Origin of the sequence: Streptosporangium sp. NPDC000509 (genome assembly GCF_042898365.1) — a bacterium.
Taxonomy (GTDB): domain Bacteria; phylum Actinomycetota; class Actinomycetes; order Streptosporangiales; family Streptosporangiaceae; genus Streptosporangium.
Window position 1 is genome coordinate 501,532 of sequence record NZ_JBIAYX010000002.1, and the last position, 57,671, is coordinate 559,202.

The following is a 57,671-nucleotide window of genomic DNA, read 5'->3' on the forward strand; positions in this document are numbered from 1 at the left end:
GCGTCCCGAGACGTCCCACACCCGGACCGTGCCGTCCTCACCCGCGCTCGCGACCCGCCGCCCGTCCGGACTGAACGCGACGTATCTGACCGCTCCCCGGTGGCCGCGGAGCACGAGCGGCTCCCCTGCTCCCGAGGCGTCCCAGACGCGGGCCGTGCCGTCGTTGCCGCCGCTGACGACCCGCCGCCCGTCCGGGCTGAACGCGACGCTCCACACCATCCCGAGGTGACCGCGAAGGAGCACGGGCTCCCCGCGCCCCGAGGCGTCCCAGACGCGGACCACGCCGTCCTCCAGCGCGCCCGCCACCCGCCGCCCGTCCGAGCCGAACGCGACGTCGAGGACCTCCCCGCCCTTCGGACGCAGCACGACCGCGTCGCCCTCGCCGGTGACGCTCCCGACGCGGACCGTACCGTCGCTGCCGGCGCTCGCCACCCGCCGCCCGTCCGGGCTGAGATCGGCGCTCCACACCTCCCCGGTGTGACCGCGCACGATCGCGGCGTCACCCGCCGCCGTCACGTCCCACATCCGTACGGTGCCGTCGTCGCTCGCGCTCGCGAGCGTGCGGCCGTCCGGGCTGAACGCGGCGCTCCACACGGTGCCCCGGTGACCGCTCAGCACCAGGGGGGCGATGGAGCCGCCCGCGCCCCAGACGTGGACCGTGCCGTCGTTGCCGACGCTCGCGATCCGCCCGTCACGGCCGAACGCCACCCCCTCGACGGTGCCGTCGTGCCCGCGCAGGACCTTGGAGGTGCCGTCGTGCCCGCCCGCGCCCGCACCGGGCACCTCCCACGTCCGCACGGTGCCGTCGGTGCTCGCGCTCGCCAGGCGGTCGCCGTCCGAGCTGAACGCCACGCTTTCCACCGAGTTCTCGTGTCCGCGCAGCACCGTGGGCCGCTTTTCGCCCTCCGGGTCCCACAGCCGTACCGTGCCGTCGCCGCCCCCGGTGACCAGGCGCCTGCCGTCAGGGCTGAACGCCACCCCCAGGACCCGCCCCTCGTGCCCGCGCAGGACCTTCGGCGCCCCGCCGTCGGCGAGGTCCCACACCCGCACCGTGCCGTCGTTGCCGGCGTCGGCCAGGCGCCGCCCGTCGGGGCTGAAGGACACGTTCCACACCGCTCCCTCGTGTCCTCGCAGAACCTCGGGCGCCTCCACACCCGTCAGGTCCCACACCCGCACCGTCCCGTCGAGGCCCCCGGCGGCCACGTAGCGGCCGTCGGGGCTGAACACCGGGTTCCACGCCTCGCCGTCGTGTCCCCGCAGCACGACCGGATCGTCCGGTGACAGGCCCCGACCGTTCACCTTCCACACCCGTACGGTCCCGTCACCGCTGCCCGTGACCAGGAGGCGCCCGTCAGGGGAGAAGGAGGCACCGCAGACCTTGCCGCCGGCGACGGGCAGGATGAAACCCACCCGGGAGTCGACGACGGCCTGCCTGAGGACCGAGGCGGCCTCGACGGTGTGGCTGACCTCGTACGCCCGCCGGGCCAGCAGCAGGCCGAGCTGGGGATCGAGCTGGAGCCTGCCGCGGGCGTCGGCGGCGAGCTGGCGGGAGTAGGCGAGCTCCTGGCCGTGCTGTGCCCGGTCCGCCAGGACGAAGGCCATCACGGCGAGCGCGCAGACCACCACTCCGACCACCGTCGTGCCGATCAGCGCCAGCCGGACCCGCCTGCCGCTCGCGGCGCGCTCACGGGCCTCGCGTGCCCGCGCGGCCTCCAGGAAGGCGCGCTCCAGGTCGTTGAGCCGGTCGAGTTCGCGGCCCTCCCAGGCGGTCAGGCGCATCCCCCGGTAGAGAAGCTCGTCCTCGCGCCCGTGCTGCCCCCACTCCGCGGCGGCCTCGGTGAGCCGCCGGTGAAGACGGACGAACTCCCGGTCCTCGGCGAGCCAGCCCCGCAGCCTGGGCCAGGAGCGGATGACCGCCTCGTGCGCCACCTGGACGCTGTCCTCGTCGACGGTGAGCAACCGGGCCTCGGTGAGCCTGCTCAGCACGGTCGCCACCGCCGTACCGTTCGGGCCGGAGAGAAGCTCGTCGGGGGCGACGCGGCGGCGGGTGTCCTCGGTGCCCTCGCCAAGCGCCGTCAGGCGCAGGAACACGTTCTTGACCAGGTGGCGCTCCCCGTCGCCGAACTCGCCGTAGACCCGCTCGGCGCTCTGCGCGATGGCCCCCTGGATGCCCCCGGCCGCGCGGTACCCGGTGAGCGTCATCGCGTCGCCCTTGCGCCGCTTCCACGTCTCCAGCAGCGCGTGCGAGAGCAGCGGCAACGCCCCCGGCTCCGTACGGCAGTCGCCGAGAATGGCCTCGACGAGCGCCCGGTCGACCCTGAGCCCGGCGCGGGTCGCCGGTCCCGTGACCACCTGCCGCAGATCGTCGTCGTCCATGGGCCCGATCAGCAGCTGCCGGTCGCGCAGCGCGGCCACCAGCGGCGGATGTTCCGCGCACCTGGCGTAGAAGTCCGCGCGAACCCCCAGCACCACCCGCGCCCGGTCGCCGCCGTCCGCCGCGGCGAGCAGCCAGTCGAGGAAGGCCACCCGTTCCCGCTCGTCGCCGCAGAGCGTGAAGACCTCCTCGAACTGGTCGACCACGATCACGGCACGCGCCGACCTCGGCCGTCCCTCCAGCAGCTGCCCGACGTCGAGGCGGGCGTTCGCGTGCCCTGCCGTCAGCCCCGCGTGGAGTGAGGAGGCGCTCACGCTCATCGCGTTCGCCAGGCCGATCGCGAGCTCCTCCAGCGGATGCTCGCCCGGGGTCAGCAGCAGCGTCGGCCACGCCTCGCTCCCCGGCAGCGCTCCGCCCCACAGCGTCGGCAGGAGCCCCGCACGCAGCAGCGACGACTTCCCGCTCCCCGACGGGCCGAAGACCGCCAGCAGGGAGGTGTTCTCCAGCCGCGCGCACAGCTCGGCGACCAGGTCCTTCCTGCCGAAGAACCGGTCGGCGTCACCGGGGTCGAAGGTCACCAGCCCCAGGTACGGGGCGTCCTCGCCCTCCTTGGCCCGCTCGGCGGCGTCCGCCGAGGCGAACTCCGCGGCCAGCGTCCGCCATCGCCTCTCCCAGGCCGCGGGGTCGCCGCCGCACGCCTCGACGTAGGCGAGGGTGACCGCGAGCGTGGGGAAGATCTCCCCTCCGGCCGCCTCCGACAGTGCCGTCACCGAGTAGTGCGCGCGCCGGGACAACTCCCGGTAGCTCGGCTTTCCCGCTGCCTCCCGCAACTGCCGTAGTTCTGACGCGAACCGCTGAAGTGGGCTCGCGTCGGGATCGAGTGCCCTTTCGGGTCGCCCCATTCAGCCCCCGCCGGCATGCGATCGTCGTTGTCTTCTCCAGCAGATCAATTCTGGACAAGTCGAGATGCAACCATGCCCGGCCTTACGGGTCCAGGGGTTGGGCCGAATCGCCGGATCGGCGCCCGTCGAAAACGACGTCGCCGAGGAGGCCCCGCCGGGAGGCACACCCCCGCACCGGCCCCAGAGAAAACGGTGCGGGGGTTCTCGTGCCGTCCTTTCGGTATCGCTCACGCGCGCGATCCGACGGCGAAACGCCGGCCTCTTCGTTCCCCGTGGAGGCTCGGCGTCCGAGCACCGCCCGGGGGGGTTCCGGCCTGCGGACCGGAGCCACCCCGGGCGGAATCAGGTGGTTCTGAGGAGTGACGCGCGTCGCCCTGGCACGTTCCCCATCACGGGCCGCTCACGGCGGCCGGGCTGTACTCCCCCTGTTCTAGCGCTTCCGGCTTTGTCCAGCACAGATCTCGCGAACTAGACAAACAACGTGTACCCGCAGGGCGAGACGGTCCGGGCCCGATGAGCGTCCCGGCGGGCGTGCGACGGCCCGGGCGGCGAGTCCCCCGCCTCACGGGCGGGCTCGGCCGCCCCTCCCGGATCGGCTCGGTCGTGCCTCTGTCGGGTCGGGTCGGCCGTGCCCTTCCCGAGTCGGGTCGGTGGCGTCTCCGTCGGATCGGGTCGGCTCGGACGCGCCCTTCCCGAGTCGGCCCGGTGGCGTCTCCGTCGAGTCGGCTCGGTCGCGCCTTTGTCAGGTCGGGTCGGCCGTACGCCTCCCGAGTCGGCTCAGTCGTGAGCCTTCTTCCCCTTGGCGTTGACCGCGTACCACTCGCCGCCGAAGCCGTCGACGTCATGTCCCTTGATCTCGCCGGCCTCGGTGTCCTTGGCGAAGTAGTAGAGGGGATGGCCGTTGTAGGTCACCTGCGTCGTACCGTCCTCCCGCTCGGTGGTGCCGAGCAGGTCCTCCTTGACGCCCTCACCCGCCTCCGGCGTCCCGTCCGTGACGTACGGCGGCCACGCCCGCGCGCAGGCGTCGGAACACGACGACTTCCCGTCCTTGTCCTTGTCGAAGAGGTAGAGCGTCCGCCCCTCCTCGCCGACCAGAACCTTTCCGATCTTCGTCTCACCCAGTTCGACCTTGGCCCTGGTCGCCTCCGAGGGCGAGAGCGAGTCGGAGGGTTCCGGCGAGGTGGGTGACGCTTTGACCTGGTCCGCGACGATCGGCTCGGTCGCACTCCCGTCGCCGGCGCCGCCGCATCCCGCGGTGAACACGCCGAGCGCGAGCACGCCGGCATGAAGTAACTTCCTCATCTCCGCCCCTCCAGGCAAGCAGTGCCATTACTCCTGGACAGGAGACACGCTGCGACCCCGACTGGAGGGCGCGACACGGACCCCCTTGGCAATCCTTTGCCCGCCCTGGCGAGATCCGTCCCACGCCCTGCCTCTCGCCGAGGTCATGTGCGAAACGCGGGGAAAGGCGAAGGCCACGGGGGCTGCGGGGAATGGCGGGGTGCGAGGTCAGCCGCGGGGCCGCGCGGGAACGGCCAGGGGGCAAGGTCAGCCGGAGGGCCGCAGGGCCGCGCGCGAGCGGCGGCGGTGCGCCTTCTGGCGGCACGCCGCGGTGCAGAACCGGGCGGGGCGGCCCGTGCGCGCGGCGTGGATCGGTTCGCCGCACACCTCGCACCGTGAGCGGATCTCGCCGCGAGCGCTCTCCTCACGCGATGCCGCCACGGCCCGAGTTTCGTTACGTAACGATACCGGGGGGTGAGTTTCGTTACGTAACGGTGTCGCGGCCGGCGCGGTGTCCGCGCGGGCGTCGTAGGTCGCGCGGGCGGCGGCGATCTCGTTCTGGTGCCGCTCCGTCCAGGTGACGAGCGACTGGATGGTGTCGTGCAGGGTCACGCCGAGGGGGGTGAGCTCGTAGTCCACCCGGGGCGGCACGACGGGGTGCACGGTGCGGCGCACCAGGCCGTCCCGCTCCAGATGGCGCAGGGTGACGGTGAGCATGCGCTGGCTGACGCCGTCGATCTCGCGGCTCAGCTCGGTGAAACGCAGGGTGCGGCTGTCGAGGAGCGCGATGACGAGCAGGGACCACTTGTCCGCGACCCGGTCGAGGATCTGGCGGACCTCGCAGTCTTCCCGGGTGTCCCACTGACGGGCGTCGTAGGCATCGTGGGCGCTGTGGGCGCCGTGGGCGCCGTCGGTATCGGGGCAGCGACTCGGTGACTTCGAAGTGCCTTCTTCCATGGTCATCGATGGTGTCTCATGATGCGACTACTTACAAGAGAGAACCGATCACGGTTCCCGCGCCTCTTCGAGGAGTCGTCTCGTGTCCACACCACTGTCCCCACCCTCGGACCGGATGAGCGGGCGTGCCTGGGGCATGCTGCTCGTGCTGTGCGGTGCGATCTTCCTGGAGGGGATCGACGTGGCGATGCTGAACGTGGCCCTGCCGTCGATCCGCTCCGACCTGGACCTGAGCACGGGCTCGCTGAGCTGGGTGATGAGCTCGTACGTGCTCGGCTACGGCGGTTTCATGCTGCTGGGCGGGCGGGCCGCCGACCTGCTCGGCCGGCGGCGGATGTTCCTGGCCTGGCTCGGCGTGTTCATCGTCTTCTCCGGCCTGGGCGGGTTCGCGACCGAGGGATGGATCCTCATCGTCGCCCGTTTCGTGACGGGAGTGGCCTCCGCGTTCATGGCGCCCGCCGGTCTGTCCATCATCACGACGAACTTCGCCGAGGGCCCGCAGCGCAACCGGGCGCTGCTGGTCTACGCGGGTACGGCGGCGGCCGGCTTCTCGCTCGGCCTCGTCGTCGGCGGCCTGCTCGCCGAGATCAGCTGGCGGTGGGTGTTCTTCGCCCCGGTGATCATGGCCTCCGCGGTCCTCGTCGCCGCGCTTCTCCTCATCCCGGGCGGCGAGCGTCCGTACCGTCACACGCGGGGCTTCGACCTGGCCGGAGCGGTCACCGTGACCGCGGCGATGATGACGCTGGTGTTCGCGGTCGTCCGGCTGGAGGACCCCACCGGGGGATGGGCCTGGACGGCCGGAGCGCTCGCCGTCGGAGTCGCGCTGATCGTCGCCTTCGTGGCGATCGAGCGGCGGTCGGCGGCGCCGCTGGTGCGTCTCGGCATCCTCCGCTCGGGCCCGCTGGTGCGCGCCAACCTCGGCGCGCTGCTGTTCGGGGGCTCCTTCTTCGGGTTCCAGTTTCTCGTCGTGCTCTACCTGCAGGAACTGCGCGGCTGGTCGTCGTTGCAGGCGGCCCTCGCCCTGCTGGCGGTCAGCATCGACGCCATCCTCGCGCCGACCCTCACCCCGCTGCTGGTGAACCGTTTCGGCAACGTCCGGGTGATCTTCGGCGGGCTGTGCCTCGCCGCGGTGGCCTACGCGCTGTTCCTGCCGGTCGGTCTCGACTGGACGTACGCGGCGATGTTCCCAACCATGATCATTCTTGGTCTCGGCTTCGCCCTGGCGTACGGACCGCTCACCATCGCCGCGACCGACGGCGTGGCCGAGGAGGAGCAGGGACTCGCCGGCGGCCTGCTGTACACCTCCTTCCAGTTCGGCGCGGCGCTCGGCCTGTCGGCGGTGACCGCCGTGAACATCGCCGCCACCGGCTCCGGCGGGTCCCTCCTCACCCAGCTCGACGGCTTCCGCACCGCCCTGGTCATCCCGTTCGCGATGGCCTTCGCCGCGGCGGCCGTCGTCGCGTTCGGCCTGCGCGGGCGCGGCAGGGCCGGCACCGGAATTCGCCGGGAGACCCCGGTGACCGTCGAGTCGCGGTAGGTCCCGCGCGGGGTTCGCGGACGGCCCGGCCCGCGAGATCGTGCGCGTTATGGTGACGTTCATGAAATTCGGGGTGCTTGGGCCGTTGGCGGTGTGGACGGCGGACGGCCGGCCCGTCGCCGTCCCCGGGCTGAAGGTCCGCGCCCTCCTCGCCGACCTGCTCGTCCACGAGGGTCGCCCGGTGCCCGCCGACCGGCTGGTCGACGACCTGTGGGGCGAGGATCCGCCGGGCAATCCGGCGGGAGCCCTGTCGGCCAAGGTCTCGCAGCTGCGACGGGTACTGGAGGACGCGGAGCCCGGCGCCAGGAAGCTGGTGGTGTCGCCGCCTCCGGGATACGTGCTGCGCGTCGACGCCGACGCGGTCGACGCGTGGCGGTTCCTGTCCCTCACCGCGGAGGCGACGCGGACCGACGACCCCCGGGCCAGGGCGGCGCTGCTCGCCGACGCGCTCGCCCTGTGGCGCGGCCCCGCGCTGGCCGACTTCACCGACGAGCCCTTCACCCAGCCGGTGATCGCCCGTCTGCACGAGCAACGGCTCACCGCCCACGAGGACCACGCCGAGGCCCGCCTCGCCCTCGGCGAGCACACCGGGCTCGCGGCGGAGCTGGGCGACCTGCTGACCCGGCACCCCCTCAGGGAAAGGCTGCGCGCCGCCCACATGCGCGCCCTCTACCGTTCGGGACGGCAGACCGAGGCGCTCCACAGCTACGAGGAGCTCCGCGCCCACCTCGCCGACGAACTCGGTCTCGATCCGAGCGCCGAGCTGATCGCCCTGCAGCGGGCGATCCTCGCCCGGGATCCGGCACTCGACCCACCCGCACCACCGGACTCTCCCCCGGCCGGGCCCGCCACGAACCTGCCCGCGCCCCTCACCGACCTGATCGGCAGGGGCGAGGCGACCGCCGAGATCGGCGCCCTGCTGCGCACCGGCCGCCTGGTCACCCTCACCGGTCCCGGCGGGGTGGGCAAGACCCGTCTCGCCGTCGAAACCGCCCGTGAGCTGACGGACGCCTTCCTCGACGGCGTGTGGCTGGTCGAGCTGGCCGCGCTCGACCGGCCCGGCGCCCTGGAGACGGCGGGCTCGCTGATCGACGCGGTCACCACGGCGCTGGACATCCATGACAGCGCCGGTTCAGGAGATCCCCTGGACCGGCTCGTCGGCGCGCTCCGCCCCCGGCGGCTGCTGCTGGTGCTCGACAACTGCGAGCATCTCGTCGAGCCGGTCGCCGAGCTGACGGAACTCCTGTTGCGAGCCGTTCCCGGCCTGCGCGTCCTCGCCACCAGCCAGGAACCCCTCGCCCTCACCGGCGAGGTGGTCTGGAACGTACCGCCCCTGGAGACGCCGGACGCCACCGCCGACCTCGAAGCGCTGGAGCGAACCGGTTCGGTACGGCTGTTCGTCGCCCGCGCCCGCGCGACGGCCCCCGGATTCACCCTTGACGCGGACACCGCACCGGCGGTCGCCACGCTCTGCCGCCGCCTGGACGGCATCCCGCTCGCTTTGGAACTGGCCGCCACCAGGGTCCGCGCGCTGGGCGTGCACGGTCTCGTCGCCCGCCTCGACGACCGCTTCCGTCTCCTGTCCACCGGGTATCGCGGTGCCCCGCCCCGCCAGCGGACGCTGCACACGATGATCAGCTGGAGCTGGGACCTCCTCACCGACCCGGAGCGCCTCACCCTGCGCCGTCTGGCCGTGCACACCGGCGGCTGTACGCTGCCCGCCGCCGAGGCCGTCTGCGGCGCCGACGACCTTCCGGCCTCCGACGTGCTCGATCTCCTGGTACGCCTGGTCGACCGCTCCCTGGTCACCGTCACCCACACCGCCGACGGCCCCCGCTACCGTCTCCTGGAGTCGGTGGCCGCCTACTGCGTCGAACGCGTCCACGAGGCGGGCGAGTTCGAGTCCCTGCGGCGGCGCCACCGGCGCCACTACGTCGATCTCGCCGAGGAGGCCGGACGGCACCTGTACGGGCACGACCAGAGGCTGTGGCTGCGCCGCCTCGACGCGGAGACCGCCAACCTGCGCACCGCGCTCGACGGCGCGGTGACCGGCCGGGACAGGGAGGCCGGGCTGCGACTGGTGAACGCGATGACCTGGTACTGGTTCCTGCGCGGCAGGCTGGCGGAAGCCCGGCGCTCCCTCGCCTCGGCGCTGGCCATCGCCACCGAGACGCCGGGTTCCGCGCCTGGAACGCCGGGCTTCACGGCCGAGACGCCAGGCATCACGGTCGAGACGCCGGATTTCGCCGTCGAGGTCCCGGACATCACCGCCGAGACGCCACGCCTCACCGCTGACACGTCGGGCGTCACCGCTGACGTGTCAGACGCCGCGCGGATCCCCGCGCTCCGTGCCAGAGCCCTCGCCTGGCAGGCGGGCATCGCGTTCATGCACGGTGAGGTGGCCGATCAGGCGGCCATGCGTCTGTACGAGGACATCGACGACCCGGGTGAGCGCGCCAGAGCCCAGTGGTTCCTCGCCTTCACCGGGATGGGCACCGGCGACCTGTCGGCCGGCGAGAAACTGCTGGACGAGGCACTGACCGCCTTCGGCGCCCTCGGCGACCGGTGGGGCACGGCCGCGGCTCTCGTCACCCGGGCCAAACACGCGCACATCCGGAGCGACGTGGCCACGCTCGAACGCGACAGCGAGCGGGGAGCGGAACTCTTCGGCGAGCTCGGCGACCGCTGGGGCCGGCTGCAGGCGACGGAGTGGCTCGGCGGGCTGGCGGAGATGACCGGCGACTACGAGCGGGCCGACCGGCTGCACCGGGACGGGCTGCACATGGCCGAGGAGCTCGGGCTCTGGCCCGAGGTCGCCGTACGGCTCGCCTGGGTCGGCTGGATCGCCCTCCAGCGCGGCGACCACACCCGGGCGCGGGAGTCCGGCGAGCGGGCGGCACGGCTCGCCGCCGAGCAGAGCCACCAGGGCGGGCAGATCTTCGCGGAGACGGTGCTCGCCTACGCCTCCAGGAGGGAGGGCAGGCTGGACGCCGCGGAGACACACCTGCGCACCGTCCTGAGGTGGACTCCGAGGCAGGAGGGGGTGACGGACAATCTCGTACACCTACCGATGATCCTGGTCGAGCTCGGTTTCGTCTTCGAGGAGCGCGGCGACGCCGCGACGGCGCGGACCATGCACCTGGAGAGCCTCGCGATCGCCCGCGAACTCGACGCCGTCCGTGACGTGATGCGTGCCCTGGAGGGCCTGGCGGGGACGCTGTCCCTCGCCGGGGACCACGACCGTGCCGCCCGGCTGCTGGGAGCGGCGGCCTCGGCCCGCCTGTCGACGGCGATGCCACCGGCCCCCGCCGAGCGCGGCGACATCGACAGGATCACGGCGAGAACGCGCGCCGCACTGGGCGAGGACGGCTTCGCGTCCCGGTTCGAACGCGGCGGCGGCCTGACACTCGACGAGGCCGGATCGCTCGCCGTCCGGCCATGAAGGCGGCGGTACGGACCCGGCGAGCGGCGGGACCGAGGCCCCGGCCCATCAGCTTCGTTCCGGAACTCATGAACGGCTCGTTACCGGGCAAAGGGCTGTGATGCCGTGTCCGGCGTCGCCGGTCGTTGACAACCGACCGGCCGTTGGCGACGGTGAACTGCCGTGATCGGGCCGTGAGGGGAGGGACGAGGGCTTGGGCGACGTCGAGCGAGAAGATCCGGCACCCACCCCCGGGCAGGTCAGGGCCCTCCTGCAGAGGGCGGGGCGCCTGGGGTCCCACGCGCGCACCCTGCTCGCCGACGACGCCGAGGCGCGCGCCGACGTCCAGCGGGCGCTCTCCCTGGTGCGTACGCGCCTGGCACGTGAGGAACTCGGGTCCATTCCCCTGGCACGCCTGAAGGACGTCACCGTGGGACGGCTCCGGGTCAGCGCCCTCGAACAGGCCGGCCACCAGACGGTCCTCGACATCCTGGACACCACGCCGTACGCGCTCCAACTGCTCCCCGGGGTCGGGGCGTGGAACGCGAGACAGGCGCACGCCGCCGCCGGGCAGATCGCCAAGGCGGTGGAGGAGACGGTGGCGCTGCGGATCGACGTCGACCGGCAGGACGACGAGACCACGGCCCTGCTGATCGCACTGAACCGGCTGGTGAACGCGGGCCCCGACCTGCCGCGCGCGGGCGCCGCCGCGCGCAGGATCGCGGAGCGGCTCGCCTCGCTTCTGCCCGCCGCACAACCCGCTCGCGGGTGGTTGCGGATGCTGCTCGCGGGCCAGGAGGGCCGTCGCCGGGCGCGGGAGGCCGTCGCGCGGATCGAGGACGTGATCGCGGAGGCGAACGCGTCCGACACGGCGCTGCTCTTCGGCCAGGTCTCCGTGGACCTGCTGCGCCCGCCGGTCTCCGGCCTTGAGGCGTGGGTCGACTTCGAGTTCCGCGCGTCCGAGTACTACAACCTGCTCGCCGAGATCGCGGCGACGGAACCCGACAGGGTCGCCTCCGAGGGTTTCCTGCCCGACGACATCTCCTCGCGGGTGAAGGCCCAGAACCTCGACGACACCCACCGCAGGGTCTCCCTGCGCGGCTACCAGTCGTTCGGCGCCCGCTTCGCCCTCGCCCAGCGCCGGGTGATCCTGGGGGACGAGATGGGCCTGGGCAAGACCATCGAGGCCATCGCCGTCCTGGCGCACCTCCGGGCGCGCGGCGAGAGCCACTTCCTGGTGGCCTGCCCGGCCAGCGTCCTGATCAACTGGGTGCGCGAGGTCGAGACCCGCAGCACGCTGCGGGCCTACTCCCTGCGCGGCGGCGACCGGGCCGCGGCCCTCGCGGAGTGGGTGCGCACCGGCGGCGTCGCCGTGGCCACCGTCGACACCCTGCATCGGCTGGAGATTCCCGACGACGTCGCGCTCGGGATGCTCGTGGTCGACGAGGCCCACTACGTGAAGAACCCGGCCGCGAGGCGTTCCCAGGCCGTCGCCCGGTGGTGCGACCGTACCGAGCGGGTGCTCTTCATGACCGGGACCCCGATGGAGAACCGCGTCGAGGAGTTCCGCAACCTCGTCGGCTATCTCAGGCCCGATCTGATCCCCGCCCTCCGGAACGGCGACGCGACGGCGGGAGCCGCGGGGGCGGCGGGAGCGCAGGCCTTCCGCAGGGCCGTGGCACCGGTCTACCTGCGCCGCAACCAGGAGGACGTGCTCACCGAGTTGCCCGACCTCGTCCACGTGGACGAGTGGGAGGAGTTCGGCGAGGCGGACCTCGCCGCCTACCGGAAGGCCGTCGCCGACGGGAACTTCATGGCGATGCGCCGGGCCGCCTACGCCGTACCGGAGACGTCGGCCAAGCTCCAGAGGCTGCTGGAACTCGTCGACGAGGCGGCGGGCAACGGTCTCAAGGTCGTGGTCTTCTCCTACTTCCGCGACGTCATGGCCGCCGTCCACCAGGCCCTCGGCGGCTCCGGCACCCCCCAGGCCCCCGGGGACCCCGGCGGCCGGGTGCACGGGCCGATCTCGGGCGATCTCGGCGCCGACCGCCGTCAGCAGGTCGTCGACGAGTTCACCGCGGCCCAGGGACACGCCGTACTGCTCAGCCAGATCCAGGCGGGCGGGGTCGGCCTCAACCTGCAGGCCGCCTCCGTCGTGATCATCTGCGAGCCCCAGGTCAAGCCGACCATGGAGAGCCAGGCCGTGGCCCGCGCCCACCGCATGGGACAGGTGCGCAAGGTCCAGGTGCACCGCATCCTCACGGCCGACAGCGTCGACCAGCGCATGCTCGACATCCTGCGCGGCAAGGCCGGGCTCTTCGACACCTACGCCCGCCGCAGCGACCTGGCCGACTCCACCCCCGACGCGGTCGACATCTCGGAACAGGCACTCGCCCGCCAGATCGTCGAGGAGGAACAGCGACGCCTCGCGACGGCACGGCCGGCGCAAGACTGAGAAGGGCGCTCGCCGCCCTTCGGCGGTCGACGCGAGGAGCGAGGAGCCGACCGCGACACGGTGCGGCAGGTTCGCGTTAAATCGCGCAAACCCCCCTGTTGCAAAGCGGTAACTTCTGTGAAACTTTCACAAGCGCGGGCAGGGCGGCGCGACCCGTTTTCGGACGAGCCTCCAGGCAGGGGCAGCCGCCCTGACAACGCCACGTCAGCGAGAGTCGTGACTCGTTGACGCCGGATCGGGTCGTCGGATGTACTTCGCGGCAAAGCACTCACCTAAGGAGTCCGTACAGAATTGCCACGTTAAATGTTAGCGCTAACAATTTCGTAGGGCAGCTCACCGGCTGAAAGTCGGTGGCCGACCGTGCCGGTCACGGAAGGCCACATCCCCCCTTCTCTCAAAGGAGCACCCCCCAATGTCCTTGAGTCGCCGCCAGCTCTTCCAGGCCGCGGGCGCCACCGTCGCGATCTCGGCCGCGAGTCAGGTGGTGGGTACGTCCGCCGCCTGGGCCGCCCTCCCGTGGGCGCGCGCCGACATCGGCGTGTCCGCCTACGAGTTCGACCTCGGCCAGGTCCGCCTGACCTCTAGCCGCTGGCTGGACAACCAGAACCGCACCCTGGCCTACCTGCGCTTCGTCGACGTCGAGCGGTTGCTGTACGTCTTCCGCGCCAACCACCGCCTGTCCACCAACGGCGCGACCGCCAACGGCGGCTGGGACGCTCCCAACTTCCCGTTCCGCTCCCACATGCAGGGCCACTTCCTGACCGCGTGGACCCAGGCGTACATGGTGACCGGTGACACCACCTTCCGGAGCAAGGCCGAGCTCATGGTCGCCGAGCTGGCCAAGTGCCAGGCGAACAACGGCGCGGCCGGGTTCACCGCCGGCTACCTGTCGGGCTTCCCCGAGTCCGACATCACCGCCGTGGAGAACCGCACGCTCAACAACGGCAACGTGCCCTACTACTGCATCCACAAGACCCTCGCCGGGCTGCTGGACGTGTGGCGGCACATCGGCAACACCCAGGCCAGGACGGTGCTGCTCGCCCTGGCCGGCTGGGTGGACACGCGCACCTCCCGGCTCAGCTCCAGCCAGATGCAGTCGATGCTGGGCACTGAGTTCGGCGGTATGAACGCCGTGCTGACCGACATCTACCAGATGACCGGTGACTCACGCTGGCTGACCACGGCCCAGCGATTCGACCACGCCGCGGTGTTCAACCCGCTCGCCTCCAACCAGGACCAGCTCAACGGGCTGCACGCCAACACGCAGGTGCCCAAGTGGATCGGGGCGGCCCGCGAGTACAAGGCCACCGGCACGACCCGCTACCGGGACATCGCGACCAACGCCTGGGCCATCACGGTCGGCGCGCACACGTACGTGAACGGCTCGAACAGCCAGGCCGAGCACTTCCGCGCGCCGAACGCCATCGCGGGCTACCTGGCCAGGGACACCGGGGAGGCGTGCAACACGTACAACATGCTGAAGCTGACCCGGGAGCTGTGGACGCTCGCGCCGACCAGGGCCGACTACTTCGACTACTACGAGAACGCCCTGATGAACCACCTCCTCGGCCAGCAGAACCCGGCCGACAGCCGCGGGCACGTCACCTACTTCACGCCGCTCAACCCCGGTGGCCGCCGGGGTGTGGGCCCAGCCTGGGGCGGCGGCACCTGGAGCACCGACTACAACAGCATGTGGTGCTGTCAAGGCACCGGCATCGAGATCCACACCAAGCTGATGGACTCGATCTACTTCCACAACGGCAACACGCTCTTCGTGAACCTGTTCACGCCCTCCACCCTGAACTGGTCACAGCGCGGCATCACGGTCACCCAGACCACCTCCTTCCCGGTGAGCGACACCACGTCGTTGCAGGTCACCGGAAACGTGAGCGGGACATGGTCGATGCGGATCCGCATCCCTGCCTGGACCCAGGGCGCGACGATCAGCGTCAACGGGGTACAGCAGAACATCGTCACCACCCCCGGCTCCTACGCCGACCTGAACCGGTCGTGGACCTCGGGCGACACGGTGACCGTGCAGCTGCCGATGCGGGTCGTCCTGAAGCCCGCCAACGACAACCCGAACCTCCAGGCCGTCACCTACGGCCCGGTCGTGTTGTCGGGCAACTACGGCAACACCTCCCTGTCGTCGGCGCCGACGCTGACCCCTTCGTCGATCACCCGGACGAGCACCTCTTCGCTCGCCTTCACCGCCACGGCCAACGGGGCGTCGGTGAACCTGGGACCGTTCTACGACGCCCACAACCACAACTACGTCGTCTACTGGAACGCCACCGGCTCCCCCGGCGGCGGCGGTGGCGCGAGCTTCCGGCTGATCAACGTGGCCAGCGGGCTGGCGCTGGGCATCCAGAACATGTCGACCGCCGACGGCGGCCTCGCCCTGCAGTGGACCGACAACGGCACCGCCGACCACGACTGGGTGCCCGTGGTGGACGGGGGGAACCTGCGCTTCCGCAACGTCAACAGTGGCAAGGTGCTCGGCGTGGAGAACATGTCGACCGCCGACGGCGCCCGGGTGCTCCAGTGGGGCGACACCGGCACCGCCGACCACCGCTGGGCGATCGTCGACGTCGGCGACGGCTCGGTCAAGATCCGTAACGCCAACAGCTCCAAGCTGCTGGGCATCCAGAACAACTCCACCGCCAACGGCGCCCAGGCGGTGCAGGACTCCGACAACGGCACCGCCGACAACCAGTGGCGCTTCGTGCCCAACGGCGCGCGCCGCATCCAGAACGTGGGCACCGGCATGGTGCTCGGCGTCACCAACATGTCCACCGCCGACGGCGCGCTGGTCGTGCAGTGGGGCGACACCGGCACCGCCGACCACCTGTGGACGGCGGTCGTGGACACCGGCGGCTACCTGCGCCTGCGCAACTCCAACAGCAACAAGGTGCTGGGCGTGGAGAACGCCGCCACCGCCGCCGGGTCCCGCGTCCTGCAGTGGGCCGACAACGGTGCCAACGACCACCGCTGGCGGCTGCGCTACGGCTCCAACGCCGCCTTCCGCATCCAGTGCGCCAACGGCGGCCGGGTCCTCGGCCTCTCCGGGACGGCACAGGGCGCGCAGGTCGTACTCGCCGACGACAACGGCTCGAACAACAACCTCTGGAGGTTCCTCTAAAGCACGTGCTCACCGTCCTCAAAAGGTGAGGCACGTGCTCGCCGTCCTCGGCAGAAGCCACCCCGAAGGCGTACGCCCCGTCGGGTGAACACGATCGGGGACCCTGCGGAGCCGGAAAGGCGGGCTCGGTGCGAGACCGAGCCCGCCCAGGTCACGCGGCCACCGCGCGAGCGGGACCCGACCGGCTGGGAACGGCGGCCCCAGGGGGAGTACGCGGATCCGCGTACGGCGAAGCCTCGGATGAGCGGATGTCGCGCCGCGTCGGCGCGCCCAGACTCTGCGCATGCCCATCATGCTCATCCGTGCCTTCCGCGTGCCCGACCTCCGCGGGAAACTGCTCTTCACGCTGGCGATGATCATGCTGTTCAGGTTCGGGCAGATACTGCCCGCGCCCGGCGTGAACACGGCCGCGGTGCGGGAGTGCCTGGCCGGGGGAGCTCGCGGCGGGCTCATCGACATGTTGCAGCTGTTCAGCGGCGGGGCGATGCTGAAACTGTCGGTGTTCGCCCTCGGGATCATGCCGTACATCACCGCCGGGATCGTGGTCCAGCTGCTCACCGTGGTGATCCCTCGCCTGGAGGCACTCAGGAAGGAGGGACGACAGGGGCAGGCGAGGATCACGCAGTACACGAGGTACCTGACGGTGGCACTCGCCGTGCTCAACGCCACCACCGTCGTGTCGATGGCCCGAGCGGGCCAGATCTTCCCCAACTGCGACCGGCAGATGCTGCACGACCGGAGCCCGCTGACGATCGCGGTGATCGTGGTCACCATGGTCGCCGGAACGTGCGTGGTCATGTGGCTGGGCGAGCTGATCACCGAGCGGGGGATCGGGAACGGCATGTCCATCCTGATCTTCACGCAGGTGATCGCCGTGTTCCCCTCCTATATGTCGAACATTTTCCGCCTCAGCCCGCTCGCCCTGGCGACGATGCTGGTCGCGGGTGTCTTCCTGGTGGCGGCGGTGGTGTTCGTCGAACAGGCGCAGCGACGGATCCCGGTGCAGTACGCCAAGCGGATGGTCGGGCGCAGGATGTACGGCGGAACCTCGACCTACCTCCCCCTGAAGGTCAACCAGGCCGGGATCGTCCCCGTCATCTTCACCTCCTCCCTGCTCTTCCTGCCGCAGCTGGCGATGCAGCTGACGGGCGGTACCGGGCCGGTCTCGGCGTGGATCGCGCGCTATCTCGTCTCCGGCGACCATCCGGTCTACATCACGGCGTACCTCCTGCTGATCGTGGCCTTCACCTACTTCTACGTGTCCATCACCTTCAACCCCGAGGAGGTGGCCGACACCATGAGGCGGTACAACGGGTTCGTGCCCGGCATCCGGCCGGGTCGCCCCACCGCGGAGTTTCTGCGGTTCGTACTGTCACGGCTGACCGCACCGGGAGCGGCCTACCTCGCCACGCTGTCGCTCATCCCGATCATCGCGTTCATGGTGCTGCGCGATCCGGCGACCCAGCAGAATTTCCCGTTCGGCGGGACGAGCGTCCTCATCATGGTCGGGGTGGGGCTGGACACGGTGAAGCAGATCGAGGCACAGCTGGACCAGCGTGACTACAGGGGCTTCCTCAGGGGATCGTCAACCCCGACCTGAGCGCGAAGACGACCAGCTGTGCCCGGTCGCGGGCGTGCAGTTTCACCATGGCGCGGCTGATGTGGGTGCGGACCGTGTCGGGGCTGATGACCAGCTCCGCGGCGATCTCGTCATTCGACCGGCCGGTGGCGACCCAGGCGACCATCTCCCGCTCCCTGGGGGTGAGGGTCTCGAGACCCTCCACCGGGGTGACGTCGTGGCGGCCGAACAGACCGATCACCTTCCTGGTGACGGACGGGGAGAGCAGGGCCTCCCCCGAGGCGACGACCCTGATCGCGCGGGTGAGTTCCTCAGGAGCGCTGTCCTTGAGGACGAACCCGCTCGCCCCGGCCTGAAGGGCGGCGAAGACGTACCGGTCGACCTCGAAGGTGGTGACGACGACCACCCGCGTGGTGTTGAGCGCGGGATCGGCGGCGATGGCCCGCAGCGTGTCGATGCCGTCCATGCCGGGCATGCGGATGTCGAGCAGCAGGACGTCCGGGCGGGTCTCGCCCAGCAGTCGCAGCGCCGCGGCGCCGTCGGCGGCCTCACCGGCGAACTCCAGATCGGCCTCGCGGTCGATGAGCGCCCTCAGCCCCATGCGGACGACGGCCTGGTCATCGGCGAGCGCCACCCGGATCAGGCCCGCCGGAGACGTCACGCGATCCCCCGAGGGAAGTGGGCCACGACACGGAAGCCGCCACCCTCGCGAGAACCCGCGCCGAAGGCGCCACCGGCCTCCGTCACCCGGATCCGCATCCCGGCCAGCCCTCGGCCCTCGGCGGCCGTTCCCGAGGGGCCGCTCCCCCTGTCGGCGACCTCCAGGACGAACGCGTTCGGGTCATCGGTGACGCGGACCAGTGCCCTGGTCGGACCGGCATGGCGCAGGACGTTCGTCAGCGACTCGCGTACGACGCGGTAGACGACGCCTTCGAGGTGCGCGGGAACATCCGGCGCGGCAGGCTCGACGTCGACGGACAGCCCCGCCGCGCGCACCCCGCCGATCAGCCGGAGCAGGTCGTGGTCGGCGGAGGTCTCGGAGCCGGGAAAGGTCTCGGGGTCGATGAGGTCGAGCGCGGAGCGAAGCTGGTTGAGCGCCCGCACACTGGTCGAGCGGATCGCCTCCAACGACTCGCGGACCTGGTCGGGCCGCTCGTCGAACATGAGCAGGGCGACCCCGGCCTGCATGGCGATGGTCGCGAGCCCGTGCCCCGCGACGTCATGAACCTCTCCCGCGATGCGTGCCCGCTCCCGGGCGATCAGCTCCCGCTCCGCCTCACCGGCCGGTCCGGACGGTGCCGCGACCTCCGCCCCCGCCGACGCGGCCTCCGCTCCTGTCGCGGCCACACCCGTCGTCGCGGCCTGCGCGCCGGTCGCCGTCGCCGACTGTCTCACCGGCTTCACGAGCAGCGCCGGACGAGTCGGCACCGCGCTCAGACTCCAGCTCGCCGGAAGGTCCGTACCCGGAACCCTGCCGCCCGAGGGGTCCGTACCGAGAACCCGACCCGCTGGAACACCGGCTGGGGCACCGGTGCCCGAGGACTCGGTCGCGACGCCCGCGTTCCGGTCCTGAGGCTGGGTGGTCGCGCTGCGAGCGTGAACGAGACCGCTGGACGGCCACGGGATGGCCAGCCACCCCACCCACGCCAGCATGAGGATGACCGGCAGGTCACGCAGGCGTCCCAGTCGGGAAAGCGCCATCGCGGCCGCCGCTATGGAGTCGCACGGACGACCGTCCGGATGCGTGGGCTCGGTCACCGTCCTCCATCGGAACAGACTGGTACGCATCGATCCTAGCCAATGCGTGAAGGTACCGTCCGAACTCCGAAGCCTCGGAGATCTCGGGGACTTCGGAGTCCTCGGGAACATCGGGCACCTCGAAGGCGAGGACCGATCCGGTCGCCTACCGGTGGTCGCGCAGGGATTCCAGGACGCGCGTCAGTTCCTCGGTGACGGCGGGGAGGTCGTCGGGGTCGGTCGAGCGGGCCAGCCACAGGGCCGCCTCGTTCATCGCGCCGGACAGGAGGTGGGCGAGCGGCTCCACGGGCCTGCGGGCGATGACCCCCGCCTCGATCAGCGTGACGAGCGCCTCGGTGAGGTGCCGCGCCGAGGACGCCTCGTCCATCGCCCGCCACTCGTTCCAGCCGAGCACGGCGGGACCGTCGATGAGCATGATCCGCTGCACGTCCGGGTCGCGACTCACCGCGAGGAAGGCCCGGCACCCCGCGACCAGTTGCTCCCACGGGTCGTCGTACGCGTCCGCCGCCGCGGCGACCCGCTCGCCGACCTCCTGCTGCACCTGCTCGACGACCGCGTGGAAGAGGTCGGCCTTGCTCTCGAAGTGGTGGTAGAGCGCGCCTTTCGTCACGGCCGCCGCCCCGACGATCTGCGCCAGGCTCACCGCGGCGTACCCGTGCCGCGCGAACAGCGCCCTCGCCTCGGTCACCAGCGCCCGCCTGGTCTCCAGCCGTTGCCGTGCCCGGTTCACCGTGGTCTCCCTTGTTGACGTACCGATGGTATGTTAGCTTCACATACCGTTGGTATGTGAAATGGACCGAAGGGAACGGCATGACCCTCACGAGCTTCTACCCGGTCGTCTGCACCGACCGGATCGCCGAGTCCCACGACTTCTACCGGCGGTTCTTCGGCTTCGAGACGACCTTCGAGGCCGACTGGTACGTGAGCATGCGACGGCCGGAGCCGCCGCACTACGAGCTCGCGCTCGTCGACCGCGCCCACCCGACGGTGCCGGAGAAATACCGTTCCGCGGTGCGAGGGCTGATCCTCAACTTCGAGGTGACCGACGTCGACGCCGAGCACGACAGGCTCGTACGGCAGGCGGGGCTCCCGGTGGAGCTGACGCTGCGCACCGAGGATTTCGGCCAGCGGCACTTCATCGTGGCCGCGCCCGACGGCGTGCTCGTCGACGTGATCACCCCGACCGAGCCGTCCACCGCCTACGCGGAGCAGTACGCCCTTCCCTGATCTAGGACGCGCCCCGTGCGGACTCCCCCGTCGGCTCCCTCGCGGGTTCCCTCGGGGAAGACCTGGCCAACCGCCTGCCGAGACGTTGAGCGGGGGCCTCGATCAGGCGGTGGGTCAGGTAGCAGAGCGGCACCAGGGCGAGGAAGAACAGCGGAAGATTCGGGCTCACCCCCAGCAGGAGCGGGTGCAGCAGATAGAGGGAGAAGCTGATCACCCCGAGGTGGGCGAGCCACCGGGGGAACGACCTGCGCCGCAGCGCGAACGCGGCCGCGAAGAAACCCGCCGCCAGCAGGAGCGCCGGCGCCCAGCCGGGGTCGTCCTTCGCGAGGACCCCACAGGCCAGCACCGTCAGCACGGTCACGATGGCGGTACGCCACCGGATCGCCCCCTGTTCCGCGCGGTACACAGCCGTACCGGCGAACATCATGGCCAGCACGATCAGGCCCTGCCACGCGCCGATCCGGCTGCCCAGCACCACCAGCGCCACCCCGAGGAGACCACCGGCCACCGCGGCGGCCGTACGCGTCCCGCCCGCCGCCCGCGCCGACACCACGATGACCGCGACCGTCGCGACCCCGAGAACCGCCGCGACCAGGTCGGCGCGGCCACCGATCACCGGGCCCGGAAGCAACAGCCCCAGGAGGACCGCCGAGATCGCCAGGATGATCGCGGTCGCGGCCGACCGGTGCGCCCGCCCCGTGCTGAACAGCCCGGCCGCCATCAGGTAGAACGCCATCTCGTACGAGAGCGTCCACATCACGCCGATGACGGCGGGCACGCCGAGCAACTCCTGCAGCATCGTCACGTTCCCGAGGACGACGAGGGGAAGGGGGCGCGCACTCAGGCCCGGGTGCAGGGCGAACGTCCCGGCGTAGGCGAGCAGGAGGGCCAGGCCGAGCGCGACGAGCAGCAGGGGCAGCAGGCGGAAGGTCCGGCCGATCCAGAAGGCCCGCAGGTCACCGCGCCGTTCCAGGGAGGCGGGGATGATATAGCCGCTGACCAGGAAGAACACGAAGACGCCCCAGGTGCCGACGTCGATCCTGCGATCCACCTCGGCCCAGAGGTCCGGGATGAACGTCCAGCCGGAGTGGTGCAGCGCGACGGCGAGCGCGGCAGGTCCCCGCAGGGCGTCCAACCAGGCCAGCCGTGAGGGGATCGAGGCCATTCACCCGACTGTAGGCGATAGACACACTTTCCCGGACATCACCCGATCCGCTACTCCGGACCTCGGAGAGATCAGCACGAAGGCGGCGCAACCCTCAACAAGGGGGAGTAAGTAGTACGGCCACCGCTACATCTTACAAAACAGGCAAAAATGATAAAACCGGCCAGTTGCTCCGTACCGGAGAAACAACTCCACGATCACCTTGCGAAGGGGCGCCGATAGCCGCCCTCGGACGATTTCACCAGAATCCGCATTCTTGATCTGGTGACGAGGAATCGCGCGACATTATGATTCCTACGAAGCCTCGCGGCGGCACCACATATCAGGACCGCGCCGCGTCGAGCGGTCTTCGGCTGGACGGAGAGATCCATTGACCCGGCAGACGAAGTTGGTCATGGCGATTGTACTGATCATGCTTTGTATCGGCGTCGGCATTTGGAGCTGGTATCTGTTCCAACTGCCCCTCGAAGAAGCGGACAGCAGGTCCAGCGTCCTCTCGGGCTTCGCCAGCGTCGTCTTCGGAGTGTTCGGCCTGATTTTCGGGTTCCTCGCGATGCGCAGGCCACCGGAACCGCCCGCCACCCCACGTCCGCGCGGGCGTGCCACGAAATCCACCCCTGAATCACCGCCCGGCTCACGGTCGGTCCAGATCGGCGGAGACGTTCACGGCCCGGTCGTCACCGGTGATGACAACATCATCGGGAAATAAGCGGATCACCGATGCCGGACCCCCGCCCGCCCGATCGCCCGTCGGTCGCCGTCAAAGGAAACGTCCTTGGCTCGATCATCACCGGCGACAGAAACACCCTCATATTCGGCAGTTTCTCCAAGCGCCAGCAGAGGGCGATCTGGTCTGTCCTGCTCGCCATTCTCATCATCGGTTCCGCCACCATCATGATCATCATCGGCGACCGGGACGAGAAGGGGCGCCCGCCGCCGGTGCGCACCGGCGCGTACACGGTCCTCCTGCGCGGCAGCGCGTTCGGAGGCGCGACATTCGATCAGCAGGGCGAGCTGCGCATCCGCGACTCAAGCAGCCACCCGCCCTATGAATGGTGCCTCAAGGTGGGCAATCCATGGGGGGCGCCCGCGTACGGCGCCCTCTGGTTCGGGACCGTCGGCACCTGTTTCGACGGTGGGCTCGACGAAACGGTCGCACGTATCCAGGAAAAGGACGGAGAAACCCGCATCTCACCCGATGCCTCGCCCTCGGCGCCCGGACAGAGTGGGAACTCCTTCACCGCCACATCCGGACTCGCCTCAGGCGTTTACATACCCGACCGCGGCGAGGTGCGCTTCCGCGCTTCGGGCTCCAAGCTCGAAGGCACGATCAGTCTTCAGGGACTGCAGGGAACCGGCGAGAGCTCGATAGGCATCTTCACCGCCACCTTGAACGCCTCGCTCGTCTCCGACGACCCGGAAGCGGTGATCTCCTCCCCGGTCCAGCCGGTACCGTACGGCGGCCCCACGGACTCGACCTCAGGAAAGGGAGGTGCGAAAACCAAACGCTACGCCATAAAGACCGTCGTCTCCTTCAGCCAGCGGGAAGGCGATCCACGGTCGATCAAGGACGCCCGGGCACGCTTCGCCGGTGCCGTCCTCGTGATAAACACCGGTGAGGGCGGCGACTTCGTCTACGATCCCCCGGGATCCCGGACCGATGTCTTTCCGGTCACCGGAAAGGTGATAAACGCCGAGTCCGTATACATTCTGGCCGGCCAACGATCGTCGAAGGACGCGACCACCAAGGCCGTGGTCGGCGGAACGCTGGATCTCAGCGGAAACGAACCCAGCGTCAGACTGACCCTCACCACCACCACGACCGAGACCACCTCGTACGAGGCGGAAGCCGTGTTGCGGGAGCTGGACGACGACTGATCGCGCTCACGCCGCCGCCCTGGTCGGCCCCGGCCGGGGTGGACGGCGTCCTCAGCGGACGAGCAGACGGATCGGCACGCGGGCAGAATCAAAAGATGACCTTCACGACTCCGCCGAGAAGCGCCGCCTGGCGGCATCTCGACGCACGCGACGGCTTCGAGGTCGCCTACTTCCAGCCCTCGGACGACGGCCTGCGCGTCGAGGGCTGCACGACGGCGGTCGAGGACGGCCAGACCTGGATCGTCGGCTACACCATCGACCTCGACGCCGCCTGGACCACGCGAAGCGCACGGATCACGAGCCGGTCGGCCTCGGGAGCCCGGCAGACCGTCCTGGAGGCCGACGGCGCCGGCCACTGGCGCGTCGACGGCGAACCCGCCTCCCACCTGGACGGCTGCCTGGACGTCGATCTGGAGTCCTCGGCGATGACCAACACCTTCTCCGCGCACCGGCTGGGCCTGCGCGTCGGTGCTCGGTCGGCCGCCCCCGCCGCCTACGTACGCGCCATCGACCTCACCGTCGAACGGCTTGAACAGGACTACGTCCGCGTCGCCGACGAGGGCTCCCGACAGCGCTACGACTACAGTGCCCCGGTCTTCGACTTCGCCTGCCGCCTCGTCTACGACGAGTCAGGCCTCGTGCTCGACTACCCCGAGATCGCCGTACGTGCGGCTTCTGACCAGACCCGTACGGCGGACACGACCGCAGACGTACGAGGTCTTCTACCACTACAGCGCGACAAAGGACATTCATGAGCCCCATACCCCCGCAGGCCGTCGTTCTCGTCACCGGGATCCAGGCTGCGGGGAAGTCGACCGTCGCGCAGATGCTGGCCGAGCGGTTGCCGCGCTCGGTGCACGTCCGGGGCGACCTGTTCCGCCGGATGGTGGTCAACGGCCGGGCCGACATGACGCCCGACCCGTCCGCCGAGGCGGTGCGGCAACTGCGGTTGCGGTACCGGCTGACGGCGGCCACCTGCGACGCGTACGCCGAGGACGGGTTCACGGTGGTCGCCCAGGATGTCGTCCTCGGCGACCACCTCGCCGAGATGACCGGGCTCATCCGGCGGCGGCCGTTGTTCGTCGTCGTGCTCGCCCCGCGCCCCGAGGCCGTCGCCGCCCGCGAGGCGGCCCGGGGCAAGGACTCCTACGACCGGTGGACCATCGACCTCCTCGACGAGGGCCTGCGTACCACGACCCCCCGCCTCGGCCTCTGGCTCGACACCTCCGACCAGACCCCCGAGGAGACCGTGGACGAGATCGTCGAACGGGCGGGGGCCGAGGCCGAGGTTCGGTGATCGGTCAGACGCTCCACCCACGGTGGTCGGTCGGACCCTCCACCCACGGTGGTCGGTCGGACGCTCCACCCGCAAGGTCGCGACGTGGGGAGGCGTCACGGTTTTCTTCGGGGGCCGTGAAGCGGCTCCCCGGCTTCGAGGCGTTCGACGTAGTCGGCGATCCTGCGTGCCCTGGTCTCGGCCTTCCTCGCTTTCTCGACGGTGAGCAGGATCTGGTAGCCGTTGCTTCTGCTGAGGGCGGCGAAGGCGGCCGCCGCGGCGGGAGAGGCGTCGAGCGCCGCCCGCAGGTCGGGTGGGACCTCGGCCGTGCTCGCCGGGGCGTAGGCCGCGGCCCAGCGGCCGTCGGCCTTGGCGAGCTCGATCTGTTCGAGCCCGGCCGCCCGCATCCGGCCCGCCGCGACGAGCTTCTCGACCTTGGCACAGTTGATCTTCGACCACGAGCTGCGGGCCCTGCGCGGGGAGAAGCGCTGGGCCCACCAGCCGTCCGGCGAGTTTCCGGAGAATGCCTTGCCGTCGATCCAGCCGTAGCACAGGGCCACGTCCAGGGCCTGGGACCTGGTGACCGAGGGCACCGGCGTCCCCTTCTTCGGCAGGGCGACCCAGACCTCGTCCGCGGTCCGGTGGTTCGCCTCCAGCCAGGTGGCGAACTCCTCGACCGAGGCGAAGCGCAGGTTCTCGTCCGTCATCGAACGCCCTCGACGTGCAGACCTCCGGTCGTGACCTCGGCGGACCGGCTCCGCTGTTCGGCGGCGGCCTTGACCCGCTCCAGGGTCTTGTGGATGCCGTCGCGCAGTTCCTCGGTGTGCCCCTCGTAGCCGCCGAGCGCCAGGTTGGCGAAGGACGCGGTGCGCTTCCGCTGCCCGGCGCTCTGCCCGGAGACGTCCCACCGCTCGGTGAGAAGGGTGCTGCCGCCGTCCTGCTCCAGCCGGTAGCTCCAGCGCACGCCGTTGGTGGCGGTACGGAACGCGAAGGACTTGCCCGGCTCCGCCTGCTCGACCTCGTTGGTGGTGACCCAGGTGACCCAGCCGCGGCGGTTGATCCCGACGAAGCGTGCGCCGACCCCGCGCCTGCCACCGATCCAGAAGCATCGACGGCATTCGGGACTCCACTGTCCCATCCGCGTCACGTCGCTGATGAGGTCCCACACCACGTGCGGATCGGCGTCGATCCAGATCGACACCTCCTCGGGCTCGTAGCCCTCGGGAAGCCCGTTCGCGGCCTTCGCCTTGAGCTTGGCCTCGGCCTTGGCCGCCGCCGGCGCGCGCCGGGCCCCGTCGCGCCGGGCGCGGCGCAGTTCGGCCAGGTAGGGGTAGTGGTCCACCTGCATGGTGTGGCGCTTGGACGTCACGTAGCGCTTGGCGAGCCTCTCCTTGTACCGGTCGATCTCCCGGCGCATCCGCTCGGGCGAGGGCAGCGCGGCGCTGCCATCCAGCAGGTCGGCCACCCAGTGGGACTGCGCCTCGGACAGCACCGTGGTCGCGCCCAGGGGCTGGAAGAGGCCGATGAAGTACAGGCCGGGGTGGTTGGGGTCAACCACGCGGTGGAACAGGGAGACGTCGTTGTCGGTGGGGGCGATCACGCTCTCGTCCAGGAACGGGAAGTTGATCTTGTACCCGGTGCTGTAGATGACCGCGTCGATCACCTCGCTGCTGCCGTCGACGAAGTGCACCGTGTCACCGTCGAAACGGGCGATGTTCGGCTTCACCGTGATGTCGCCGTGGCCGAGGCGGGGCAGCAGGGACTCGGAGACGGTCGGGTGGGAGTTGAACAGCTTGTGGCCCGGCTCCGGCAGCCCGTAGTCGGTGACCTTGCCGACCGTGAGGCGCAGCAGGCCCGCCATGATCCACCGCTGCATCTCCCTCGGCAGCACCGTGGTGAGGAAGGGGCTGATGAGGTCGTCGCTGGGCTTGCCGAACATGAACTTGGGGAAGACGTAGCCCCCGCGGCGCATGGCCATGAAGGTGCGCTCGGAGACGGTGGAGGTCTCCACCGCGATGTCCGACGCCGAGTTGCCGAGGCCGAGCACGAGCACCCGCTTGCCGGCGTACTCGTCGGGGACCTTGTAGTAGTGCGAGTGGGTCTGGATGCCCGTGAAGGTGTCCGCGCCGGGGAAGGCCGGCTCGGGGTAGCGGGGGGTCGAGTGGTGTCCGTTCGCCACCACCACCGCCCGGTAGTGGCGGGTGGTCTCGGCGCCGGTGTCGCGGTTGCGCGCGGTCACGTGCCAGCCGCCGCCCTCGGCCGGTTCGACGCGGGTGACCTCGGTACGGAAGATGATCGCGTCACGGAAGCCGAAGTGGTCGACGAAGTCGTCGAAGTAGCGCGCCATCTGGTAGTGGGTGGGATAGGCCGGATAGTGGTCCGGCATGGGGTAGCTGCGGTACTCCGTCAGGTGTCGGGAGGTGTTGATGTGCAGCGACCGGTAGCCCGAGGACAGGCCGTTGTCGTTGAGATAGCGCCAGTTGCCCCCGATTTCGGAGCCGGCCTCGTAACAGTCGAAGGCGATACCGCGCTCGTGCAGGACCTGACAGGTGGCGATACCTGATGATCCCGCTCCGATAATACAGACGTCCTCCATGATTCCCTTCCTTCTTGGGATCGGTTTCCCGGTCGCACCCACCTCACCGTGCCGCTGCGAAACACGAGGCCATATCCCCGGGTTTCGCGTCACCCTTTCACTCAACCGTCCACGGCGTTTACGTTTACCTGCGATCAGGTTATGCCGGTAACACCTTTCGGACAACGGACACCCCATAAGGGTTGCTTATTGAGTAACAGAACAACCTCTTATTGGACTCGCGACGCCCCTGCTCATCATGGGTGGCGAATTAAGGTCGCCACGGAGCCTGATCGATGCGAGAGAGACCCCTTATTGCGACGTCATTGCCCGCCCGCGACCACGGACGTAGCCTCGTGATCGGAACATCATCCATCACCTATCCGGCGCCGGGAAAATCTCCCCTCATCGAGACGGCCCCTGCGTCGCAGAAAGGAAAAACGATGTCCGTCACTTATCCCGAGGCGAAACTGGACGTGCGTTACAGCGAGCCGGGGGTGGAGCCCACGTCGTGGCAGGAGACCCTGGGCGTGCTGGAGACGGCCGAGCTTTTCTGGCTGACGACCGTCCGCGTCGACGGCCGCCCCCATGTGACCCCGGTGGTCGCGGTGTGGCACGACGACGCCATGTACTTCACCACCGCTTCGATCGAGCAGAAGATGCGCAACCTTGAGCACAGCGGAAAGGTCGCGCTGACGACGGGGAACAACCTCTGGACCAAGGGACTCGACATCGTCGTCGAGGGCACGGCCACCGAGATCACCGCCCCCGAGGCCCTGCCGGGGATCGTCGACGCCTTCGACGCGAAGTACGGCGCGCACAACAGCTGGAGCCTGGAGCTCATCGACGATGTCGCCCAGGTCGCGGGCCACCCCGCGATCGTGTTCCGCGTCGAGCCGGCCAAGGTGCTCGCGTTCGGAAAGGAACCGCACGCGCAGACCGGCTACCGCTTCACCGTCTCCCCGGCCTGACGGCGATCGCTACGCGTCCGAACGTCGGCGCCCAGGGCGTCTTGCGGAACGTCGGCGATCCCGGCCTCTCACGGAACGTCGGCGAGCCCGATGTCCCACAGGAGGCCGACAAGCCCTGCCTCTCACAGGAGGCCGACACGCCCGCGTCTCACAGGACGTCCGCGAGCGCGGCGTCGAAATCGACGTGCCGGAACGTGAAGCCCGCCTCGCGCAGGACCCGCGGAACCGCGCGCAGGCTGATGAGCGCCAGCTCGTCGGCCGATTCCCCGAGCACGGCACGCACCACCGCCTTCGGTACCGGCAGGTACACGGGCCGATGGAGTGCCCGGCCCAGCGCCTTGGTGAACTCGCCGTTGGTGACGGGTTCCGGCGCGCACAGATTGACCGGTCCAGAGATGTCCGGGTTCTCCAGGAGGAAGCGGATGGCGGCGACCTCGTCCGGCAGGCTGATCCACGCCACGTACTGCCTGCCGTCGCCGAGTCGCCCGCCCACTCCGAGCCGGATCGGCGGCCTGAGCAGGCTGAGCAGGCCGCCGTCGGACGACAGTACGAGGCCGGTGCGCAGCAGCACGACCCGGCTGCCCGCGTCGCGCGCCACCGTGGTCGCGGCCTCCCAGTCGACGACCATCTCGGCGAGGAAGCCGCGGCCCAGGCCCGACGTCTCGTCGGCGACGTCGTCTCCGGTGTTACCGTAGAAGCTCAGGCTGGACGCGTTGAGCAGGGTGGGGATGCCGTACTCGGCGACGGCTTCGGCGAGCGTCCTGGCAGGCTCGATGCGGCTGGCACGGATGCGTCGCTTCCGCTCCGCGTTCCAGCGCCCCTGGACCGACGAGCCACACAGGTTGATCACGGCGTCGACGCCGTCGAACGCGTCTCGCGGAATCGTGCCGGATGGGGGATCCCATCGGTGCTCGTCCTGCGCCGCCGGTTCGCGTCGTACGAGTCTGCGCACCTTGTGGCCCGCTTCGCGAAGCTCGGAAACGATTGCCCTGCCGATAAGACCGGTTGATCCCGCGACGACGATCAGCATATGAACCACATTACTTCGCCCGCATTGTCGCGCGTCAATACGGCACCGAGACCGACAGCGGGGGCGATAACCTGATCCATATGGATGAGCGCGACGGAGTGGAAATCATCGCCTTCTCGGACGCCGAGGCGTTCGAGAGCTGGCTTGCCGAGAATCACACACGCCACGAGGGCCTGTGGGTCAAATTGGCCAAGAAGAAAACGGGTATTCCAACGGTCACTTCCGACGAGCTGGTCGATGTCGGATTGTGCTACGGCTGGATATCCGGGCAGCGACTGTCTCTCGACGAGCGGTACTACCTGCAGAAGTACGTGCCGCGCCGCCCCAGGAGCCTGTGGTCGCAGGTGAACGTCGACAAGGTCGCGATGCTGACCGCCGAGGGACGGATGCGCGAGCCCGGCCTCGCCGAGGTGCGCAAGGCGCAGGAGGACGGGCGGTGGGCGGTGGCGTACGAGTCACAGAAGACCGCGACGGTGCCCCCCGATCTCACGGCGGCGCTGGACGCGGACCCGGATGCCAGGAAGGCGTTCGAGGCGCTCGACAAGACCGGACGTTACCTGGTGATCCTGCCGTTGCTCCAGGCGCTCACGCCGGAGAACAGGAAGGTCCGTCTCGACAAAATCCTCGAAACTCTCGCAAAGAGCGAAAAATCGCGATAAGTCATCGCGAGCAAGCTTGGGCGCCGTCCGAATCCGGCCACCCCTCGACGGTGGGACGGCGTTCCCTCGCCAGTGGGACGGCGTCGCGCTCGCACCTCTTCACATCTAATATGCTGTGCTGCGAGTGACAGGGAATCAGGGAGACCAGACGTGATAGGCGACGACGACATCTCCGGGTGATACCGGAAGTGACCGGCCACCGGCGGGCGCGTAGGAGCGCCGGCGCCGTGGCCACCTCTGTCGTCAGCCCATCGATCCCCGCCGGGCGGCTCCGACGCGCGCCCGCGTCCCATACGAGGTCTCTCGCATGTCCGATGCGTTCATCATCTGCTCGAACCTTTCCTTCTCCTGGCCCGACGACACCCCGGTCTTCCAGGACCTGTCCTTCACCGTGGGCACCGGCCGTACCGGCCTCGTCGCACCGAACGGCGCGGGGAAGAGCACCCTGCTCAAGCTGATCGCCGGGGAGTACCGGCCCGGCGGCGGAAGCGTGTCCGTCGAGGGCGTGCTCGGCTACCTCCCGCAGACCCTGCCGCTCACCGGCGACCTGACCGTGGCCGAGGTCCTGGAGATCGCTCCGGTGATCAGGGCCCTGGACGCCATCGAGTCCGGAGACACCGACGAGGAGCACTTCACCACGATCGGCGACGACTGGGACATCGAGGAGCGCACCCGTGCCCAGCTGGACCGGCTCGGCCTCGGGGAGATCTCCCTCACCCGGCACCTGCGCACCCTCAGCGGTGGCCAGATCATCTCTCTCGGCCTGGCGGCACAGCTGCTGAAACGGCCTGACGTCCTTCTGCTGGACGAACCGACCAACAACCTCGACCTGGACGCGCGCCGCAAGCTCTACGACGTGCTGGAAGACTGGAACGGCTGCCTGCTGCTCGTCAGTCACGACCGGGCGCTGCTGGACCGCATGGACCGCATCGCCGAACTCGACCGGGGCGAGGTCCGCTCCTACGGCGGTGACTTCACCGCCTACGAGGAGTCCGTCCGGGCCGCCAGGGAGGTCGCGGAGAAGAACGTCCGCAACGCCGAGCAGGAGGTCAAGCGGGAGAAGCGGGAGATGCAGCAGGCCCGCGAGCGGGCGGCCCGCCGGGCGAGCAACGCCGCCCGCAACCTCAAGGACGCCGGCCTGCCGAAGATCTTCGCGGGAACGATGAAGCGCGACGCCCAGGAGTCGGCGGGAAAGGCGAACGAGACCCACGCGGCGCGGGTCAACGACGCCAAGGCCCGGCTCGACGAGGCGGGCCGGGCACTGCGCGACGAGCAGAAGATCACGCTGGAACTGCCCGGCACCAACGTCCCCGCGGGGCGCACGGTCTTCCTCGGGAGGGGGATGCGGGTCCACTACGGTGAGCGGGAAGTGTTCGCGGGAGAGGGCGCCGACCTGACGATCCGGGGACCCGAGCGGATCGCACTAACCGGCTCCAACGGCACCGGCAAGTCCACCCTGCTGCGTCTGATCAACGGTGACCTCGAACCGGAGGGCGGTCAGGCCAGGCGGGCCGACGGCCGGGTCGCCTACCTGTCCCAACGGCTGGACCTGCTCGATCCCGGCCGCACCGTGGCGGAGAACTTCGCCGCGTTCGCCCCCGTGATGCCGCAGGACCAGCGGATGAACCTGCTCGCCCGCTTCCTGTTCCGTGGCGCCCGCGCTCACCTGCCGGTCGGGGTGCTGTCCGGCGGTGAACGCCTGCGCGCCACCCTGGCCTGCGTGCTGTACGCGGAACCGGCACCGCAGCTACTGCTGCTGGACGAACCGACCAACAACCTCGACCTGGTCAGCGTCGGCCAGCTGGAGAGCGCACTCAGCGCCTACGAGGGCGCGTTCGTCGTGGTCAGCCACGACGAACGCTTCCTCGCCGAGATCAGGATCGACCGCTGGCTGCGGCTCTCCGAAGGCCGGCTGCTGGAGACGGGACCCCCGACGGACTGAACGGTCCTCGCCTCCACGTCGTCACACCGGCTCCGTCGACCGGACCTTCTCGACCTCGTCGGCGGTGCCGCCCGCTCGGGCGGCGCCGCCCACTCCGGCAGGGACGTCCTCCTGATCGGAGCCGTCCCCATCGGCGGAGGCGCCTTCCCGAGCCGAACCCTCCGCGTGAGCGGGACCATCCGCATGGCCGTCCGCGTGAGCGGGGCCGTCCGCTCGGGCGGGCAGGAGCAGGGCAGTGATGATCACGATCACGGACAGCGCCGCACCGATGATGAAGGCCAACCGCATACCGCCGAGGGTGGCGAGCACCTCCGTGGCTCCCTCGGATCTCAGGGCCCCGGCTCGCGCGCTCATCACGGTGATCACGAGCGCGGTACCCATCGCCGCGGCGACCTGCTGCAACGTGCTCAGGATCGAGCTGGCGTGGGAGTAGAGCGGCGGCGGGACGGCCCCGAGCCCGAGGGTGAACACCGGTGTGAAGGCCAGGGCCAGACTCACCATCAGCAGCGCGTGCAGACCCAGGAGCTGCCAGAACGGCATCGTCATCGTGATCTGGGTGAAGCCGGTGAGCGCGACCGTGATCCCGATCGCGCCGGGGACGACCAGCACCCGGCCACCGAACCGGTCGAACAGACGGCCGACGACCGGACCGAGCAGGCCCATCGCGAGACCGCCCGGCATCACGAGGAGCCCGGTCTGCAGGGCGCTGAGCCCACGGACGTTCTGCAGGTAGAGCGGCAGCAGGATCATCGAGCCGAGCATCGCCATGAAGGAGACCGACATCAGGATCAGCGCGACCGTGTAGGTGCGGTATCGCAGGGTGCGCAGGTCCAGCAGCGGCACATCGCGCTTCTGCAGCGACATCTGGCGGAGGACGAAGACGAGAATGGCGAGCAGGCCCGCCGCAGCGATCGAGACGGCGACGGCGATGTCACCGCCCTCGAACCTGCTGAGCCCGTAGACCAGACCGCCGAAACCGGCGGCCGCGGTCACCACGCTCAACCAGTCGATGGTGCTGACCTCGGGCTCCCCGACGTTCTTGAGCTGCCTCAGGCCACCCCATGTGATCAAGGCGGCGATGGGGAGCACCACGGCGAACAGCAGCCGCCAGGACCCGAAATTGAGGATCACTCCAGAGACCGCCGGACCCATGGCGGGCGCGACCGAGATGGCGAGGCTGACGTTGCCCATCACCCGGCCCCGCTCCGACCTGGGCACCACCTGCATCAGCGTGGTCATCAGCAGCGGCATCATCACGGCCGTCCCCGACGCCTGGACGATGCGGGCGCCGAGCAACACCTCGAACGACGGCGCGACGGCGGCCAACGCCGTGCCGAGCAGGAACAGGCCCATCGCGACGGTGTAGGCGCTGCGGGTGGACACCCGCTGCAGGAACCACCCGGTGATCGGGATGACGGCGGCCATGGTCAGCATGAAGGCGGTCGAGAGCCACTGCGCGGTCTGCTCGTTGATGTGCAACGCGTCCATCAACTGCGGGATCGCGTTAATCATGATCGTTTCGTTGAGGATGACCACGAATGTGGCGAGCACCAACAGCCGGATCACGGGCGGGGTGCGACCTGAACCAGCGGTCGCGGACTTGGCTGGTGAATCGAGCTGGAGGCTGGACACGGCTCCTCAATCGGGGTTGTCGAACAAGAGATCGGTGTCGTCGAACACGACGCGGTCATGGCTGGCGTCCCAGCCTCAGGTCTCGCAAGATGTTGCGGTCATGCAGAGTTTGACCCACACCACCGACAAAACTCATCGGTCGCCCCCAGCATTCCCGCGAACAGTGCGACATGTCACCCGATTTTCGTCGGCGAACAACGCCCCGCAGATGACGTGTCGATCGCGACTGAGATGTGATCTCCTTACGCGAAGCTGGCCCCGTGAGCATGGATGAACTGCGTCTTCGCGTTGAGGAGTTGTCCCAGCGGTTCGGGATCAACCCACCTGACGTGGTCCACGGCGAACCGCCCCAAGGAGCGGACTGCATCCTGAAAAGACGCGGCAAGAACTCCCTGATCGTCATCGGAGCCAGCTTCGACACTCTGCCCAGGCAGGTACAGGACGCAGATCTCGCGTGGGCCGTCGCGGCATCCGACCGCACGCGCGTCCGTAAGGAAGGTGTCTCAACTACGGCCTCGCTCGGCTTCGGCGTTGTGGCCGGCCTCCTTATCTCCCTGTTCAGCTCCTCCATCCCCGTCACCGTGGCGGCGCTGATATGTCTCATCATGATCGGAATGCCGATCATGATGAGACAGCAGATCTACGCGCTGGACCGCAGGGTGGCGGAGGTCTGTGGAAAAGAGATGCTCCATCGGGCCCTCACGTACTGGCAGGAGCACCCGCCTCGAATGCGAGGCCTCTACCGGCTCGTGTTGAAGGTGCAACCTTCCATGGCGAAACGAGCCGCCAGGATGGCTCCTGCGAATATGTGAGGGCGACCAGCGCTCCCCACCGCATGAGCGACACCGTCGGCATCGATCACGTCACCACCGTCACGATCGCCGAAGGGCGTGCCTCACCTCCATCAGGGCGAACCCCAGCAGGTTCAGCCCCGGCCACAGCTCCGGCTTCTCGGCTCGTTCGTCATCGGCAGCCAGTCCGATCCCCCAGACACGATCGACGGGGCTCGCCTCCACCAGCACCCGCTCACCGGTGCCCAGCAGGAACTCCCGCAGATCGGCGTTCTGGCCGAACTTCGCGAAGTTGCCGCGGACCACCAGGTCGAAGCGGGCCGCCGTCCACTTCTCCTCGTCGAAGCCCCGTACACGCCGTCCGAGATCCTTGACCTGCCCGGGGTGATCGGCCGCCACGATCGCCGCCGCGCTCTCCTCGTCACCGAACAGCCGCGCCTTGCCCGCCATCATGAAGTGTTCCGCCGTACGGTAGACCACGCCGTCCACCACGAAGTCCGCCGGCCACCACTGCGACAGACACCCGGCCCCGACCCCTCCGGAACGCGGCGGCCGATGCCCCCAGAACATCAGATACTTGATCCGCTCACCGCCCCGGGCCGCCTCGGCCAACCCCGCCACATCACGCGCCTCCACCGCCTTCGCCATGCACGCACCCTCCCAAACCCCCCGTGCCCCGCGCCAACCACTTTCCAAGGTGAAGCCCTCCGGTGACCGCGGCAGGGATGCGCGCCGCCCTGATCCGACGCGGCCCAGGGGAAGTGAGAACGAGTGCTAGCCTGCCCAAATGTCTGCGTACCTGGCGTTGAAACGTCGAGCGGCAGCCTCCGGACGCGCCGGGAAGGCCACGTGTTCGTCATAGATCGTGCGAGATGACCGAGAGAAAAGAGTTGCGCGGCGGCGTGAACGTGGTGCGCCGGTACGGCGATGTCGTCCACCGACCGGCCTCGGCGGCATCACCGACGATCCACCGGCTGCTGCGGCACGTACGCGCGCAGGGCTTCGACGGTGCCCCTCAGCCGCTGGGCTTCGACGCCGACGGCGCGGAGATGCTGACCTTCCTGCACGGGGAGGTACACGAGGCGCTCCCGCCCGAACTGCGTACCCTCGAACTCCTCGACTCGGCGGCCACGCTGCTGCGCCGCTATCACGACGCCGGCGCCACGTTCGCGACCGCTCCCGGCGACCGGTGGTGGCTCCCCGCCCGCTCTCCCGTCGAGGTCGTCTGCCACGGCGACGTCGCACCCTACAACTGCGTGGTGCGCGACGGCCTGGCCGTGGGCCTCATCGACTTCGACGCCGCGCACCCGGGCCCGCGCCTCTGGGACGTGGCGTACGCGGTCTACCGGTTCGCCCCCCTGCACGCACCGAGCAACCCCGACGGCTACGGCGGTCCCATGGAGCAGGGGCGTCGCGCCGCCCGCTTCTGCCGCGTCTACGGCATTCCCGCCGACACGACACTCCTCGATGCCGTCGCCGACCGGTTGCGCGCCCTCATCGACCTCATGCACGACCAGGCGGAACAAGGCCACGAGGCGTTCCGGTCCCACATCGAAGACGGTCACGCCGACCTGTACGAGGCCGACATCCGCTATCTCGACGTGAACCGCGACACCCTGCTCGGTGCCCTCGACGACGAGTGACGGCGCCGCATGCCCTGCCACCGAACGTCGCGGTCCGGCAGGACTTCACGATACGGACCGTGGGGTGAAAACCCATCGTGACGATGGCGTGGTGTATCTGATCCTGGTCGGCGACCTCGGTCTCGTGCTCGCTGTGACGCGGGAGGCTTGTCGAGAGCACTCTCAACCCGAGGTGAAGTCCGCCTACACCGCCGGTGTCCGGACATCGAGGAACCTCGGGACGGGTGTGGACGAGCCACGATGCACCTCTGTTGCAGTACCGAGTTCCGTGACGATTCAGAGTGACCCGAAAACCAGATGAGCATCGGACGCACGAAATGGAACGATCCGGATCATGGCTAAAGGGGCGGTCCTCCAGGATCTGAAGAGAGCACGACGTTCCGGCAGACCCGTGAGGATCAGCCGCGAAATCGACTGCACGGATCGGCTTGATGCCTACGTGGTCGGCATCGGCCGCAAGTGGGTGCTGCTGCACGCCATCTCCGACGAACTCCGTCTCGACGGCCACTCGGCCGTACGTCTGCACGACATCAAGTGCGCGACGCGTTCGGGCTGGGAGGGGGCGGCCATGACCCATCGTGCTCTCGCCTTGCGTGGGGAGTGCGTCCATTCTCCGGCCGGGGGCGACCTTGATTCCACCGCGGGTCTGGTCAAGTCGCTGACGAAGGCGTTTCCTCTCATGGCTGTCTATATCGAGAAGCTCGATCCACATGTCTGCTACATCGGTCGCGCTCACGGGGTCACTCGGAAGAAGCGATTGCGCCTCCAGGAGATCGGGCCGGCGGACTGGGCATTCACCTATTCCATGAACAAGACGACGGACATCACCCGCTTCGACGTTGGCGGCGGGTATATCGATGCCCTCCACATGGTCGGCGGAGATCCGCCGGATTGCCGAGGAACGAATTCCGGCCCGCCGATGCCCCGGCCCTGAGCGGAGATCGGTCACCGTCAGTCGGCCCGGAGGGCGGTGTCAGCCGATCCACGCGCCGGTGGTGAAGTTCCCGGTGTTGATCGCCATGACCGGGATCATGATGGCCATGCTCACCAGCCACACCCAGGGTCTTCGCACCCCCGCGACGCCGATGGCGATCCACAGGGGGAACCAGGTCAGCGAGCCCCGGCCGATCGACATGTAGAACGACGACAGGGTGAGGAAGGACAGCACCTGGGGGGCGATGTACGCGAGCTCCGGCCACCTGCGCCGTACCGCGAGGCAGACGGCCAGCACCAGCAGCACCGCAGCCGAGATGATCTCCTCGTAGTAGGACGTGGTGAGCGAGGCGACGTCGTCGGACATGCTCCAGGTGTTGGCGAGCGCCTCCCACGGCCAGACGGCGTGCCGGCCCCAGAACCGGTCCTGCACCGAGTTGTAGGCCAGCCAGTCGCCGGTGCGGGTCCACTGGTAAAAGCTGTACAGCGCGAGCGGCACACCGGGGAGCGCGAGCCAGGGCAGCAGGCGCCACCCGCCCGGGCGTTTGCGGCCGTTCTCCGCCACCAGGAACATGACGAGCAGCCCGAAAGCCAGGAACAGGCCGGAGATGCGCACCGTGGCGGCTCCGGTGGCCAACAGCGCGGAGTCCTCCCAGCGGCCGTTCCTGGCGAGCAGCCACGCCGAGACGGCCAGGGCGAGGAACAGCGCCTCCGAGTAGCCGGAGTACAGGAACACGGCGAACGGGCTGAGGAACAGCGCCGCCACCGCGTACCGGCCGCTGCCTGCCGCGTACGTCTCGGCGAGCCGCGACAGCGCCACCGCGAGCACCGCGCTGGCCACCAGCGAGATGATCATCGTGGCCAGCCGGCCGTCCTCGACGACCGGCCGCATCATCCTGATCAGGATCGCCATGCCGGGGAAGAACGCCGGCAGCTTCTCGGCGTCCTGCATGCCCGGGGGGCCGTCGTAGCCGAACTGGGCGATGGCGATGAAGTTCTCGGCGTCCCAGCGGGTGAACCGGTTGAGGAAGGGGTCGGTGGTCCGGCCAGGGCCGGCCAGGTAGGCGTAGATCAGCACACCGACGTGCGACAGCGCCCAGAGGAGCAGGGCCAGCCGGTCGCCGGGGTCGGTCAGGAACCTGGGCACCCACCGCCGCCCGGCCACCTCGCCGGTCGTTTCGCCGGAAGTCTCGGCGGTCGTCTCACTGGAGGTCTCGGCGGTCGTCTCGCCGGGACCTGCGCCGGGTTCCGCGTCGGCCGGTTCCCGCTCCGGCTCCGTGATCTCCACCGGTCCGGCGGGCGCGCGATCAGTCACGCGAGAATCCTTATATAGCCGCAAAATCCGGGCAACCGGTTGCCCACAGCATGATCCTTCCGCTCCGGCCCGTCCCCGCTCGTCTCCTGCGAAAACCACTTCCGCCCGGTGGCGGGACGCCCCACCCCGCCGTGAAACTTCCACGCGGTGCCGGCCGCCGTACCCGCCGTGGAAGGGGGATGTCACGCCCTCGTACCGCAGATGCAGAGCGTCCCCTGGTCGGCGTGCGCGAGGTTGTGGCAGTGGTTCGTCCACACGCCGCCGTCAACGACCGGCTCACCTGCCTTTGGAACAGGTTCTAGGCCTTGCGGGCCAGGCCGCCGTAGTAGGTGTGGTACAGCAGGGCGTTCTTGACGAAGAAGCTCGGCTCGGCACGCCACTCGGGGAGCGGGACAAGGCCAGGTTCGACCAGTTCGAAGTCGCCGAAGTACTCCGTGATCTCGTCCGGGGTGCGCCAGCGGCCGGTGCCGAGGTTCTCGTTGAAGAGCTTCTCGACCGTCGTGGCCTGCTGGGACGCCGCCGGGTGCGCCTCACCGGGATTGCAGAAGTGCGAGATCGCCACGAAGCTGCCGGACACCAGCGGGGCGCGCAGCGTGGCCGCCACTCCCGCGGGATCGTCGTCGTCGTGCAGATGGTGCAGGATGCTCAGCATCAGCAGCCCCACCGGCTCACTGAAGTCGATGAACCTCTTGATCTGGTCGTTCTCCAGGATCGACCGTGGGTCGCGAGCGTCCGCCTGGATGACCGTCGTGCTGTCGTCGGCGGCGAGCAGCGCGCGCCCGTGGACCAGCACCATGGGGTCGTTGTCCACGTAGACCACCCGGGCCGCCGGATCGACCTCCTGCGCCACCTGGTGCACGTTGCCCTGGGTGGGCAGGCCGGAGCCGATGTCGATGAACTGCCTGATCCCCCCCTCGGCCACCATGTGGTGCACGACCCGCCGCAGGAAGGCCCGGTTGTCCTGCCCTGCCTGCTGGGCTCCCGGGGAGATCTTCATCGCCGCCTCGGCGACCTGCCGGTCGATGGCGAAGTTGTCCTTGCCGCCCAGGAACCAGTCGTAGACCCTCGCGATGCTGGGCTTCGTCGTGTCGATCTCCGCAGGCAGCTGACCCTTGTTCAGCGTCGTCTCGTTCCCATCTCCGCCGCGTTCGGACACCTCGCCACCTTCGCTTCGATCGGGGTCCCGCTTGATCGCGGGAGACTTTGCAGATAATAACGCTGAATCCCTCTAAGAGCAGTATGTAGCGACAAGCTCACCCATAAGCGCTGAAATCGTGATGCGCTCATAGCTCTAAGAAAACCGCGAATCGCTCAATCAGCCGGTTTTCCCCATACGTATCGTCGGCCTCTGCGCGATCGAGGTCATGGTGTCGCGCACCTGTCCACCACCTCCGTGGACGCGCCCCGCGTAGGGGCGGATGAGTCCGCGCGACACCCGGCGGTCGCCCCTGACCCCGACGAGCCCGACGAGCCCGACGAGCCCGACGAGCCCGACGAGCCCGACGAGCCCGACGAGCCCGACGAGCCCGACGAGCCCGACGAGCCCGACGAGAAGGAGCGTGCCCCACCGCGGAAGGTGTCGTGACGGCGCCGAGCGGGTTGTGGGCCATCACAACGAACGTCCTCCCAGTGTTGGTGTGCGGGCCTAAGACACCCGTCGCACGCTCTGGCAGCCTCGATCTCAGCGGTTGAACGGAATTCGCCGAACGATCCGGCCGCGTCTTTTCCGGCCAGGTCAACAGTGATTTCCGGCTGCATATCCAGAAGGAGGAGATCGTGGGCTTCGAGGAGCGGAACGCACCCGGCGGCGGATGGCCTCGCCCCGTGATCCCCCGAATCGGGGCTCGGCTCAGTTACGCCCTCCACCCTTTCCTCGCCGCGAATCCCGTGTACCGGAGGGTCGGCGCCTGGCTCGAACGCAGGCAGCGGGCCTATCGCTGGTTCACCCGCGCGGAGCGGGTGGCGAAGGAACAGCTGTACGGATGCCGCATGTGTGGTCAGTGCGCGTTGCCCGACACCGGCTACACCTGCCCGATGACCTGCCCGAAGCAACTGCGCAACGGCCCGTGCGGCGGGGTGTCCGCCTCCGGCCGCTGTGAGGTCCATCCCGATCTGGTCTGCGTCTGGGTGACCGCGATCGAGCGGGCGCAGGGCGGCGGGCACGGCGCCGACCTCGACCTGCTGCAGCGTCCGGTCGATCACCGCGCGTGGGACCGCAGCTCGTGGGTGAACTACTGGCAGGGCCGCGATGACGGGCTGGGGGTGGCGCCCGGCCCGGATGACCCCCGCCCGCTGCTGCGGCGCGAGCTGGGGTTGAGTCCGCGATGAGCGCCGAGCCGGCGGGAGGTGGGCTGCGCGCCGCGTTCGCCGCCGACAGGTTCGCCGTCACCGCCGAGATCGGCCCGCCCAGAGGGGCCGACGCGGAGGCGGTCACCCGTAAGGCGGAGCTCCTGCGGGGCTGGGTCGACGCCGCGAACGTCACCGACAACCAGGGGGCGAACGCCCGGATGTCGAGCTTGGCGGGCAGCCTGCTCGCCCAGCGCGCCGGGGTCGAGCCGGTGATGCAGCTGACCTGCCGCGACCGCAATCGTCTCGCCCTGCAGTCGGACCTCCTCGCGGCCGGTGCCCTCGGCATCCCGAACGTGTTGCTGCTCACCGGCGACCACCCCCGGTTCGGTGACCATCCCGAGGCCAAGCCGGTCTTCGACCTCGACGGTGTGCAACTCGTCTGGACCGCGCGAACCCTGCGGGACGACGGCGTACTCATCTCCGGCAGGGCCGTCTCCCCCCGTCCGGCCTGGTCGATCGGCACGGTCGAGAACCCGTTCGCGCCTCCGCTGGGGTTCCGGGCCCGCCGGCTGGCCAAGAAGGTGGCCGCGGGTGCGGAGTTCGTCCAGACGCAGTACGTGTTCGACTTCGACATATTCGAACGGTGGATGGCCGACCTGCGGGATCTCGGCGTCACCGAACGCTGCAAGATCATCGCCGGCGTCGGCCCCATCCGCTCGCTGCGCGCCCTGGAGTACATGCGCACCTCCGTCCCCGGCGTGCATGTTCCCGACCACGTCGACCGAAGGCTGCGCGGGGTACCCGCCGACCGGGTCGCCGAGGAGGGGATCCAGATGTGCGTGGAGACCGTGCAGCGGCTCGCCACGATCCCCGATGTCGCGGGCGTCCATCTCATGGCGCTCGGCTACGAGCACGGCGTGCCCGACATCCTGCGGCGGGCCGGTGTCCCCCGGCCGCCGACCGCGCTTTCCGATCACAACCGCAACCACTCCATGGAGGGCATCGGTCATGCTCGTTGACTTCCGGCCTCACTCCAAACTCAGCGGCACGAGTTCCCTGGACCTGATGACCTCGCTCGCGCCCGTCGTCGAGGCGTTGCGGGAGGGCTCCACGGACCTCGACAAGGTCCGGTTCGTGTGCGACTGGGTCCAGTACAAGTCGAACTTCCGCGAGGTGGTCGACGTTCGGCCGATCCTGCAGTGCCCGCAGCCGAGCGCGAGGCCCGGCCCCGCCATCGTGCCCCTGGGCGCCAGGGACGACGCCGTGGAGATCGCCGTCGACGTACGGCGCAGTGCCGTCATCTCCCTTGAGGAGGTCACCGCGGCGCTGCGGCGGGGGAGCGCGAACGGCCGCGTCCTGCTGGAGGACTGGGGTCCCGGCAGCCGCAGCTGCGTCTGGGACTTCAACGCCCGCTACTGGAAGGACCTGGACCTGTGGGAGAAGTCCACCGGACGGGGGTACGAGCAGGCGCTGCCGGGCGGTGAGAGTGACGCGCACAACCGCGACGCCGCGCGCGATGTGATCGGTGACCTCTTCGAGGTCTGGGATGCGCTGGCCAACGGCGACGCCCTGCCCGAGGAGCTGTACGTCGTCGAGCTCGGGGTGGGCAACGGCAGCCAGGCGAAGGTCTTCCTGGACGAGTTTCGCGCCCTCGACGCCGGGCACGGGCGCGGCTACTACCGGCGCCTGCACTACATGATGTGCGACTACTCCCAGCATGTGCTCGATCTGGCCCGCGAGGCGGTCGATGAGCATCGGGCGCGGATCAGCTCGTTCGTGCTCGACGCGACGGCGCCGTGCACCTCGCTCGGCTTCCTGAAGTACAAGGTCTTCCTCGTTTACATCTCCAACGTCTACGACAACCTGCCGACCGACGAGGTCGCCCAGCTGGGCGGCCGAACCTACCGGGTGGAGACCCGCGCCTACCTCGACGACGCCACCGTGACCGAGCTCGCCGAGTCGGTGGGGGCCTCGGTGGGCGAACTGCCGGCCCTGGTGCACAGGCTGCTGCGGCTGGGGCCGGGGCTGCTGGCCGAGACCGACCCCACCCGCTTCGCCGACGTGGACGCCGCCGTCTCCTTCTGGCGGACGGTGTGGGGCATGGTCAGGCTGGAGGAGCGGTACGTCCCGCTGGCCGGCCTCGACCTCTACTCCCTCGCGCCGTCCATGAGCGGGGAGCTGCTGCGGCCCCTGCTCGAATCCGGCGCCGACATCCGCATGCACGTCAGCAACGGGGCGGTGGCGAGCTTCGCCGACAGCCTGCGGCTCCTGCATCCGTTCGGCAGGCTCGTCTGCCACGACCTGTTCGTCACCGACGTACACGCCTATCGGACCAACTTCCGGGGCCCGGGGAAGTACGAGGGGTCCGTCGTCAACTGGGTGAACGGGCCGCTGCTGGCGCATGTGGGCCGGCGTAACGGCTTCGACGTGCACTACGCGCCCTTCGCCCATCGGGCGGGCGGGAACATCATCACGATGACGGCGCAGGTGAGGGACTGATGTCCGCGCTCCACCAGGCCGACCTCATGGGCCGCCTGCCCCTGCTCCCCACCAGCGTCGTGGGCTCCTACCCGGTTCCCGAGTGGATGGAGCGGTTGAAGACCGACTACTACCGCGGCCGGATGAGTTACGCGCAGCTCCAGGACCTGCACGACATGGCGATCAAGGCGGCGCTCCGGGACCAGGAGATCGCCGGCATCGACATCGTGTCCGACGGCGAGCTGCGCCGTGACAACGACATCGACTACTTCCTCGCCAGGATGCCGGGCATCGACATCCCGCGGACGTCGAAGGACTTCTACTTCGACTACTACGAGGCCAGGGTCGTCGAGCGGCTGCCACCCGCGGCCACGGCACCGCTGATGCTGGCCGACGACTTCTCCTTCACCACCGAGCAGACCTCCGATCCGGTCAAGTTCTCCTTCACCGGGCCGTTCTCGCTCTCGCGGCGGGTGCGGAACGAGGCGTACGACGATCCCGGCGAGCTCGTGATGGCGATCGCGCGCGTGCTCAACGCCGAGGCGCGTGCCCTGGCCGAGCGCGGCGCCCGGCTGCTGCAGATCGACGAACCCTTTCTGGCCGGCTACCCCGGCGAGGTGGAGACGGCGATCAAGGCGGTCAACGTCGTCACCGAGGGCGTCGACGTCACCTGGGCCCTGCACGTCTGTTACGGCAACCGCTACGCGCGCCCCTCGTGGGAGGGCCACTACGACTTCCTGTTCCCCGCCGTGCTCGACGCCGCCGTGGACCAGCTCGTCCTGGAGTTCGCGCGCAAGGGGTACGCGGATCTGCCGGTGATCGACAAGTTCGGCTGGGACCGCACCATCGGGCTGGGCGTCATCGACGTCAAGTCCTCCGACGTGGAGACCCCGCAGGCGGTCGCGTCCAGGATCCGGAGCGCGCTCGACCTCGTTCCCGCCGACCGGCTGGTCGTCAACCCCGACTGCGGGCTGCGGAACGTCTCCGCGCCCGTCGCCAGGGCCAAGCTCGCGGCCATGGTCGCCGGCGCCGCCATGGTGCGGACCGAACTGACCGGCGCCGCCACAGCACGGACCGAACCGACCGGCGCCGCCCACCACCTGAACCCGCTCGAACCATCGCCCGAGGAGCCTGAGCAATGACCCAATGGGGAATCGACGACGACTACGTGTTCACCTCCGAGTCGGTGACCGAGGGACACCCCGACAAGATCGCCGACGCGGTGTCGGACGCCGTGCTGGACGCGGCACTGACCCTTGACCCCCACTCCCGGGTCGCCTGCGAGACCCTGATCACCACCGGCATGGTCGTCCTGGCGGGGGAGATCACCGCCCCGCGGTCGCTCGACTACACGCAGATCGTCCGGGACACCGTGAACGGGATCGGGTACGACGACGGGGCCTACGGCTTCGACGGCCATTCGTGCGCCGTTCTCGTGGCGCTGGACAAGCAGTCACCCGACATCGCGCAGGGCGTCGACCTGGCGCACGAGCATCGCCGGGACCGCTCCGGCGACGAGTTCGACCGGGCCGGCGCCGGTGACCAGGGAATGATGTTCGGCTACGCCACCGACGAGACCTCCGAGTTCATGCCGATGCCGATCGCGCTGGCGCACCGGCTGTCCCGCAGGCTCGCCGCGGTCCGCAAGGACGGGACCCTCGGCTACCTGCGCCCGGACGGCAAGACGCAGGTGTCGGTGCGCTATCAGGGCGACGTCCCGGTCGGCGTGGAGCAGGTGCTGATCTCGACCCAGCATGCCGAGGAGGTCTCCCTGGAGCGGATCCGCGAGGATCTCTGGCGGCACGTCGTCACCCCTGAGCTGCCGGCCGAGTTGTACGACGCCGACGCGCTCCACCGGAGCCTGCTGGTCAACCCCACCGGCAGGTTCGTGATCGGCGGCCCGGTGGGTGACGCGGGACTCACCGGCCGCAAGATCATCGTCGATACCTACGGGGGATTCGCCCGGCACGGCGGCGGCGCCTTCTCCGGCAAGGACCCCTCGAAGGTGGACCGGTCCGCCGCCTACGCGGCGCGTCACGTCGCCAAGAACGTGGTCGCCGCCGGTCTCGCCCACCGGGCGGAGGTGCAGGTGGCGTACGCCATCGGGGTGGCCCGGCCGGTGTCGGTGCTCATCGAGACGTTCGGCACCGAGCGGGTGAGCCGTTCGCTGATCCGGACGCTGGTGGCCGAGCACTTCGACCTGCGACCCGCCGCCTTCCGTGAATACCTCGGACTGCACAGTCCCATCTACCGCCAGACCGCCGCCTACGGACACTTCGGGCGTACGGATCTCGACCTGCCGTGGGAGCGGACCGATCGGGCCGACGCGCTCCGCCGGGCCGCCGCGCTGTCCGCCGACGCCGTCCCCGCGACGCTGTGAACGGGACGGACCCCGACGTCGGCCGGCTCGTCGTGTCCTGCACCGACCGGCCGGGCGTCGTCGCCTGTGTCTCGTCGTTCCTGTACCGGCGCGGAGCCAACATCGTGCAGTCCGACCAGGACTCCACCGGGCCCGCGGGCGGCCGGTTCTTCCTGCGCATCGTGTTCCACCTGCCCGGACTGGACAAGGAACTGCCCCGGCTGGAGCGCGAGTTCCGGCAGGAGGTCGCGGCGCGGCTCGACGCGGACTTCCGGTTCCGTGCCGCCTCCGTGCCGACCCGGGTGGCGCTCTTCGTCTCGCGCTACGACCACTGCCTGCTCGACCTGCTGTGGCGGGCCCGCCGGGGCGAGTTGCCCATCGAGGTGTGCCAGGTGGTCTCCAACCACCCGGACCTCGCCGATGAGGTGTCCTCGTTCGGGGTGGCGTTCGAGCACATCCCGGTGACCAGGGCGACCAAACCGGAGGCCGAACGGCGCCAGCTCGACCTCCTGAAGGGCAATGTCGATCTGGTGGTCCTCGCCCGCTACATGCAGATCCTCTCGGGTGACTTCCTGGACCGGATCGGCGTACCGGTGATCAACATCCACCATTCCTTCCTGCCCGCCTTCGCCGGCGCCGGGCCGTACGAGCAGGCGAAGGAGCGCGGCGTGAAGATCATCGGAGCGACCGCGCACTACGCCACCGAGGAGCTCGACGAGGGGCCGATCATCGAGCAGGACGTCGTCCGGGTCTCGCACCGCGAGAGCGCGCGTGAGCTGACGCGGCGCGGCGCCGACATCGAGCGGACCGTGCTGGCCAGGGCCGTGACCTGGCACTGCGAGGACCGTGTCCTGGTGAACGGCCGCACCACGATCGTCTTCTGACCCCGTCGGCCCGCAACAGAATCCACATCGAGGAGTAACCGTGCCCCCAGGGACGACCGCCGTGGTCGGATCGATCGCCACCGATCATCTGATGCACTTTCCCGGCCGCTTCGCGGACCATCTCGTGGCCGACCGGCTCGACCGGGTGTCACTGAGCTTCCTGGTCGACGATCTCGTCGTCCGCCGTGGCGGGGTCGGCGCGAACATCGCCTTCGGGATGGGGGTCCTGGGGCAACGGCCGGTGCTGGTGGGAGCGGTGGGCGCCGACTTCGCCGACTACCGGGCGATCCTCGAACGGCACGGCGTCGACTGCGGCGGGGTCCTCACCGTCGAGACGGCCCACACCCCGCGCTTCACCTGCACGACCGACGACGACCAGTGCCAGCTCGCGTCGTTCTACCCGGGGGCGATGACGGAGACGAAGAACATCTCACTCGCCCCGATCGTGGAACGGTACGGCGTCGGGCTGGTGCTGGTGGGTGCGAGCGATCCGGACGCGATGGTCGCGCAGACCGAGGAGGCGAGGGCGCTGGGCGTGCCGTTCGCCGCCGACCCGTCGCAGCAGCTTCCCCGCCTCGACGGTGACCGGTGCCGGGCCCTGGTCGACGGCGCCCGCTACCTGTTCACCAACGAGTACGAGCTGGAACTGCTGATCCGCAAGACCGGCTGGGACGCCGACGAGATCACCGGCCGGGTCGGCCTGCGGGTGACCACCCTGTCCGACCGGGGTGTGGAGATCGCCGGGCGCGACGGCACCGCGCTGCACATCGGGGTGGTGCCGGCCAGGACGATCGCCGACCCGACCGGCGTCGGCGACGGGTTCCGTGCCGGTTTCCTCGCCGGTGGGAACGGCGGTCTGGGTCCGGAGCGGGCCGCTCAGCTCGGGGCGCTCGTCGCCACGCTGGTACTGGAGACGAACGGCGCCCAGGAGTGGACGATCGACGCCGACACCGACGTGGCCCGCCTGCGCGAAGCCTACGGTGAGGCGGCGGCGGCGGACATCGAACCGGTGCTGCGCGCCGCCCTGACCTGAGGCGGTGCCGCGTTCTCCCCGCCGCGTAGTCTTGTCGTGGCGCACCCTGTGCGCCACGAAGTGCGAGGAGATGCGGCATGCGAAGCATCGGGTACGTCGGCGTGCGGTCCGCGTCGGCGGCGGACTGGCTGGACTTCGGCCCGCGCGTCTTCGGCTTCGAGACCTACCGGCTTCCCGACGGCACGGTCCGGGTGCGCTGGTGCGACCGCTCGCACCGCCTCGCGATCCACCCGGGTGACTCCGACCGGCTGCTCTACCTCGGCTGGGAGATCGGCGCCGAGGAGTCGCTGGAGGACGTCGCGGCGCACCTGACCGCCGCCGGGTTCGAGGTGACGGCGGGCTCGGCACAACTGGCGGCGGCGCGCTCGGTCGAGCGGCTCATCTCCTTCGAGGACCCGTTCGGCCTGCGACACGAGTTCTTCGTCGGCCAGGAGGGGACGGCGGGCTCCTACCGGGGGCACCGGCCGACGTCACGGACGGTCACCGGAGCGCTCGGCCTGGGCTTCGTCGTGCTGCGGTTGCCGGACCTGCAGCGGGGGCTCGACTTCTACGCCGACGTGATGGGCATGAAGGTGTCCGACGCGATCAACCTCGGCGCGCACCTCGGTGAGATGTGGTTCCTGCGGTGCAATCCTCGCCACCACAGCATCGCCCTGCTCAACGGGGGCGAGCCCCTCGGCCTGGAGCACCTGATGATCGAGGCGACCACGCTGGAGGAGGTGGAGATCGCCTGGGACCTGGCCAGGAGCGAGATGGACGCCTTCGTCAGCCCCGGACGCCGGCTGTCGGACAACATGTTCCTGTTCCGCGTGCGCACCTCCACCGGCTTCAACCTCTGTTACGGGTGGGGGGCGACCCAGGTCGACGACGAGGAGAGCTGGATCCCGCGTTACATCGACTCGTCGACCGGCGCCGGCATCGTCTATTCGGCCGCCGCCGCCGTGACGGCGGCCGATCCGTCCCCGGAGGCCGGGCGCCGGGAGTCCGGCGGGGACCTCACATGACCTCCCCACCGAGGACCCGGAGGTCCGGCACGGACCTCACATGCCCCCCGGCGAGGACCCGGAGATCCGGCACGGACCTCACATGATCTCTCCGCCGAGGGCGTCGATGATCTCCAGAGCCACCTGCGCGGCGAGGCGGTCGCGATAGGTGTTCAGGTCCAGGCCGGTGATCTCCTCGATCCGGTGGATCCGGTAGGTGACCGTGTTGGGATGCACGTGCAGCAGTTTCGACGCGCGTTGCGGGCTGTTGTTCTCCCGGAAGTAGCACGTCAGCGTGGAGATGAGCTCCGAGTGGTGCTTCTTCTCGTGGCGCAGCACCTCGCCGAGGATGTCCGCGGCGAACTCGTGCAGCGTCTCGATGTCGGGCACCTGGAGCAGCAGGCGGCTGATGCCGAGCTTGTCGAAGGCGACCACGGCGCCGCGTCGGCCGAGCCGCCGGATCACCTCGTTGGTCCGCCGTGCCTCCTCGTACGAGCGGGCGATGTGCGCCGGTTCGCGGAACGCTCCACCGACGCCGATGGAGACGCCGACGTCGGGAAACAGCGCTCCGAGTCGTTGCACGCACAGGGTGCCGAGTTGCTCCGCCCGGGTGGTCGAGCCCGGCGTGGCACTCTCGGTCAACACCACGACCACCTCGTCCGTACGTACCGAGGTGATCGCGCCCGGGGACTGGGCGACGAACAGGCGGGCGGTCGCGCCCGCGGCGCGGTCGGCGATGAGGACGCTGCGCTGGGGGTCGCCCGTGGGCGGTTCGAGGATGACCGACAGGACGCGGTGGTCACGCTCGGTGTCGTAGCCGAGGTGCTGCGCCCAGCGCACGACCTCGTCGTTGTCGCGGCCCGACCCGGACAGCAGCCCTTCGACGAGGTCGTCACGCACCTGGCTGGCCGCCGAGACGATGACGCGCTCGCGGGCCAGGATGACCCCGCAGATCGTCGCGGCGTGCTCGGCGACCAGCAGGTCGATGTCCTCGCCCTGGTCGGGAGCCGCCTCGACGAGCGAGACGAGATAGGCGGGCACGGTGTCGCCGACGAAGATCGGGGCCACGACGCGGGCTCGGCCGCGCGCCGGATCGGGCAGCCGGAGCGGGTGGCGGGACTTGCCGGCGTTGGCGAGCATGTGCGCCAGCCGGGGGTGGATCAGGTGGTCGTGGACGTACTGGATGGCGCTGTCGTCGCTCTGGCCGGGTGAGGCCGCGGCGAGGATGCCCAGCTTCTGGCTGATGATGGCCACCGTCACGTCGGTCCGGTGCGCGACGAGGTGGGCGACCGTGCCGATGTCGGCGTCCTGGAGAACCAGGCCGGACAACTGGCGGTAGATCTCCACCAGGTCACGCAGGGTGCGGTTCTCCTGGCTGATCTCGGTGGACCCGCTGGTGACACTGGTGAGGCCGGTGAACGACGACTCTGCGGCCATGTGCGAATCCTAAGGTCGAACGCCGGGGTTGCCATGTGTGTGAGCACAAAGAGTACGTCGTCATCCTGTGCTGCGACCCACAGTGCTCCCTCGTCCCGTCGGCTATACGTGGTAACCGGCCCGCGCCCGCGGCCCTCTGACCGTGACGGCGTTTCCGGTGGTCACCGCCTTGCGATGGGCGCCCGGTAACGATGCAGAAACCGCCCATTTACGCAACGGCTCCCTCTTGACGCCCAGGTAACCGCAGGGCAGCATGGCGTTTACAACTATTGCACATTTTGTCCCATTATCGGACAACAGCGCAGTGGATCGATGTTGCACGAACGGAGCCTGCGGGTGTCTCGCCCGGCTCCGCGCACCCTTCGTTCCACGTAGCGCTGGACGGAGGTGGCGGTGAGCGCGGGCATGGTAATTCGCCGGCTCGGCGGCGGTCTGCTGGTCTTGTGGCTTGTTTCGATTCTCACCTTCCTGCTGGTACAGCTGATTCCCGGCGACCCGGCGGAAGTGATCGCCGGTGAGAACGCCACCGTGGCCGAAGTGGTCAGGATCCGCACCGAACTCGGCTTGGACAAACCCGTCCTGGAGCGGTACTTCGCCTGGTTCTCCGGCGTTCTGCAGGGAGACCTCGGCAACTCGTTGTTCACCAACAGGTCCGTCGCGGACACGATCATCGAGGCGGCGCCGCCGACCGTGGTCATCACCCTGGTGGCGATCATGATCGCCGTCGTGCTCGGTGTGACGGCCGGCATCATCGCGGGTCTCACCCAGGGAAGCTGGATCGACCGGGCCGTCTCCGCCCTCGCCACCCTCGGCATCGCGATGCCGAGCTTCTGGCTCGCGATGGTGCTCGTGTCCGTGTTCGCGCTGGCCAACCCCTGGTTACCCGCGACCGGATACGTCGACTTCAGGGAGGGGTTCGGGGAGTGGCTCTCCTACGTGATCCTCCCGTCCACGGCGCTCGGGGTGGCCACGGCGGCGGAGCTCGCCAGGCACACCCGGGGCTGCGTGGCCGACGTGCTCACTCGCCCGTACGTGCGCACGGCACGGGCCAGAGGCGCCTCGGGCATGTGGCTGGTCCGGCGGCACATCCTGCGTAACGCGGCCATCCCGGTGGTGACCGTGCTCGGCCTGCAGGCCGGGCGGCTCCTCGGCGGAGTCATCGTGGTGGAGGCCGTGTTCGGCATCTCCGGACTCGGCTCCCTCGCCATCAACTCGGTGCTGCAACGGAACTATCCGATGATCCAGGGCTACGTCCTGTTCAGCGCCGTCATCGTGGTGGCGATCAACCTCATCGTGGACCTGGCCTACGGCTGGATCAACCCGAAGGTGCGTACGGCATGACCATGGCCACCCGGAGCGCCCGTCCGCGCCATGTCCTCCGCTCGATCCTGCGCCGCCCGTCCAGCGCGGTCGCCGTCGGATTCGTCGTCGTCCTCGTCTTCTTCGCGATCGCCGGGCCGCTCGTCTACCCGCACGACCCGGAGGCCCAGGATCTCGGCAACAGGTTCGCCGACGTCAGCCTCACGCATCTGCTCGGCACCGACGAGTTCGGCCGTGACGTCGCGAGCCGGATCATCCAGGCGTCGCGCATCGCCGTCGTCGCCCCGCTCATCTCGGTGGGCGTCGCGTTGCTCATCGGCCTGCCGCTCGGGCTGTGGGCCGGTGTGCGGCGCGGCGTCGTCGACAGCGTCGCGGGCCGGCTCGCCGACACCATCCTCAGCCTCCCCGCCCTCGTCGGGGCGCTGGCCATCGTCGCCGTGCTCGGCCCCGGGCTGGTCAACGCGATGCTCGCGATCGGCATCATCTTCTCCCCCGGCCTGTTCCGGGTCGTACGCGGAGCGACGATGGCCGTCGCGGAGGAGACCTTCGTGGACTCGGCGGTGGCGATCGGCTCGTCCACCCGGCGAACCCTCTGGGTGCACATCCTGCCCAACATCGCCGCCCCGCTGCTGGTCCAGGTCACGATCCTGATGGGCGTCGCGCTCCTGGTCGAGGCGAGCCTGAGCTTCATCGGTCTCGGAGTACAGCCACCCGACGCGAGTTGGGGCTCGATGCTCAAGGCCGCGTACACCAACCAGTTCCACTCCCCCTTCTCGGTGGTGCCGCCCGGAATCGCGATGGTGCTGACCGTGCTCGCGTTCAACACGATCGGTGACTCGATCCGTGACGCCGTCGGACTCAGGAGGCGTACATGACAGCAGGACCGGCGCAACGAAGCGACGCCACCGAGCCGCTGCTCTCCGTCGAGGGCCTCACCATCGACCTGCCCGGCGGCTCCAGACAGCCCGGCCTGGTCGAGGACGTCACCTTCGAGGTGCGCAAGGGGCAAGCGGTCGCGTTGATCGGCGAGTCCGGCTGCGGCAAGTCGCTCACCTCCATGGCGATCCTGGGCCTGTTGCCCGCGGCCGTCCGGGTCTCGGCGGGCTCGATCCGCTTCGACGGGGTGGACCTGCTCACCTGCGACCGGCGGCAGCTTCGCCGGATCCGCGGCGGACCGGTCGGCATGGTCTTCCAGGAGCCGATGAGCAGCCTCAACCCCACGATGACCGTCGGCGACCAGATCGCCGAGGTACGACGGCTGCACCTGGGCGAGCGGCGGTCGGTCGCGCTCAAGCAGGCCGGACAGCTGCTGAGCCGGGTCGGCATCCCGAACGCCGAGCGCAGGCTCAGGTCCTACCCGCACGAGATGAGCGGCGGCATGCAGCAACGCGTCATGATCGCGGCGGCCATCGCCTGCGACCCGAAGCTGCTGATCGCCGACGAACCGACCACCGCCCTCGACGTCACGATCCAGGCCGAGATCCTGGAGTTGCTGCGCGACCTGCGACGCGACCTCGATCTGGCCGTCCTGCTGGTCACGCACGACCTCGGCGTGGTCGCGGACTTCTGTGACGACGTGGTCGTCATGTACGCCGGTCACGTCGCCGAGCGAACCCCCGTCGACCGGCTCTTCTACGATCCTCGGCACCCGTACTCCGGCGCGCTGCTCGCCGCCGTGCCGCAGGCGGGCCGGGCCCGGAGCAGTTTGACGGTCATCCCGGGCCGGGTCCCTTCCGCAGGGCAGTTCCCCGAGGGCTGCCGGTTCGAGCCTCGCTGCGTGCACAGCGTCGAGGACTTCTGCCGGCGACCACAGGCCGACGCGGTCATCGACGACGAACGCCACACGCGATGCGGACGCGTCGCCTCCGGCGACCTGATTCTGAAGGGGGCCGTCCGTGGCTGAGGATCGTGTGGTTCTGCGCGTACGCGGCCTGAGCAAGTCGTTCCCGCTGCGTCGTGGCCTGCTGGGCCGGACGCTGGAGAGCGTCCAGGCCGTCGACGGAGTCGACCTGGAGGTACGGGCCGGCACCACGGTCGGCATCGTGGGCGAGTCCGGATCGGGCAAGACGACGGTGGGCCGGCTGATGGCCCGGCTGCTCAAGCCGGACCGGGGCACGGTCGAGGTGGAGGGCAAGGACGTCAGCAGGGCGCGCGGCAGCGAGCTCAAGGAGATGCGCGGCAAGCTCCAGGTCATCTTCCAGGATCCGTACGGCGCGCTCGACCCGACCAAGACGATCGGCCACGCCGTCGCCGAACCGCTCCTGGTCCACGGCCGGATCGGCCGGGACCAGATGCGTGAGCACGCCGCACAGCTGCTCGGCCGGGTCACCCTCGATCCGGCGTTCGTCGACAGGTATCCGGACGAGCTGTCCGGCGGGCAGCGGCAGCGGGTCTGCATCGCCCGCGCGCTGGCGCTCTCACCGAGCGTTCTCGTCGCCGACGAGCCGACCTCCGCACTGGACCTGTCCACCCGTTCGGAGATCCTCAACCTGCTGCTGTCCATCCAGGAGGACACCGGGCAGGCGGTGGTCCTCGTGTCCCACGACTTCGCCACGGTCAGGCACCTGTCGCACCGGATCGCGGTGATGTACCTGGGCCGGATCGTCGAGGAGGGGTCCGCGGAGCAGATCGCCACCGACCCGCGACACCCGTACACCAAGGCGCTGCTGTCGGCGGTGCCGGTGCCCGATCCCGACGTGCAGCGCTCGCGGCGCCGCACCGTGCTGCGCGGCGAGCTTCCCGATCCGGCGAACCCCCCGTCGGGTTGCCGCTTCCGCACCCGCTGCCCGGTCGTCCAGGACGAGTGCGCTCACCTGGACCCGCCGCTGTTGCAGATCGGCGCCGAGCACCGGGTCGCGTGCGTGCTGCACCGGCCGCCGCCGAACGACGCGCTGATCGGCGAGACCCAGGAGACCTCGCGATGAGCGCCTCCCGAGCCTTCCAAACCTCAGAAGCCTCCCGAGCCTCAGAGGCCCCAGGAGCCCTGCACGGGATCCGCGTCGTCGACTTCGGTCACCACATCGCAGGACCGCTGGCCGCGCTCATGCTCGCCGACCAGGGGGCCGACGTCGTGCACGTCGACCGTCCGGGCGTCACTCCCGGTGCCGAAGACGCGTTCTTCAACCGGGGCAAGCGGCGGATCAGTCTCGACCTGAAGGACGCGGCGGACCTGGGCGTCGCCCGCGACCTCGTCCGGCGGGCCGATGTTCTCGTCGAGAACTTCCGGCCGGGGGTGATGGACCGGCTCGGGCTCGGCTGGGAAGAGTCTCGCGCGGGCAACCCGCGGCTCGTCTACTGCTCGATGCCCGGCTTCGCGGCCGACGATCCCCGTGCCGGTGTCCCCGGCTGGGAGGGGGTCGTCGCGGCCGCCACCGGCAACTGCCGGATCCGGGCCGGTCACGCGCCGGACGGCTGGGACGACACCCGGCCGACCTACACGGCGGTACCCGTCGCGTCCAACTTCGCGGCGTTCTGCGGCGCCTTCGCGATCGTGGCGAGCCTCACCGCCCGGCACCGCACCGGACGGGGTGACCGCGTCGAGGTGCCGCTGTTCGACGCGATGTTCGAGGCCATCGGGGGGAGCGGCGCCTACCCGGTCGCGCAGGGGCTGCCGCCGGATCGGGCGATCAGTTCCAACGGCAGTGGCACCTACCGCTGCGCGGACGACAGGTATGTGCAGTTCAACCCGATCGGCGCGACACCTCGCTTCCTCACCTGGTTCCTCGACGCGGCCGGGGTGACGGCCTGGACGGGCGAGGGCCTGACCGACCGCACCCGGATGGACCACGACCCCTCACTGCGCCGGCTGCTGCACGACCGGCTCACCGCGCTGTTCCGGACCCGCCCGGCGGGCGAGTGGGAGGAGCTCGCCAACGCGGCGGGCGTGCCGCTCGCCGCGGTCAGGACGCTGGGCGAATGGTTGGAGAGCGACCACGCGCTCGCCTCCGGGCAGGCCGTCGTGGTCGACGATCCGGAACTCGGCGCGACGGTGATGCCCGGCTCGGCGGTGTGGCTGTCCGCCACCCCCGCGCTGCCCGGCAGGCCACGGCACCTGCCCGACGCGGACCGCGCGGAGATCCTCGCCGAACTCACGTCGCCGCCCGTCGGCTCGCCGCGCGACGAGCCGACGGGCGGCGAGCCGACGGCGAACCAGCCGGCGGGGAACGAGTCGGCAGGAAACGAGCCGACGCGCGACGAACCGGTGGGGAGCGAGGGCGAGCCGGTCCGTCTGCCCTACGAAGGACTGCGGGTCGTCGATCTCACTCAGATCCTGGCCGGGCCGAGCGCGGGACGGATCCTCGTCGAGTTCGGGGCCGACGTCGTCAAGATCAACTCACCGCAGCGGCGCGTCGGCGCGCACGGGTTCGTCAACCGTGGCAAGCGGACGGTCCTCGTGGACGTGAAGTCGAGCCAGGGCCGGCAGATCCTCTGGCGCCTCATCGACGACGCGGACGTGCTGACCCACAACTTCCCCGAGCGGACCGCCGAACGCTACGGCCTCGGCTACGAGCACGTCCGGGCCCGCCGCCCCGACATCGTCTACGTCTCCGTCAGCTGCTACGGCCACGGCGGACCCTGGACCGGCCGCCGTGGGTACGAGACCCAGGGCCAGGCCGCGACCGGGATCATGACCAGGACGGGCGGCGACGGCCGACCGGCCGTGCTGGGCCCGTACAACCTCCTGGACTACGGCACCGGCGCGATGGCCGCCTTCGCGAGCGCGGTGGGTCTCTACCATCGCGAGCTGACCGGAGAAGGCCAGCAGGTGCGCACCTCCCTCACCCAGACCGGCGGCTACCAGCAGGCGAGGTTCGCGGTGCGCCCCGCACCCGGGCTCCCGGCCGCGGCGCACGACCGGCACCGCCGCGCGGCCGAGCCGTGCGGGCCGTCTGCTCTGGGGATCGACCCGTGGCACCGGTTCCACCGGGCGGCCGACCGATGGTTCTTCCTCGGGGCGACCCGGGAGAGCCTGCCGACGCTCCGCGAGGTCCCCGGCCTGGAGGAGGCCCTGTCCGGCCTGGACGGGTCCGACGACGACGCGGTGGCGGCGGCCCTGGAGACCGCCTTCCAGGTCGGCACCGCCCGCGAGTGGACCGACCGCCTCACCTCGGCGGGGCTGGGCGCGCACCCGGTCACGACCCTCGCGGAGCTGATGACCGACCCGTGGGCCCGATCGAGAGGGCTCACCGTCAGCCAGATCTCCGAGGAGGTCGGCGAGGTGGTGATGCCCGGCATCGCCATCCGGGTGCACGGCAACCCGCCGCGCCTGGGCCACCCGGTACGCCGGCCGGGCGCCGACGCGCGCGAGGTGCTGGACCGGATCGGGCTCGCCGACTCGGCCGAGGCACTCGCGGCGGGCTGGGCGGTGCAGATGACCGCGCTGCCCCCTGGCTGGGACCACTTCTGACCGCCGACCGGCAAACCGAACAGCACATCCCAGGCCCGCTGGGCGGGACGTGCCGCGATCGCGGCACCGACAGGAGGACTCTGATGAGCGACGACCCGGTCACCCGGTACGACCTGTTGATCAAGGGCGGCCGGGTTCTGGACCCCGGGCAGGAACTCGACGGCGTCATGGACATCGCCGTCACCGGCGGCCGGATCACCAAGGTCGGCGGGGACATCCCCGCCGACTCGGCCCGCCGGGTGATCGACGCGAGCGGCTCCGGGCGCTACGTCGTCCCCGGGCTGATCGACATCCACACGCACGTCGCGCACGGCGCGATCACCCCGGGTGTGGGCATGGAGGGCTGCGACCCCGACGCCATCGGCGTGCGTTCCGGAGTCACCACACTGGTCGACGCCGGATCCGTCGGCGTCGCCAACATCGGTGTCTTCTCCGCCTACATCCAGCCGAACGCCAGGACACGGGTCGTCCCGTACCTGAACATCGGCAGCTACGCGCACACCATGCCCACGATGATCGACGTCAACGACCTGGCCGAGATCGACCCGGTCGCCATCGCGAAGTGCGTCGCCGCCAATCCCGGGCTGGTCCAGGGCATCAAGCTGCGGCTGGTCGGGCCGCTCGTCGCCACGCACGGCAAGGACATCGTGTCCGCGACCAAGGCGGTGGCGAGGGAGCACGGGCTCCCGCTCATGGTGCACATCGGCGACCTGTCCGCGCGGCGGCGCCCCGATCCGCACCTGCTCGAACCGGCCACCCGGTTCGCCATCGAACAGCTCGACGCGGGAGACATCCTCACCCATCTGTGCACGCCGAACCACGGCGGCGTGATGGACGCGGCGGATCGGATGATGCCCGCCCTGCTCGCCGCCCGCGAGCGCGGGATCACCCTCGACTCCGCGCTGGGCAGGGGCAACTTCGGCTACCGGGTCGCGAGCGAGCAGCGCGCGCTCGGGCTGCTCCCCGACACCATCAGCAGCGACCTGACCGCGGCCGGAGAGACCTTCCACTCGCTGCTGGAGTGCATGGCCAAGTTCA

General features: G+C 69.9%; 46 protein-coding genes (1 of these 46 running past the window's edge). 31 read left to right on the top strand and 15 right to left on the bottom strand.

Translation table 11 applies throughout. The features are described from left to right. The 3 genes from ACFY3D_RS05830 to ACFY3D_RS05840 form a co-directional block, all read right to left on the bottom strand. A partial coding sequence (locus ACFY3D_RS05830) for a hypothetical protein (RefSeq protein ID WP_389975373.1) occupies nt 1–3,276 on the bottom strand: 3,276 nt, incomplete at its 3' end. Between the two features lie 777 nt (nt 3,277–4,053). Further along, nucleotides 4,054–4,578, bottom strand: coding sequence for a hypothetical protein (locus ACFY3D_RS05835; protein ID WP_362903933.1), 525 nt, complete (start codon nt 4,576–4,578; stop codon nt 4,054–4,056). A gap of 246 nt (nt 4,579–4,824) precedes the next feature. Next, on the bottom strand, nt 4,825–5,514 hold the full coding sequence (locus tag ACFY3D_RS05840) for a winged helix-turn-helix transcriptional regulator (protein ID WP_389975376.1): 690 nt from the start codon (nt 5,512–5,514) through the stop codon (nt 4,825–4,827). An 82-nt stretch (nt 5,515–5,596) separates the two neighbouring features. Between ACFY3D_RS05840 and ACFY3D_RS05845 the strand changes: the two genes are divergently transcribed. The 5 genes from ACFY3D_RS05845 to secY all read left to right on the top strand — a co-directional run bounded on the left by ACFY3D_RS05845 (nt 5,597) and on the right by secY (nt 17,669). Further along, nucleotides 5,597–7,051 carry an MFS transporter gene (locus ACFY3D_RS05845; protein ID WP_389975380.1) on the top strand — a complete coding sequence of 485 codons (1,455 nt, stop codon included), beginning with the start codon at nt 5,597–5,599 and terminating at the stop codon, nt 7,049–7,051. A 61-nt stretch (nt 7,052–7,112) separates the two neighbouring features. Then, nucleotides 7,113–10,493: a BTAD domain-containing putative transcriptional regulator gene (locus tag ACFY3D_RS05850; protein ID WP_389975383.1), complete on the top strand. Its 3,381-nt coding sequence runs from the start codon at nt 7,113–7,115 to the stop codon at nt 10,491–10,493. Between the two features lie 193 nt (nt 10,494–10,686). Further along, a complete protein-coding gene (locus ACFY3D_RS05855) occupies nt 10,687–12,927 on the top strand; it encodes a DEAD/DEAH box helicase (RefSeq protein WP_389975386.1) in 2,241 nt (746 codons plus the stop codon). A gap of 412 nt (nt 12,928–13,339) precedes the next feature. Next, nucleotides 13,340–16,069 carry a beta-L-arabinofuranosidase domain-containing protein gene (locus tag ACFY3D_RS05860; RefSeq protein ID WP_389975389.1) on the top strand — a complete coding sequence of 910 codons (2,730 nt, stop codon included), beginning with the start codon at nt 13,340–13,342 and terminating at the stop codon, nt 16,067–16,069. Between the two features lie 283 nt (nt 16,070–16,352). After that, nucleotides 16,353–17,669 (top strand): preprotein translocase subunit SecY, encoded by a 1,317-nt coding sequence (gene secY, locus ACFY3D_RS05865; protein WP_389975391.1) that lies wholly within the window; start codon nt 16,353–16,355, stop codon nt 17,667–17,669. Here the strand turns inward: secY and ACFY3D_RS05870 are convergent. The 3 genes from ACFY3D_RS05870 to ACFY3D_RS05880 form a co-directional block, all read right to left on the bottom strand. After that, the gene (locus ACFY3D_RS05870) at nt 17,644–18,291 is read right to left on the bottom strand and encodes a response regulator (protein WP_389975643.1); all 648 of its coding nucleotides are present in this window, start codon (nt 18,289–18,291) and stop codon (nt 17,644–17,646) included. The two genes, secY and ACFY3D_RS05870, sit on opposite strands and share 26 nt — an antisense overlap. A 14-nt stretch (nt 18,292–18,305) precedes the next feature. Then, nucleotides 18,306–19,406, bottom strand: coding sequence for a sensor histidine kinase (locus ACFY3D_RS05875; protein ID WP_389975394.1), 1,101 nt, complete (start codon nt 19,404–19,406; stop codon nt 18,306–18,308). Nucleotides 19,407–19,551: 145 nt separating this feature from the next. After that, nucleotides 19,552–20,136 carry a TetR/AcrR family transcriptional regulator gene (locus ACFY3D_RS05880; RefSeq protein WP_362768519.1) on the bottom strand — a complete coding sequence of 195 codons (585 nt, stop codon included), beginning with the start codon at nt 20,134–20,136 and terminating at the stop codon, nt 19,552–19,554. A gap of 80 nt (nt 20,137–20,216) precedes the next feature. On the opposite strand from ACFY3D_RS05880, the gene ACFY3D_RS05885 reads away from it, so the two are divergent. After that, on the top strand, nt 20,217–20,633 hold the full coding sequence (locus ACFY3D_RS05885) for a VOC family protein (protein WP_389975646.1): 417 nt from the start codon (nt 20,217–20,219) through the stop codon (nt 20,631–20,633). Between the two features lies 1 nt (nt 20,634). Here the strand turns inward: ACFY3D_RS05885 and ACFY3D_RS05890 are convergent, their stop codons facing one another. After that, complete coding sequence (locus ACFY3D_RS05890) at nt 20,635–21,798, bottom strand: acyltransferase family protein (protein ID WP_389975398.1); 1,164 nt, start codon at nt 21,796–21,798, stop codon at nt 20,635–20,637. A 394-nt stretch (nt 21,799–22,192) separates the two neighbouring features. On the opposite strand from ACFY3D_RS05890, the gene ACFY3D_RS05895 reads away from it, so the two are divergent. From ACFY3D_RS05895 to ACFY3D_RS05910, 4 genes are all read left to right on the top strand, one after another. Then, nucleotides 22,193–22,507 (top strand): hypothetical protein, encoded by a 315-nt coding sequence (locus ACFY3D_RS05895; protein ID WP_389975401.1) that lies wholly within the window; start codon nt 22,193–22,195, stop codon nt 22,505–22,507. 11 nt (nt 22,508–22,518) lie between these two features. After that, complete coding sequence (locus ACFY3D_RS05900) at nt 22,519–23,676, top strand: hypothetical protein (RefSeq protein ID WP_389975404.1); 1,158 nt, start codon at nt 22,519–22,521, stop codon at nt 23,674–23,676. A gap of 95 nt (nt 23,677–23,771) precedes the next feature. Beyond that, entirely contained in the window at nt 23,772–24,431 is a 660-nt protein-coding gene (locus ACFY3D_RS05905) for a putative glycolipid-binding domain-containing protein (protein ID WP_389975407.1), read from the top strand. Continuing rightward, on the top strand, nt 24,428–24,973 hold the full coding sequence (locus ACFY3D_RS05910) for an AAA family ATPase (RefSeq protein ID WP_389975410.1): 546 nt from the start codon (nt 24,428–24,430) through the stop codon (nt 24,971–24,973). The genes ACFY3D_RS05905 and ACFY3D_RS05910 overlap by 4 nt, the downstream gene beginning before the upstream one ends. Nucleotides 24,974–25,068: 95 nt before the next feature. Here the strand turns inward: ACFY3D_RS05910 and ACFY3D_RS05915 are convergent, their stop codons facing one another. Continuing rightward, nucleotides 25,069–25,659: a YdeI/OmpD-associated family protein gene (locus ACFY3D_RS05915; protein ID WP_362926282.1), complete on the bottom strand. Its 591-nt coding sequence runs from the start codon at nt 25,657–25,659 to the stop codon at nt 25,069–25,071. Then, entirely contained in the window at nt 25,656–27,548 is a 1,893-nt protein-coding gene (locus ACFY3D_RS05920; RefSeq protein ID WP_389975414.1) for an NAD(P)-binding domain-containing protein, read from the bottom strand. The genes ACFY3D_RS05915 and ACFY3D_RS05920 overlap by 4 nt, the downstream gene beginning before the upstream one ends. 422 nt (nt 27,549–27,970) lie before the next feature. On the opposite strand from ACFY3D_RS05920, the gene ACFY3D_RS05925 reads away from it, so the two are divergent. Continuing rightward, complete coding sequence (locus ACFY3D_RS05925) at nt 27,971–28,498, top strand: pyridoxamine 5'-phosphate oxidase family protein (RefSeq protein WP_350942276.1); 528 nt, start codon at nt 27,971–27,973, stop codon at nt 28,496–28,498. Nucleotides 28,499–28,646: 148 nt separating this feature from the next. On the opposite strand, the gene ACFY3D_RS05930 is transcribed toward ACFY3D_RS05925, so the two are convergent. Further along, nucleotides 28,647–29,528, bottom strand: a complete 882-nt coding sequence (locus tag ACFY3D_RS05930) for a TIGR01777 family oxidoreductase (protein ID WP_389975417.1) — start codon at nt 29,526–29,528, stop codon at nt 28,647–28,649. Between the two features lie 80 nt (nt 29,529–29,608). Here ACFY3D_RS05930 and ACFY3D_RS05935 point away from each other — a divergent pair, with 80 nt between their 5' ends. Continuing rightward, nucleotides 29,609–30,187 (top strand): YdeI family protein, encoded by a 579-nt coding sequence (locus ACFY3D_RS05935; RefSeq protein ID WP_389975421.1) that lies wholly within the window; start codon nt 29,609–29,611, stop codon nt 30,185–30,187. 307 nt (nt 30,188–30,494) lie between these two features. After that, nucleotides 30,495–32,129: a ribosomal protection-like ABC-F family protein gene (gene abc-f, locus ACFY3D_RS05940; protein WP_389975424.1), complete on the top strand. Its 1,635-nt coding sequence runs from the start codon at nt 30,495–30,497 to the stop codon at nt 32,127–32,129. A gap of 21 nt (nt 32,130–32,150) precedes the next feature. On the opposite strand, the gene ACFY3D_RS05945 is transcribed toward abc-f, so the two are convergent. Then, the gene (locus tag ACFY3D_RS05945) at nt 32,151–33,695 is read right to left on the bottom strand and encodes an MDR family MFS transporter (protein WP_389975427.1); all 1,545 of its coding nucleotides are present in this window, start codon (nt 33,693–33,695) and stop codon (nt 32,151–32,153) included. A gap of 326 nt (nt 33,696–34,021) precedes the next feature. Between ACFY3D_RS05945 and ACFY3D_RS05950 the strand changes: the two genes are divergently transcribed. Further along, nucleotides 34,022–34,573, top strand: a complete 552-nt coding sequence (locus ACFY3D_RS05950; RefSeq protein ID WP_389975430.1) for a hypothetical protein — start codon at nt 34,022–34,024, stop codon at nt 34,571–34,573. A gap of 60 nt (nt 34,574–34,633) precedes the next feature. Here the strand turns inward: ACFY3D_RS05950 and ACFY3D_RS05955 are convergent, their stop codons facing one another. Continuing rightward, complete coding sequence (locus tag ACFY3D_RS05955) at nt 34,634–35,200, bottom strand: NADAR family protein (RefSeq protein ID WP_389975433.1); 567 nt, start codon at nt 35,198–35,200, stop codon at nt 34,634–34,636. A gap of 224 nt (nt 35,201–35,424) precedes the next feature. Between ACFY3D_RS05955 and ACFY3D_RS05960 the strand changes: the two genes are divergently transcribed. Together ACFY3D_RS05960 and ACFY3D_RS05965 are read left to right on the top strand one after the other, a co-directional pair. Continuing rightward, complete coding sequence (locus tag ACFY3D_RS05960; RefSeq protein WP_389975436.1) at nt 35,425–36,195, top strand: phosphotransferase; 771 nt, start codon at nt 35,425–35,427, stop codon at nt 36,193–36,195. Between the two features lie 391 nt (nt 36,196–36,586). Then, nucleotides 36,587–37,129 (top strand): hypothetical protein, encoded by a 543-nt coding sequence (locus ACFY3D_RS05965; RefSeq protein WP_389975439.1) that lies wholly within the window; start codon nt 36,587–36,589, stop codon nt 37,127–37,129. Nucleotides 37,130–37,168: 39 nt separating this feature from the next. On the opposite strand, the gene ACFY3D_RS05970 is transcribed toward ACFY3D_RS05965, so the two are convergent. Both ACFY3D_RS05970 and ACFY3D_RS05975 read right to left on the bottom strand, forming a co-directional pair. Next, entirely contained in the window at nt 37,169–38,443 is a 1,275-nt protein-coding gene (locus ACFY3D_RS05970) for a mannosyltransferase family protein (RefSeq protein ID WP_389975442.1), read from the bottom strand. A 298-nt stretch (nt 38,444–38,741) separates the two neighbouring features. After that, on the bottom strand, nt 38,742–39,599 hold the full coding sequence (locus ACFY3D_RS05975) for an SAM-dependent methyltransferase (protein WP_389975445.1): 858 nt from the start codon (nt 39,597–39,599) through the stop codon (nt 38,742–38,744). 237 nt (nt 39,600–39,836) lie between these two features. On the opposite strand from ACFY3D_RS05975, the gene ACFY3D_RS05980 reads away from it, so the two are divergent. The 9 genes from ACFY3D_RS05980 (at nt 39,837) to ACFY3D_RS06020 (ending at nt 48,490) form a co-directional block, all read left to right on the top strand. Next, nucleotides 39,837–40,028: a hypothetical protein gene (locus ACFY3D_RS05980; protein WP_389975448.1), complete on the top strand. Its 192-nt coding sequence runs from the start codon at nt 39,837–39,839 to the stop codon at nt 40,026–40,028. Nucleotides 40,029–40,330: 302 nt separating this feature from the next. After that, nucleotides 40,331–40,771 (top strand): methylenetetrahydrofolate reductase C-terminal domain-containing protein, encoded by a 441-nt coding sequence (locus ACFY3D_RS05985; protein WP_389771107.1) that lies wholly within the window; start codon nt 40,331–40,333, stop codon nt 40,769–40,771. Next, entirely contained in the window at nt 40,768–41,751 is a 984-nt protein-coding gene (locus tag ACFY3D_RS05990; RefSeq protein ID WP_389975451.1) for a methylenetetrahydrofolate reductase, read from the top strand. Before ACFY3D_RS05985 ends, ACFY3D_RS05990 begins: the two co-directional genes overlap by 4 nt. After that, nucleotides 41,741–43,231, top strand: coding sequence for a hypothetical protein (locus ACFY3D_RS05995; RefSeq protein ID WP_389975454.1), 1,491 nt, complete (start codon nt 41,741–41,743; stop codon nt 43,229–43,231). Before ACFY3D_RS05990 ends, ACFY3D_RS05995 begins: the two co-directional genes overlap by 11 nt. Further along, the gene (locus ACFY3D_RS06000; RefSeq protein ID WP_389975458.1) at nt 43,231–44,352 is read left to right on the top strand and encodes a hypothetical protein; all 1,122 of its coding nucleotides are present in this window, start codon (nt 43,231–43,233) and stop codon (nt 44,350–44,352) included. Before ACFY3D_RS05995 ends, ACFY3D_RS06000 begins: the two co-directional genes overlap by 1 nt. Further along, the gene (gene metK / locus ACFY3D_RS06005; RefSeq protein WP_389975461.1) at nt 44,349–45,590 is read left to right on the top strand and encodes a methionine adenosyltransferase; all 1,242 of its coding nucleotides are present in this window, start codon (nt 44,349–44,351) and stop codon (nt 45,588–45,590) included. Before ACFY3D_RS06000 ends, metK begins: the two co-directional genes overlap by 4 nt. Continuing rightward, on the top strand, nt 45,587–46,453 hold the full coding sequence (purU, locus tag ACFY3D_RS06010; RefSeq protein WP_389975464.1) for a formyltetrahydrofolate deformylase: 867 nt from the start codon (nt 45,587–45,589) through the stop codon (nt 46,451–46,453). The genes metK and purU overlap by 4 nt, the downstream gene beginning before the upstream one ends. Nucleotides 46,454–46,544: 91 nt before the next feature. Next, complete coding sequence (locus ACFY3D_RS06015) at nt 46,545–47,486, top strand: carbohydrate kinase family protein (RefSeq protein WP_389975649.1); 942 nt, start codon at nt 46,545–46,547, stop codon at nt 47,484–47,486. A 77-nt stretch (nt 47,487–47,563) separates the two neighbouring features. Beyond that, complete coding sequence (locus tag ACFY3D_RS06020; RefSeq protein WP_389975467.1) at nt 47,564–48,490, top strand: VOC family protein; 927 nt, start codon at nt 47,564–47,566, stop codon at nt 48,488–48,490. A gap of 78 nt (nt 48,491–48,568) precedes the next feature. Here the strand turns inward: ACFY3D_RS06020 and ACFY3D_RS06025 are convergent, their stop codons facing one another. Further along, on the bottom strand, nt 48,569–49,906 hold the full coding sequence (locus ACFY3D_RS06025; RefSeq protein ID WP_350942242.1) for a helix-turn-helix domain-containing protein: 1,338 nt from the start codon (nt 49,904–49,906) through the stop codon (nt 48,569–48,571). 393 nt (nt 49,907–50,299) lie between these two features. Here ACFY3D_RS06025 and ACFY3D_RS06030 point away from each other — a divergent pair, with 393 nt between their 5' ends. From ACFY3D_RS06030 to ACFY3D_RS06055, 6 genes are all read left to right on the top strand, one after another. Next, complete coding sequence (locus ACFY3D_RS06030; RefSeq protein WP_350942240.1) at nt 50,300–51,247, top strand: ABC transporter permease; 948 nt, start codon at nt 50,300–50,302, stop codon at nt 51,245–51,247. Then, nucleotides 51,244–52,101 (top strand): ABC transporter permease, encoded by an 858-nt coding sequence (locus tag ACFY3D_RS06035; RefSeq protein ID WP_350942239.1) that lies wholly within the window; start codon nt 51,244–51,246, stop codon nt 52,099–52,101. Before ACFY3D_RS06030 ends, ACFY3D_RS06035 begins: the two co-directional genes overlap by 4 nt. Next, a complete protein-coding gene (locus ACFY3D_RS06040) occupies nt 52,098–53,129 on the top strand; it encodes an ABC transporter ATP-binding protein (protein ID WP_389975471.1) in 1,032 nt (343 codons plus the stop codon). The genes ACFY3D_RS06035 and ACFY3D_RS06040 overlap by 4 nt, the downstream gene beginning before the upstream one ends. Beyond that, a complete protein-coding gene (locus tag ACFY3D_RS06045) occupies nt 53,122–54,150 on the top strand; it encodes an ABC transporter ATP-binding protein (protein ID WP_362903448.1) in 1,029 nt (342 codons plus the stop codon). Before ACFY3D_RS06040 ends, ACFY3D_RS06045 begins: the two co-directional genes overlap by 8 nt. Further along, entirely contained in the window at nt 54,147–56,633 is a 2,487-nt protein-coding gene (locus ACFY3D_RS06050) for a CaiB/BaiF CoA transferase family protein (protein ID WP_389975474.1), read from the top strand. Before ACFY3D_RS06045 ends, ACFY3D_RS06050 begins: the two co-directional genes overlap by 4 nt. An 83-nt stretch (nt 56,634–56,716) precedes the next feature. Beyond that, on the top strand, nt 56,717–57,671 hold the 5' portion of the coding sequence (locus ACFY3D_RS06055; RefSeq protein WP_389975477.1) for an amidohydrolase family protein. Its footprint extends 302 nt past the window's final position; only the first 955 of its 1,257 coding nucleotides appear in the window; its start codon is at nt 56,717–56,719; its stop codon lies beyond the right edge, outside the window.

Excerpts from the sequence above, each read along its gene's own strand:
- ACFY3D_RS05960 (WP_389975436.1), top strand. The coding sequence starts at position 35,425 with ATGACCGAGAGAAAAGAGTTGCGCGGCGGCGTGAACGTGGTGCGCCGG.
- ACFY3D_RS05990 (WP_389975451.1), top strand. The coding sequence starts at position 40,768 with ATGAGCGCCGAGCCGGCGGGAGGTGGGCTGCGCGCCGCGTTCGCCGCC.
- ACFY3D_RS05850 (WP_389975383.1), top strand. The coding sequence starts at position 7,113 with ATGAAATTCGGGGTGCTTGGGCCGTTGGCGGTGTGGACGGCGGACGGC.
- ACFY3D_RS06015 (WP_389975649.1), top strand. The coding sequence starts at position 46,545 with ATGCACTTTCCCGGCCGCTTCGCGGACCATCTCGTGGCCGACCGGCTC.
- secY (WP_389975391.1), top strand. The coding sequence starts at position 16,353 with ATGCCCATCATGCTCATCCGTGCCTTCCGCGTGCCCGACCTCCGCGGG.
- ACFY3D_RS05930 (WP_389975417.1), bottom strand. The coding sequence starts at position 29,528 with ATGCTGATCGTCGTCGCGGGATCAACCGGTCTTATCGGCAGGGCAATC.
- ACFY3D_RS05835 (WP_362903933.1), bottom strand. The coding sequence starts at position 4,578 with ATGAGGAAGTTACTTCATGCCGGCGTGCTCGCGCTCGGCGTGTTCACC.
- ACFY3D_RS06000 (WP_389975458.1), top strand. The coding sequence starts at position 43,231 with ATGTCCGCGCTCCACCAGGCCGACCTCATGGGCCGCCTGCCCCTGCTC.
- ACFY3D_RS05910 (WP_389975410.1), top strand. The coding sequence starts at position 24,428 with ATGAGCCCCATACCCCCGCAGGCCGTCGTTCTCGTCACCGGGATCCAG.
- ACFY3D_RS05955 (WP_389975433.1), bottom strand. The coding sequence starts at position 35,200 with ATGGCGAAGGCGGTGGAGGCGCGTGATGTGGCGGGGTTGGCCGAGGCG.
- ACFY3D_RS05905 (WP_389975407.1), top strand. The coding sequence starts at position 23,772 with ATGACCTTCACGACTCCGCCGAGAAGCGCCGCCTGGCGGCATCTCGAC.
- metK (WP_389975461.1), top strand. The coding sequence starts at position 44,349 with ATGACCCAATGGGGAATCGACGACGACTACGTGTTCACCTCCGAGTCG.
- ACFY3D_RS06025 (WP_350942242.1), bottom strand. The coding sequence starts at position 49,906 with ATGGCCGCAGAGTCGTCGTTCACCGGCCTCACCAGTGTCACCAGCGGG.
- ACFY3D_RS05995 (WP_389975454.1), top strand. The coding sequence starts at position 41,741 with ATGCTCGTTGACTTCCGGCCTCACTCCAAACTCAGCGGCACGAGTTCC.
- ACFY3D_RS05900 (WP_389975404.1), top strand. The coding sequence starts at position 22,519 with ATGCCGGACCCCCGCCCGCCCGATCGCCCGTCGGTCGCCGTCAAAGGA.
- ACFY3D_RS05840 (WP_389975376.1), bottom strand. The coding sequence starts at position 5,514 with ATGGAAGAAGGCACTTCGAAGTCACCGAGTCGCTGCCCCGATACCGAC.
- ACFY3D_RS05915 (WP_362926282.1), bottom strand. The coding sequence starts at position 25,659 with ATGACGGACGAGAACCTGCGCTTCGCCTCGGTCGAGGAGTTCGCCACC.
- ACFY3D_RS06050 (WP_389975474.1), top strand. The coding sequence starts at position 54,147 with ATGAGCGCCTCCCGAGCCTTCCAAACCTCAGAAGCCTCCCGAGCCTCA.
- ACFY3D_RS05925 (WP_350942276.1), top strand. The coding sequence starts at position 27,971 with ATGTCCGTCACTTATCCCGAGGCGAAACTGGACGTGCGTTACAGCGAG.
- ACFY3D_RS06035 (WP_350942239.1), top strand. The coding sequence starts at position 51,244 with ATGACCATGGCCACCCGGAGCGCCCGTCCGCGCCATGTCCTCCGCTCG.
- ACFY3D_RS05890 (WP_389975398.1), bottom strand. The coding sequence starts at position 21,798 with ATGGCCTCGATCCCCTCACGGCTGGCCTGGTTGGACGCCCTGCGGGGA.
- ACFY3D_RS05860 (WP_389975389.1), top strand. The coding sequence starts at position 13,340 with ATGTCCTTGAGTCGCCGCCAGCTCTTCCAGGCCGCGGGCGCCACCGTC.
- abc-f (WP_389975424.1), top strand. The coding sequence starts at position 30,495 with ATGTCCGATGCGTTCATCATCTGCTCGAACCTTTCCTTCTCCTGGCCC.
- ACFY3D_RS06020 (WP_389975467.1), top strand. The coding sequence starts at position 47,564 with ATGCGAAGCATCGGGTACGTCGGCGTGCGGTCCGCGTCGGCGGCGGAC.
- ACFY3D_RS05885 (WP_389975646.1), top strand. The coding sequence starts at position 20,217 with ATGACCCTCACGAGCTTCTACCCGGTCGTCTGCACCGACCGGATCGCC.
- ACFY3D_RS05920 (WP_389975414.1), bottom strand. The coding sequence starts at position 27,548 with ATGGAGGACGTCTGTATTATCGGAGCGGGATCATCAGGTATCGCCACC.
- ACFY3D_RS05895 (WP_389975401.1), top strand. The coding sequence starts at position 22,193 with ATGGCGATTGTACTGATCATGCTTTGTATCGGCGTCGGCATTTGGAGC.
- ACFY3D_RS06040 (WP_389975471.1), top strand. The coding sequence starts at position 52,098 with ATGACAGCAGGACCGGCGCAACGAAGCGACGCCACCGAGCCGCTGCTC.
- ACFY3D_RS05935 (WP_389975421.1), top strand. The coding sequence starts at position 29,609 with ATGGATGAGCGCGACGGAGTGGAAATCATCGCCTTCTCGGACGCCGAG.